Genomic DNA, 57,671 nt, shown 5'->3' with positions numbered 1-57,671 from the left:
CCCCGTACCGGGCCGCCGCAGGGCCGACACGGCCCCGCCCCGACCGCCGGGAAACGCGCCGAGGCCGACGCCCGGGCCCTGGTGCAGGGGCGCTCGGAGCGAACGGCGCGACAGCGCACGCCTCCCGCGCGGTTACGGTGCGGGGGGTGCCGCCGACCCGCTCCGTACGGCACGCTCCGGGCGCCCTGCCACCGCCGGACCAGGCGTCCCAAACTCCCCACGAGCCCTTCGCGCCCGACCCGCCGGACACAGAGACGGCCCTACGGCGGCTCAAGCGTCCCCTGAAGGGCGCGCACCCGTGCGATCGGCGCGCCGACGGCCTCCTCCCCCGAGGCGGAGGTGCGCCGGTGCGTCCACGCCTCGCGGCGACCCCCGAACCGACCGCCCGCGCGGCCTCGCGCCTACCCACCGCGGGACATTCAGACCACAGGAGATGGCCCCGCACGCCGACGCGCGTCTGCCGATCCTGCCGTATGTGCCGCAGGCGTACGGCAGTCGGCGACAGGCCCCGGGACGCGGAGGGGGGCCGGCGCCCGAGGTGGACGCCGGCCCCACAGGGTCCGACAAGTTGGCCGGAATCCGCCGCCCCTGGATCAGCTTCCCGCGGCGCCCGTCTCGCCGATGTGGAAGATCTTGTGGCCGCGGGTCATGTCGACGATCAGCTTGGTGGTGTCCCCGCCGCCCCAGCTGAGGGTGACGACCGCCTCGGTGTGGTCGGCGGTGCCGTTGTCGGTGACCTTCCAGGCGATGGGGACGTTCTGGGCGCGCAGGACGCCGTTGGCGTGGTTCCTGTTCTCCCAGGCCTTCAGCTCCTTCTGGAAGGCCGCGGTGAGGTAGTGCCGCCGCAGCTCGTCCGGGAGCTTGCCGGCGTTCTCGTCGCTCACGGCGTCGATGTAGGCGCCGTAGAAGTCGGCGATGCGGGTGATGTTGTCGGACGGCTTGCCGCTGACGCTGCGCGGGCTGCCCGCGGACGCCTGGGCGGTCACGCCGAGGCCGAGGGCCAACGCGAGGCCGGTGGCCAGGGCGGTACGGCGGCGGGTGATGTTCTTGCTGGTCATGTACGTTTTCCCCGTATTTCCTGGGTGTGGTCTGGCTGTGGTGGTCGTGGGGTCGGGGGTCGGGCGGTCAGGTGTCGTGCGGTCGAAGGTCGTGCGGTCAGTGGAGCTTGTTGACGGCCGTGACGGTCGTCTTCTTGAAGGCCTTCACCGGGGCGTCGCCGAAGTCGCCCAGCTGACCCCAGTCCACGACCGTCACCGTCGTGCCGTCCCGGCCGACGGAGAGGAGGCGGATGTCGGTCGCGCCCCAGGAGGTCTCGGTGTGCAGGCCGTAGACGTGGGCGCCCTCCTCGACGGTGAGCTTCCCGTAGTCCTTGAGCGTGGCCTCGGTCTCCGGGTCGGCCTGCTCGATCCACGTGGGGCAGGACTTGATGTCCCGGTTCAGCCGCGAGAACCGTCCCTTCGCCGCGCTGACGCTCGACAACTCGACGCTGACCTGACGGGCGCTCGTGTCGAGGTCGGTCCGGAAGTCCCGGTACCAGGAGTCCCGGCCGTCGCCCAGCGCCATGCCGAGGCAACGGTCCGTCTCCACCTCCTCCGGCACGCCGGGGGTGACCTTGCCGGCCGTCCAGGACGAGGAGGAGTGCGGGGGAAGGTCCGAGGCCGAGAGGAAGCCGGGCGGCTTCGGGGCGGCGGCGCGGGCCGGAGCGGCGCCCGCCGGGGCGGAGAGCACGGCGCCGAGGGCGAGGCCTGCGGCCGTGAGGGCGGTGAGCGCGGCGAGCCTGCCTGCTCGGGTGCGCTTGGGCATGGGTGTCCCCCGTGAGTCGGTGCATGGGTGGGAAGGGGTCGCCCCCGGCGCCGGCTGGTCGGTCCGGTCCCGGTCGGTGCGACACCAAGAGCATCGGCCGTCCCGGCCGCCCGATGCAACGGCCCTCGCCCGATCGGCGGCGGTGGAACCATCCCAGGTCATCTGACGTGCAGGTATACGGGTGCCTGGGATGACCGCCCGGGCCGGGACAGGGCCGTACGGGACCGTACGAGTCCGGACGAGCACGGGGGAACGGTGTCGACCTCGACGGATGGCGATGCGCACGACGGGTATGGCGGGAAAGACGGGAAAGACGGGACCGACGGAAACGGTGCGAAGGATCCGAGCGGTGCGCACGAGGTGGCGGAGTTCGCGGCGCTGCTGACGGAGCTCAAGGAGCGCACGGATCGCAGCTACGGCTCCCTCGCGCGCCGGCTGGGCATGAACACCTCGACGCTGCACCGCTACTGCGCCGGGGAAGCGGTTCCACAGGATTTCGCTCCCCTCGAACGGCTGGCGGAGTTCTGCGGGGCGTCGCCGGAGGAACGCCTCGAGCTGCACCGGCGATGGCTGCACGCGGTGGCGGCACGGCAGCGGCCTCGGGCGGCGGGGGCGCCGGAATCACCACAGACACCGGAGACCGCACCGCAGCCCTCACAAGCGCAGGCGACGCAAGAATCGCCGGACGAGAAGACGGATGCCCGGGCGCCTCACGAGAACCAGGCCCCGCCCCGCCCCTGGTACCGCCGCCGGCGCAGCACGGTCCTGATCGCTGTCGCCTGCGCGCTCCTCGCCACCCTGGGCACCCTGTCCGCGCTGCCGGGCGGCACCCGTTCGCCCGCCGCCGACACGGACCGCTCCTCCGCCACCGGCCACCCCTCCGGAACAACGGTTTCCACGACCCCTCTGTCCTCGTCCACGCCCACCGCCGGCGTCACCGCCTCCCCCACGCCCGGCACCGCCTCGCCCGCCCCACGCTCCGGCGGGACCTCTCCCTCCCCGGACGCCGCCCCGGCCGGCGGCGCGGCCTCGGCCCCCGCCTCGGGCGTACCGCTCGTCTGGACCGCCGATTCCCAGGTCTGGGCGCTCAACTGCAGCCATGACTACGTCATCGACAAGCCGCCGGCACAGGTTCCGCCGCCCCCGGCGGAGCAGGACGCCGGGCCCTGGGCGTCGGCTCAGGGGGCCGTGCACGGGCGGGAGACGAACGTGGAGATCTCGGTGCAGGGCCGCAGCTCCACCGCCGTCGTCCTGACGGCGCTGCGGGTGCGGGTCGTCGGCCGGACCACGCCCGCGCCGGGCACCGTGTACGCCATGGACCAGGGCTGCGGCGGCGCACTCGGCAAGCGTTACTTCGCGGTCGACCTGGACAAGGACCGCCCCGTGGCGCACTCGATCGCCGGCAACGACTCGGGCACCCCGATCCCGGCGGTGAGCATGCCCTACCGCGTGTCCTCCACGGACCCGGAGGTGCTGCTCGTCACCGCGCGGACGGACGCCTGCGACTGCGACTGGTACCTCGAGCTCGACTGGTCGTCCCAGGGCCGCACCGGCACGGTCCGCGTCGACGACCACGGCCGCCCGTTCCGCACGAGTGCGATCAAGGGGCTGCCACGTTACTGGTACGGCTCGGACAACGGCGAGCGCAAGTGGGTCCCCGCCACCGACTGAGCCGCTGTGTCCCGGCCTGCCGCGACCTGTCCCTGCCGGGACAGGCCCTACGGGCGCGGCACGTTGCGGAGGTTGGAGCGGGCCAACTGGAGCATCCGGCCCACTCCGCCGTCCAGCACGATCTTCGAGGCGGACAGGGCGAACCCGGTCACCATCTCGGCGCTGATCTTCGGCGGGATGGAGAGGGCGTTGGGGTCGGTGACGACGTCGACGAGGGCCGGGCCCTTGTGCCGGAAGGCGTCCTTCAGCGCGCCGGCGAGCTGCCGTGGCTTCTCGACGCGCACGCCGTGGGCGCCGCAGGCGCGGGCGACGGCGGCGAAGTCGGGGTTCTTGTTGGTCGTGCCGTACGAAGGCAGGCCCGCGACCAGCATCTCCAACTCCACCATGCCCAGCGAGGAGTTGTTGAACAGCACGACCTTCACGGGGAGGTCGTACTGCACCAGGGTCAGGAAGTCGCCCATCAGCATGGAGAAGCCGCCGTCGCCGGACATCGACACGACCTGGCGGCGGCGGTCGGTGAACTGGGCGCCGATCGCCATGGGCAGCGCGTTCGCCATCGAGCCGTGGGAGAAGGAACCGATGACGCGGCGGCGGCCGTTGGGGGTGAGGTAACGGGCGGCCCAGACGTTGCACATCCCGGTGTCGACGGTGAACACGGCGTCGTCGGCGGCGAGTTCGTCGAGTACGGAGGCGACGTACTCGGGGTGGAGGGGGACGTGTTTCTCCACCTTGCGGGTGTACGCCTTCACCACCCCCTCCAGGGCGTCGGCGTGCTTCTTCAGCATCCGGTCGAGGAAGCGCCGGCTGTCCTTGACCCGCACCCGCGGGATGAGACAGCGCAGCGTCTCGCGCACGTCACCCCAGACCGCGAGGTCCAACTTCGAGCGCCGGCCGAGGTGTTCGGGCCGCACGTCGACCTGGGCGATCTTCACGTCGTCGGGCAGGAAGGCGTTGTACGGGAAGTCGGTGCCCAGCAGGATCAGCAGATCGCACTCGTGGGTGGCCTCGTAGGCGGCGCCGTAGCCGAGCAGACCGCTCATCCCGACGTCGTAGGGGTTGTCGTACTGGATGTGCTCCTTGCCGCGCAGCGCGTGTCCCACCGGGGACTTGATCCGCCCGGCGAACTCCATGACCTCGGCGTGCGCTCCGGCGGTGCCGCTGCCGCAGAACAGGGTGACCTTGTCGGCGTCGTCGATCAGCCGGACGAGCGCGTCGAGCTCGGCGTCGCCGGGGCGGACGGTGGGCCGGGCCGTTACGAGAGCGGTTTCGACAGGTTTGTCGGGGGCGGGCGCGGAGGCGACGTCACCGGGGAGGGAGACGACGCTGACCCCGCTGCGGCCGACCGCGTTCTGGATCGCGGTGTGCAACAGCCGAGGCATCTGTTTCGGGCTGGAGATCAGCTCGCTGTAGTGGCTGCACTCGCGGAACAGCTGATCGGGGTGGGTCTCCTGGAAGTAGCCGAGACCGATTTCGCTGGAGGGGATCTGGGAGGCGAGGGCGAGGACGGGGGCCGCGGAGCGGTGGGCGTCGTAGAGGCCGTTGATGAGGTGGAGGTTGCCGGGTCCGCAGGAGCCCGCGCAGGCGGCCAGCTTCCCGGTGACCTGGGCCTCCGCCCCGGCCGCGAAGGCGGCGGTCTCCTCGTGGCGGACCTGGATCCACTCGACCCCGGAGTGCCGGCGCACCGCGTCCACCACGGGGTTGAGGCTGTCCCCGACGACACCGTAGAGGCGTTCCACCCCCGCGCGGGCGAGGATGTCCACGAACTGTTCGGCGACGTTCTGCTTGGCCATGGATCGACGCACCCCTTCGGTTTCCGCTGCGGTCTCCTCAGGTTTTCTCGGGTTCCCCCAGGTCTCCCCGGGATTCCTCGAGTCCCTCCCTCCACAGTGGCCGCGGCGGCGCGGTTACGCCTCCCAGACGGCTGCCGCCGTGCGGTCGTCGGCGTAGCCCTTGACCCTGACCTGGGCGTCGGCGAGGAAGTCCGCCAGACCGGGCGGGGCCGGGTCCGACCAGCGTGCCGTCAGGTGCGCGGCCAGTTCGGGCTCGCCGCGCAGGGGTTCGGCGAGGCCGCTCGTGCACATCAGGAGCGTGTCACCCGGGCGGGCGACGGAGGCACGGAAGCGGAAGGGTTCGCGGGGCGGCTCGGGGGGCGGGTCGTAGGGGCTCGGCGGAGTCGTGATGCCGAGGTCCATGGTGAGCCGGTCGCCCGCGGGCGTCTCCGCGGGCAGCGAGCCGAACCCGACGACCGGTTCGCCGGCGATCTCGCCGGCCCGCGGTTCGATGTCCTGCCACTCGCCGCCGCGCAGCCGGAACAGTCCCCCGGCGCCGACGCCGAAGAACACGCGCGTACGGCACTCGGGGTCGGCGGGCAGCAGGAGACAGCGCAGGGTGGCCGTGTACTCGTCGGGCTCCAGGCCGCGTTCGGCGGCGCCGGCGCGGAGCCGGCCGAGGCTGCGGTCGGTGAGACGGTGCAGGCCCGACTTCAGGTCGCCGCGCCGGCCGGCCCTTATGTCCTCGGCGAGCCGGACATGGCTGCGGCCCACGGCCCGCCCGATCCACTGGCACGCCTCGGCCGCCGCGAGGTGCGCTCGCGGGGTCGCGCGGGCGCCGGTCGCCATCGCGACCAGGATCAACGCCTGCTCGCCGGTCCCGAAGCGGGCGGTGAGCAGGGCGTCCCGGCGCGGCTCGCCCCGGTACCGCGCGGAGTCCCCGCGCACCGACACGGCCCGCAGCGCGCAGACCCCGTACCGGGCCCCGTCGAGGACGGTGTCGGCGACCAGGTCGTCGAGGTCGTCCGGGTCGGCGGGCGGCAGGGCGGTGGGCTCGGCGTCGTAGGTGGGCGGCCCGGAGCCCACATAGGGCTTGGAGGCGTCCTTGAGGCGGGGGAGGGAGACGGGGAGGTCGAGGGCGGTGGGGGTGGGGGTGGGAACGGCAGTGGGTGGGAGGGGGGTCGCCGTGCCGCTGCCTGAGGTGGTGGGGGCGAGCGGGGGCGACAGGGGGTGGGCGGCGGAGGGTGCGTCCGGTGAGGCGGGCGCGGTGAGCGCCGGGCCGGTGGGGGCCTGTTCGGCGAACCCTGCGGGCAGGGGGCCGGGCGGGAGGGTCGTGGGGCGGGGAGGGAAGGTGGTGGGGCCGGGAGGGGTGTCCGGGGGCGGCTCCCAGGGGGCGCGCTGGGGCATCGGCGGACGAGGCGCAGAGGCGGGCGCGGGGGCGACGCGTAGGCCGGGAGGGTTCCGGGGCGGCGGGACCGCGGCGGCCTGCGGGGGCGGGAGAGAAGGCTGGGGCCCGGGGGAAGGCGGGGGCCCGGGAGAAGGCTGGGGCCCGGGAGAAGGCGGGGACGCGACCCCGGTCGGCGTCGAGCCGTCCGGCGTCCACCAGTCGGTCCGCGCGCCGGGGCCGAGCCGATCTGCCCGGTGCTCCGACACGACGGCCTCCGCCGCAGGCGCCGTATCCGCCGTAACCGCCGGGTCGGTCTCCGCGGTGCTCCCGGAACCCGTGGCGCTCCCGGTGCCGTCTGCGCCCCCCGTCCCCGTCGGGCGGACCGCTCCCGTCGCCGAGGCGAAGCGGTCGTCGAGGGAGTCGGCGGTGGCCGTGGGGCCCGCGTCCTCGGTGGAGTCGTCGTACAGCTGCCCCCACCAGTCGTCGTCGTGACCGGTGGGCCTTCCCCCCTGCTGGCTCATGCCCCTAATTGTCCACCGCACGGGCCGTATGAAAACGGGGCATCCGGAAAATGCGCCAAGACGAACAGGCGTACGACGGGCGGGCGATGAAGATCGCCGGGCGGCTCCACCCCCCACGGGAGAACCGCCCGGCGACCTTGGGGTGACCCGGGCCCAGATCCCCTGTGCGCCCCTGCGCGACATGAGCCCGGATCACGTTCTGGGTGATTTCTGAGCGACTTCTGGGCGACTGGGGCGGTGGCCCCGAGCGTCCGGAGCTGATCGCAGCAGATGGCCGCTGGTCACAACTGGTCGCAACTGATCCCAGCCGTTCGAGGCAGGCCGATGGGCGATCGCCGCATATCCCTACGCGATCGCCGTCGATTGCGGATGATCACGTATTCCCGCCGTGGCCACACCTTGGCAGAGTGACCGGTGGTACGGCGATGATGTGCGACGGCGGGTTTGCGCCGTGGCTTTTTTCCGCCACCCGCGGGAAGTTCGAGGAGGGACGGCCCCCGATGCTGGGAGCGATAGGGCTCGACGAGACGCACGAGTCGGCGTACCGGGCGCTGGTGTCCGTGGGCGCCGCCGACGTGCCCGATCTCGCGCGCCGGCTGACGCTCGGCGAGCACGACACCGAGCGTGCGCTGCGCCGGCTGGAGCGGCACGGTCTGGCGGCCCAGTCCTCGGGCCGGCCCGGTCGCTGGGTCGCCGCGCCGCCGGGCGTCGCGCTGGGCGCGCTGCTCACCCAGCAACGGCACGAGCTGGAGCGGGCGGAGCTGGCGGCGGCGCTGCTCGCCGAGGAGTACCGGGCGGGGGCGGCCGAACCGGCGGTGCACGACCTGGTCGAGGTGGTGACCGGCGCCGCTGCGGTCTCCCAGCGGTTTCTGCAGCTCCAGCTCGGGGCGAGCGACGAGGTGTGCGCGCTGGTCACCGGCACCCCGGTGGCCGTGACCGGCCGGGAGAACGACGCCGAGGAGCGGGCGGCCGCCCGCGGGGTGCGCTACCGCGTCGTCCTGGAACGGGAGGTGCTCGACCAGCCGCACGGCATCACGGAGCTGACCGCCGCCCTGGAGCGCGAGGAACAGGTGCGGGTCGTGGACCGGGTCCCGACGAAGCTCGTCGTGGCCGACCGCTCGCTCGCCCTGGTACCGCTCACCGGCCGTTCCGCGGAGCCCGCCGCGCTGGTGGTGCACGCCAGCGGGCTGCTGGAGCTGCTGTCGGGACTGTTCGAGTCGGTGTGGCGGGAGGCCCTGCCGCTGCGGCTCGGCGCGAACGGCGTCACCGAGCAGGGCCCGGACGGCCCCGACGCCGCCGACCTGGAGATCCTCTCCCTGCTGCTGGCCGGACTGACCGACGCGAGCGTGGCCAAGCAGCTGGACCTGGGCCTGCGGACCGTACAGCGCCGGGTGAAGGGGCTGATGGAGCTGACGGGGGCGTCGACCCGACTGCAGCTGGGCTGGCACGCCTACGAACGGGGCTGGGTGACCCGGGAGCGGTGACCGCGTCGTAGCGCTTGACCTGCGCGTTCTCCCGGACTCGGGCAGGCTGGGCAGATGGGAGCGTGGGAACTCCTGCTGGTCGGGCTGGTCATCCTGCTCGGCCTGTGCGGAGTGCTGGTGCCCGGGGTGCCGGGATCGTGGCTGGTGTGGGCCGCGGTCCTGTGGTGGGCCCTGAAGGATCCGCGGCCGGTCGCCTGGGCGGTGCTCGTGGGCGCGACGGTGGCCCTCTTCCTGTGCCAGGTGGTGCGCTGGGCCCTGCCGCCCCGACGGCTGCGGGAGAGCGGGGCGACCCCTCGGATGGCGGCGTACGCGGGAGGCGGGGCGCTCCTCGGCTTCTTCCTGGTCCCCGTGCTCGGCGCGATCCCCGGCTTCCTCGGCGGCGTCTACCTCTCCGAACGCCTGCGCCTCGGCCGTGACGGCGAGGCCCGGGCGGCGCTGCGCACGGCGATGCGCGCGGGAGGCTGGAGCGTCCTGGCGGAGCTGTTCACCTGTCTGCTGATCGCGGGGGCGTGGCTGGGGGCGGAGCTGTGGGGGTGACCTACGGCCGTCCGGCCACCCCCGCAGCCTCCTCGTCCTCGTCCTCGTCCTCGGTGGGGTCAGGGTGGGGTCAGGGTGGGGTCACAGGCAGATGCAGGGATCGGTTCCGTGGCCGAGGCCGCTGATGTCCCTGGCCCTCAGCGCTCCCTGGTAGGCCTGGACCTCGTCGACGTCGCCGTGCAGATACTCGCCCCATCCGTCGCCGGACCGGGCGCGGCCGATCTGGAGCGCCCCGGAGCCGCGCCAGCCGTCGGGAAGGGCCGCTGTGGCGTCGGCGCCCGCGTTGCCGTCGACGTACAGCGTGATGCGGTCGCTCGCGTCGTCGTACACCACGGCGATCTGGTGCCCCTGGCCCTCGCCGCCGTCCGCGGGCACGACCTGGGACACCACGCTCTGCGTGGCTCCGGCCGCGTCCTCGTGCGGCACGATCAGCTGCCAGGCGTGTGCGGCGGGGTCGTAGCGCACCTTGAACGCGTCCGTGTGCTCGCCGGCCTGCGAGAGCACGGTCATCGGCCCTGCCGGGTCGGCGTCGGCGAGCCGGACGACGACGCCGACGGTGAAGCTGTCGGAGGTGTCCACGACGGGACCCGCCGCGGCGGCGTACCCGTTCTCGCCGTCCAGTTGGAGGTGGCCGTCGCCGACGAGGGCGTAGGGCACGTCCGGGCAGTCCGGGTCGAGGTCGGGGATGCAGGAGCCGTCCGGCCCGCGGTGGATCGACGCGCCGGCGCCGAGCCGCAGCGGGTCGCCGCCGTTCTGCTCGGGGCTCGCCCCGTCCGAGGCGTTCTCCAGGGACCAGTGGCCGAGCAGGGCGGGTTTGCGGTACGCCAGCTGGGTGACCTCGTCCGGGACCACGACCCGGTCGTAGGCCCGGACGTCGCCCAGCGTGCCCTGCCATTGCTGCCGGTGGTCGCCGTCCTGCCGGATCCGGCCGATCTGGAGATCTCCGGCGGAGTCTGCGGTCCCGGCGGAGTCGGCGGGCTCGACCGGGACCGCCGTGCCGACCGGCTCTCCGTTGACGTAGAGCTGTGCCTTGCCGGTCTCGACGTCGTACAGGGCCAGCAGATGGGCCCACTCGCCGGTCTCGGGCGCTCCGCCGGACACCCGGGCCCCGGCGAAGTCGAAGGACCAGACGGGCCGGTCGTCCTCGACACGCAGGCCGAGCGCGAACCCGGACCCGGAGCCGGTGCTGTCGCCCGCGTCTTGGGCGGCCACGGTCATCGTGCGGTCCGTGCGGGACGGGCGCACCCAGGCGCCCACCGCGAAGGTGTCGCGGACGTCGACCGCCGGGGCGTCGGGGGTGAGGAAGGCCTGGTCCCCGCCGTCCAGTTCGGCCGTCGAGGTCAGCGCCGTGCCCCGCGGCGCGGTCGCCCCGAAGGTCACGCCGGATCCCGCCCGGGCCGCCGGTCCGCTCTCGGCGGCGGCCGTCGTCGAGCCCGGCGCGTCGGCCAGCGTCCAGCGGGCCACCGGGGTCCGGCCCGACTGGACGCGGAAGAAGTGGGTGACGGTGCCGCTGCTGCGGCCGGCGCGGTCGAGGGCGCGCACGGTCAGATAGTCCGGGGCCGCCTTGAGCGGCAGGTGGCGGATGGTGAGGGGGCCGCCGAGCTCGTCGGGCCGGGCGGTCACCTGGGGGCCGCCGATGAAGCTGTAGACGTAGGACGCCACGTCGGGGGACGGCGAGTCCACGGTGAAGGCGCCGTACACGCCGACGCCGTCGTGCCAGGCGCCGTCGTCGGGGTAGTCGGCGGAGGTGACGACCGGGGCGGCCGGGTTCTCGGTGTCCTGGACGAAGTCACAGGCGAAACCGGTTCCTTCGGAACTCCACGCGGACGTCGCCGTGCCGTCGTCGGCGCGCACACGCCAGGACACCGTGGTGTCGGCGGGTACGTCGGCGAGCAGGTCCGCGGGCATCCGCCACTGCTGCCGGTACCCCGACAACGTGGCGGGCGTGGTGTGGGTACGGCGCTGCTCCACCCCGTCCGGACCGGTCCACCAGGCCTCGAACTCGCCCTTGACGAGATTGGCTTCGGCCGGCTGGTTGTCCTCCTCAGGGTCGTACAGTACGGCGCTGACCGTGGGCGGCGTCGGTACGTACGCCTTGTCCGCCCCCGACGCGCACGGCCGGCTGCCGGTCTGCAGGTCCTGCACCAGCGGCTGAAGCGGCGGAAGGTTCTCGGCCGCGAAGGCCGCGCCCGGTGCGGCCAGGGCGCCCAGCGCTCCGGCCACGAAGAGCCCCACCCCGCAAAGCCGACGGGATCTTCGCCAACTGCCGTTCTGCTTCGGACTGTTCAAGTCCGCCCTCCCCTGTCGAACGTGCTGTGGATCGCCTGTGTCGTACGGGCCGCTGGAGGCTAACAGGGGCCACCGACACAGTCGTAACCGTTTTCGCGTGGGTCTTAGGACGAACAGCCGATGTGCCCGCCCCCGCCGCGTGCTTGGCTGCCGCCATGACCGAATTCAGCGAGGCCGAGCGCGAGTATCTGAGGACGCAGCGGCTGGGGCGGCTGGCCACCGTCGATCCGCAGGGCCAGCCCCAGGCGAACCCGGTGGGCTTCTTTCCGCAGGACGACGGGACCATCCTGGTCGGCGGTTACGCGATGGGGACCACCAAGAAGTGGCGGAACCTCCAGAAGAACCCGAAGGTCGCGCTGGTCGTCGACGACATCGCCAGTCTCCGCCCCTGGAAGGTGCGGGGCGTCGACATCCGCGGCGAGGCGGAGCTGCTGACGGGCCCGCACGATCTGGGCGCGCACTTCAGCGAGGAGCTGATCCGGATCCATCCGCGGCGCATCCACAGCTGGGGGCTGGAGGAGACCGACGCCTAGACCCCTAGTGGGCGGTGCCGTCGAGCGAGCCCTCCAGCGTCAGCAGCCGGACCTTGCGCTCCAGCCCGCCCGCGTACCCCGTCAGCGAGCCGTCCGCGCCGATGACGCGGTGACAGGGCCGCACGATCAGCAGCGGGTTGGCCCCGATCGCCCCTCCGACGGCCCGCACGGCCATCCGGGAGGCTCCGACACGGGCGGCGATCTCGCCGTACGTCGTGGTCGCCCCGTAGGGGACGGAGTCGAGGGCGGCCCACACCCGCTCGCGGAAAGCGGTTCCCTCGCTGCGCAGCTCGAGCCGGAACTCCTTCAGGTCGGCGGCGAAATAGGCGGCGAGCTGCTCCTCGGCGGCGCGGAAGGGGCCCGGGTCGTGCCGCCGGCCTTCCGGGACGGCGCCGTCCCGGACCACGCCGTCCTGGACGGTGCGTCCGCCCTTCTGCCCGGGCACGGAGAGGGAGGTCAGCGCACCGTCCGGGTCGGCGGTGAGGAGCAGAGGGCCGAGGGGGCTGTCGACGCTAGTCCAGTACATGGGGTTCCTCCGCTGCACGCAGGTGGTGAAGGGCGTACGTCCGCCAGGGACGCCAGCTGTCGGGGACGTCCGCGCCGGGCGGCGCGACGTCCGGGTCGCCGAGGGCGCGGGCCCGGATCGCCGCGACGGTACGGCCGTCCAGACCGGGCAGCGCGAGCAGCGCGGCCTGCGCGTCGTCCCGGTCGGCGCCCGGGTCGAGGCGTACGGCGCCGTCGGCCAGGGCGGTGGCGAGCACGCCCAGGGGGCCGGGGGCCTCGCTGAGGGCGGCCGGTTCGGGGAAGAGGTGGGTGAGGGCGCCGCAGGGGGAGTCGAGGGCCTTGCCGTGGGCACGGACCAGCCTCTCCCACACGCGGCGCCCCTCACCCGGGGCAACCGCGGTGCCCGCCGCCGGACCGACCGGGTCCCGCCCGACCAGAGCCCGTACGGCGTACTCCTCGGGGTCGGCGGCTCCCGGCGCGCGCAGGCCGGGCCGGGCGGCGACCAGCGGGGCCAGCCGCGGATCGGCGGCGAGCCGCTCGTCGACGGCGTACGGATCGGCGTCGAGGTCGAACAGCCGCCGCAGCCGCTGCACGGCGGTGGTGAGGTCGCGCGGGTCGGTGAGGTGCAGCCGGGCGTCGAGCCAGCCGCCGGGATGGACCGCCAGGGCCGCCCGGCCCGGATCGCCCGGCCGCTCGTCGACGGCGACGATCCCGGTGCCGTACGGCAGCCGCAGCGTCCGTCGGTAGGTGCGCCCGCCGGCCGGACCGCTCACCTCCTCCACCCCGGGCACGGCCTCCGCCGCCAGCAGGTCGAACACGGCGCCCGCGTGGTACGGGCCCCGGTGGGCGAGCCGCAGCGGGATCCCGGCTGCCGGAGTGGCCGTACGGCGGGAGGTGCGCACGGCGGCCCGCAGCTCGGTGGGGGTCGACGCGTACACGGCCCGGATCGTGTCGTTGAACTGGCGCACGCTGGAGAAACCGGCCGCGAAGGCGATTTCGGTGACCGGCAGGCCGGTGGTCTGCAGCAGGACCCGCGCGGTGTGCGCGCGCTGCGCCCGGGCGAGGGCGACGGGCCCCGCGCCGACCTCGGCGGTGAGCTGCCGCTGCACCTGCCGGGCGCTGTAGCCGAGCCGTACGGCGAGCCCGGCGACGCCCTCCCGGTCGACGACGCCGTCTCCGATCAGGCGCATCGCCCGGCCTACGACGTCGGCGCGCACGTTCCAGTCGGCCGAGCCCGGGGTGGCGTCCGGGCGGCACCGCCGGCAGGCCCGGAAACCCGAGCCCTGCGCGGCGGCGGCCGTCGCGAAGAAACGGACGTTGCGTCGTTTCGGCGTCACGGCGGGGCAGCTGGGCCGGCAGTAGATGCCGGTCGTCTCGACGGCGAAGAAGAACGCGCCGTCGAACCGGGCGTCCCGGCTGCACACCGCCTCATACCTCGTGTCCTGGTCCGTCATGGGTCCCAGTCTTCGCCCGCGACGAAGACCGCGCTAGCGGAAATCGGACGTGACGCTGGGACCGGTTGCGCTCGGACCGGTTGCGCTCGGACCGGTTGCGCCGAGGCCGGTCACGCCGGTTGCGCTGAGACCGGTGACAGCGACCGGCTCACTGCAAGGGCATGGGACGCCAGGGCCCGTGCCCCCGCTTGGCGTCCGCCGCCGCCCGGCCCGCGGCCTGCTTCCGCTTCCAGTCCTGGCGGACGTCGGCGCGCACGCGCGCGTCGGACTTGGCGACGATCCACTGGTTCTCCCGGACGAGTTTGCGGTAGCTCTCCAGCCGGCGCACGGGCAGCTCCCCGTCCTCGACGGCGGCCAGCACCGCACACCCCGGCTCGAACTCGTGTGCGCAGTCATGGAACCGGCACTGCTGGGCGAACCCCTCGATCTCCGAGAAGACCTGCCCGACGCCGCCGCCGGCGTTCCACAGGCCGACGCCGCGCAGGCCGGGCGTGTCGATGAGGACGCCTCCGCCGGGCAGCGTCAGCAGATTGCGGGTGGTCGTCGTGTGCCGCCCCTTGCCGTCCAGGTCGCGGGTGGCCTGGACCTCCATGACGTCCTCGCCCGTCAGCGCGTTCGCAAGCGTCGACTTGCCCGCGCCGGACGCCCCGAGCAGCACGGAGGTGCCCCGCCCGACGAGTTCGGCGAGCTCCTCGACGCCCTCGCCGTCCCGCGCGCAGACGGTGAGCACCGGCACGCCGGGCGCGCTGGTCTGGACGTCCTGGACGAGGTACGACAGCCCGACCGGGTCGGGCACGAGGTCGGCCTTGGTGAGCACGACGACGGGCTGCGCGCCGGACTCCCAGGCCAGCGCCAGGAACCGTTCGACGCGGCCGAGGTCGAGTTCCACGGCCAGGGACATCGCGATGACGGCGTGGTCGACGTTGGCGGCGAGGATCTGCCCCTCGGACCGCTTGGAGGAGGTGGAACGCACGAAGGCGGTACGACGCGGCAGCAGCGTCCGTACGTACCGCGGGTCCTCGCCCTCGGGGTCGACGGCGACCCAGTCCCCCGTGCACACGACCTTCAGCGGGTCGCGGGGCACGACGAACTCGGTGTCGGCGCGGACGATCCCGGCCGGGGTCACGACGTCGCACAGGCCTCGGTCGACCCGTACGACACGGCCGGGCACGAGACCCCGCTCGGCGTGAGGAGCGAACTCGGCCTCCCAGTCCTCGTCCCAGCCGTAGACGGCGAGCAGATGCGACGGAGATTCGGAAGAAACAGAAGAAAGGGAGGAAGAGGCAGAGGAGGAAACAGAAGAAGGAACAGAAGAGGGAACGGAAGACGAGGAACTCAAGGGGGACCCTTCACAGGGGCGGCCCCGGCGGCGCGCTCACGGGCGCGCGGAAGAGGACGTGGTCAGCCGGAGACCGCGGAGGTGGAGTGGACGAACGTCTCGTTGCTGCGGACAGCAGCCGTCTCGGCGACAGTCATCGGTCACACCTCCCGTTTCTCACACGGCTCATGGCGGGGCCTACGGCCACCGCACGTCTCACGCCCACCATAAAGGCGTACGCCCGCTGCACGCCACGGAATAACAACCGCCCCGCGTCCGCCGCGCGTTCAGCCCGTCGGGGCGGCAGGCGGAGTGAGTCCGGCGGCGGCCAGCGCGGTCGCGGCGAGGTGCTGCACCTCGTCGTCCAGCGCCATGCCCCGCCAGCCGCCGCCGTCGACGACCCGCTCGTCCCGGTCGAGACAGGCGCGCAGCAGCGGTGCGAACTCCCGTGCCTCGGGCCTCAGTTCCGCGACCGCCCGCAACGCGGCCAGCTCGATCTGGCTGTAGGCCGTGCCGGGCCCCGAGTCCAGGACGCGTCGGAACACCTGGCGGGCCAGGTCGCTGTCGCCGGTCACGCGTGCGTGCGCCCGGGCGACGGCGACGGCCTCGTGGCTTCGCCACCGCCGCTCCTGTGCGCGCAGCCAGCGCTCGGGCCAGGTGGTCCGGCTCGCCCCGGCTCCCGGTCCGAGCGGGGCGAGACAGCGGGCCAGGGCGTTCGCGAGCCCCGCCGCGTCACGCGCCCTCGCGGCCGCCTCCGCCGACTTCGGACGGCCGTCCTCCCACCCCGTCTCCGCGTCCCGGCGCAGGGGCGCCGTCAAGGCGAGCACGGCGTCCACGGTGTCCAGCAGCGCCCTCTCGTCGCCGTCGACGGCGAAGCGGGTCCGGGCGACGGTGAGCGCGGTGATCCACGGCGCCCCGAGTCCGGCCGCGCGCCGTTCGCCGACCGGCGGTCGGGTCGCCGACTGCGTCCCCGACTCGAGCGGCCGCGGATCGCCGAGCGCTGCCGATGCCGCCTGCACGGCAGCACGCACCGACCGTGCGAGATGCGGGACGCAGTGCGCCGCCGCGGGTCCCGCGGCCTCGATCACCGTGCAGGCCGACTGCGGATGCGTGGACGCCAGCAGCGCCTCCAGCTCGGGCCCCGCCACGACAGCCGCGGACCCACAGGCCGCGAGTGCGTCGCAGAGCAGATGAAGACGCGGCAGAATCTCCGCTCGTACGTCGAGGCAGACGCCGTCCGTGATGCCGTCTCCGGCACCGCTTTCGGCGCCGTTGCCGGGGTCGGCGGCCTCGACCCCCGACGGCGCCAGGCACCGTGCCAAGGCGGCGCGCAAGGCCGGCGCGAGCGAGGACGCGTGCCGTGCGGCGCACGCCACCAGGGCCTCGCGCAGCGGGGGTGGGGAGAACCAGTAGAAACTCCCGCTGTAGTGGGCCGACGGGCCGAACCCGTCCGTGTCCTCGGCGTTGTCCTCGGCGTTCTCGTCCTGGTCCAGGGCGTGCACGAGCGCGGGAACGGCACGCGCGTCCCCGTGCCGGGCCAGCGCCCACACGGCCCGGATCGCGGCCGGACGGTGCGGGTCGTCGAGCACGGCGGCGAGGGCGTCGTCGAACGCGGCCCCCGCCTCACCCGCCGCCGCCAGCAGATCGGCGGACATCGCTCGGACCTCCGGTTCGGAGTCCTCCAGCAGGGCCCCGATCAGCGGGACCAGCGCCACGGTGGCGGACCGCCGGCGCAGCATCGCGTCACCGGCCGCCCGCAGCGCGCCGATGCGGATCTGCGGCCGCTCATGGCCGATCAGCGCGCGGACGACGTCGATTCGGCCGTCCCGGTCGTCGCCGCACAGGCCGCACAGCGCGCCGGCCAGGCGTGCCCCGTTCTCGGCCCAGGCCGGGTAGGCGTCGTGCGGGGTGGTCGGTGCGAGGGCCGCGTCCAGCAGATCCCGCCAGGACGCCGCCGCCGGGTCGAGCCGCCTGGCCGCCGCCAGACGGGCGAACCTGAGCGCGTCGCCATCGCCCTGCGTCGCCTCGACGAGACGCCGTACGGCCGCTTCGAGTGCGCCTGCCGAGGGGGCGTTCGACGCCCGGGCCTCGGCCGTCGCCCGTGCGCCGTCCAGTCTCAGCGACACGCGCAGGGCGAGGTCCGGCTCGGTCGCGTCCCGCCCGGCCAGCGCCTGCGCTGCCTCGTCGGCGCGCGGCGACCACAGGGCGTACCTCCACAGCAGTGCGGCCACCGCCGTCCGTACGCCGTGGTCGGCGTCGTCCAGCAGCCCGACCAGGGCGTCGTGTCCGGCGACCAGCGCCGCCCGGCAGGACAGTGCGGGCCCGGCCGAGCGCCAGGGCTCGCGCATCTCGTTCTGCAGGACGGCGAACCGGCCGATCAGCTCCACGATCGCGGCGCGCGTCGACAGGCCGGGCGTGGCCGCCAGTTCGATGAGGAACGGCACGGCCGCCGCGCCTGCCGTGTACACCGCGCCGCCCTGGTGGTAGATCGAGGCGTCGAGGTCGTCCAGCAGGTCCTCGCGCAGCGGGTCGTCCCCGGGGCGTGCCAGCGCGCGGAGCGCCACGGGAACGTCGGCAGCGGGGCCGTAGGCGTGTTCGAGATCCGGCCACGGGATGTCGTCGAGGCCGTCGAGCCGCGCGAGGGCCTCGTCCGGCGCCGGTGGGCGTCGACTGGTCATCGCAGGCGCTTCCTTCCGGAGACAGGGCCGCAAGACCCGGAATCGGCGACGCCTCCACCGGCGGAGGACCCGGCGAGCCGCCCCGGAGGACGGTCGCGCGTCACGTGCGGGTGCAGCCGAGCCCGTTGAGCGTGAAGTCGTACGGCGTTGTGTTGGTGTCGTCCCAGGAACCGAGGAAACCGAAGGTGAGGGTGGCGTTGGCGGCGACGGACCTGTTGTAGTCGGCGGCGGTCGCGGTGACCCGGGCGCCGTGCTGGGCGACGCTCGCGTCCCACATCTGGTCGACCTTCTGGCCGTCGCGGAAGGACCAGGCGACGCGCCAGGAGTCGAGGGCGTCGGGCGTGGTCACCGTGACGGTGGCCTGGAAGCCGTCGGGCCACTGGTTGACGAGGTCGTACTGGACCTTGCAGGCCGCCGTCGCGTCGGAGGGCTCGCCGGTGCCCGCGGTGGAGGAGGAGGTGCCCTGGGGTTCGGGGTCGGGGTTCTCGACGCCGGTCGCGCTCGGCGAGCCGTCGGCGGACGGCGCGCGCGAGGTGGCGGACGGCGAGACGGAGGTCTCCTGGGCGGCGGACGGCAGCGAAGGGCCTGGTCCGGCCACCGGGGTGGTGTCGGTGGGCCCGCCTTGCGCGGTGGTGTCGCCCGCGCTGTCGCCGAACGGCATCAGCGACGCGGCGAGCGCCAGTCCGGAGACGAGGACGGCGGCGACGAGGAGTCCGCCCCGCAGCGCGCGCGCCCTGGACGCGGCGGCCCGCGCCGCCTCGCCCTCGGGGTCCGGCGCGTCGGGGCGGCCGCCGCCCAGGCGCACCTCGGCGGCCCGGCGGCGGCGCTCCAGGTAGGCGAGACCGCCCCAGCCGATGACCCCGCCGGCGAGGGCGGCGGGCAGTCCGCCGCCGTGCAGCCGCAGACAGGCGGCGGCCTCCGCGCACTCCACGCAGGTGGCGAGGTGCCGGGAGAGGTCCACGGGGGTCTCGGCGCCGGGCGAGCGGGTGACGGCGTCGAGCAGCCGGACGTAGCTGCGGCACTCGGCGTCCATCGGCGTGTCGAGGTGATTGCGGTGACAGCGGTCCCGGAACAGGCCGCGGACCTGGTTCAGCTCCTCGACCGCGGCGTCCGGGTCCAGGCCCTGCCGGCGGACGACGGAGCGCAGCGGCAGCGCCTCCACCTCCGCCAGCCACAGCAGGGTGGCGTCCTGCTCCTGCATGTCGCGCAGTCCGCGCAGGGCGATGGGTCGGCTCAGCGGCGGCCCGGTATAGCGTGCGGCCTTCTCGGAGTTGAGCCACAGGCGTAGATCGGGGTCGAGTTTGTGGCCCTGTCCCGCGGCCTCCCAGGCGGCCGCCGTGGTGCGTACGGCGGTCAGCAGCAGGGGGATCCGGGGCAGCCGGGAGGAGCGACGGCCGGCGTAGCGTGCCGTGCCGTCCTCTGCGGCGCGGGCCTCGCGTATGCCGAGCGCAAACGCCTCGCGGGCCAGCTGGTTCGCCGCGGTCGAGCCGGAGGTGCACAGGTCCGCGTACGACAGGACGGCGTCCCAGCACTCGGAGAACAGCGCTGCCTCGGCGGCGTCCTTCGGGGTCGGCAGGTCGGGCATTGGTCTCCTGCATCCACAAGCGAGGTCAACTCACCATGACGGCAATGGGGTTGGGGGGAACCTCGCGGCAGGGGCAGAGCTTTTCACGTTTCCAACACAACTGACAAGCGCCCTGTTCAGATGTCATGTCAAGACAGCAGGACAGGCGGCCGCGCCCCGTACTCCGCCCCTGTGTACGTACGCGGACGCCCTGTGACTCAACGCCGACGTCACTTGCCTCACATCGGTTTCAGGAGAAGTTCCGGGAACGGTTGCGGGAACTGCCCACGGACTAACCGACCAACGGACTATACGGTCGGCTCGTCCCGCGCCGGAAGGCTGTCCATGAAGGAACTCACGGAGAAGACGGCGCGGCCAGGGCCGGGCGGGCCGTAGCCGGGGGGCGAGGAGAGTCCGAACTCGTCCATCGTGGCCCGGTACGCCTCCAGCAGACGGATGTGGTATTCCAGCGGCGCGCCCTGCGGGTTGGCCTTGCCGAGCGGGGTCGTCGGCTCGGGGCACCAGGTGGTGAAACGGGGCGTGATGCCGTGCGACATGAAGAAGCGCAGGCCCTCGGTGGTCGACGCGATCGCCTCGTCGACGGATCCGAAGCCGAACGGCTCCGCCATCTCCACGCCCGCCACGAAGTTGGGGATCACGTTGCGCGCACCGAAGATCTCCGCCGAGTCCAGGATCCGCCGGTGCCACTCGTCGCGGCCGACGTAGCGCTCCTTGCCCGGGCAGTACAGCTCGAACAGCCGGCGGTCCCACACCTCGTAGTTGGGGTGGTAGATCTGCACGCCGTAGTCCTTGAACCGCTGCACGTCGTCGCGGGGCAGCGCCTGTGCCACGACCTTGCCGATCCAGCGGCCCGGGAAGCGCTCCTCGATGGCCTTGGCGTAGTGGCCGTAGAAGTCGGCCTCGTCGCGTCCGGCGACCGTCTTCGTGATCGCGCCGCCGGTGAGGGTGTAGGCGGTGGACGCCTTGGCCGTGTCGTACTTGTCGATGATCTCCAGCGCCTCCAGGACCTCCTCCACGTCCTTGACGCCCGTGTACGGCCGGCCGGCCGCCTTGTGCTGGCGCCAGTTGTGGTTGATGTCGCAGTACTGGCACTCCTCCTTGGCGCCGAAGTACTGGCAGACCCGGAAGACGGTCAGATAGATCAGATAGCCCCACTGGATGGTGGGGGCCACCTCCATGACGGACTTCCCGTTGGACAGCTTGTGCCGGTAGTACTCGGGCATGGGCGGCACGCCGACGTCGGAGATCCGCTTCCCGTCCAGGTAGAGCCCGAGCACGCCGTCCTCGTCCGCGGCCACCCGGTACGGCGAGGACGGGTTCACCCGGACCGAGACGACGGTCCGCCGCAGGTCGTAGGGGCCGCCGGTGAGGATGATCTCCTCCGGCGGGCGGCGCAGGGCGGCCTCGCCCAGCTCGGGGAGGGTGCCGTGGTCGAAGGAGAAGATGAAGTACGACTTCGGTTTCACCTCGCCCGACTCGTTGTCGCTGAGGGCGGAGGGGTCGAAGGCCACTCCGCCGCGCAGCAGGTCCTCCTTGAAGACGGCCTCCCGCGGAACGTGCGGAAACCGCTTCATCAGATCCTCGACCAGCGCGGTACGGCTGCCCATCCGTCTCTCCTCCCGGCTCAGGCGTACGACTCCTCACGGTATGCCCCCGGCGGGGCGGGGGTGGGGGCGGGGGGCCTCGTGTTGCGGGCAGGGTAGGTTCCACCTGGGAAGTCCGGGCTCCCGATCGCGGTGTTCCGGGCTCTCGATCTCCTCGGGAGGGACGAGCAGGCGTATGGCTGAGACCGTGACGAACTGGACGGGCAGGAACTGGGCGGGGAACATCGCCTTCGCCGCCCGGGAACTGCACCGCCCGCACTCGCTCGACGCGCTGCGCTCGCTCGTGGCGGGCAGCGCGCGGGTACGGGTGCTGGGCAGCGGCCACTCCTTCAACGAGATCGCCGAGCCCGGAGCGGACGGGGTGCTGCTGTCGCTGGACGGCCTGCCCGCCACGGTCGACGTCGACACCGCCGCCCGCACGGTGCGGGTCGGCGGCGGGGTGCGGTACGCCGAACTGGCCCGCCGTGTCCACGCGGCGGGGCTCGCGCTGCCCAACATGGCCTCCCTGCCGCACATCTCGGTGGCCGGCTCGGTGGCGACCGGCACCCACGGGTCGGGCGTCGGCAACGGCCCGCTCGCCTCCGCCGTACGGCAGGTGGAGATCGTCACCGCCGACGGCTCCACGGTCGTCGTCGGACGGGACGACCCTCGGTTCGGCGGAGCCGTCACCTCCCTCGGCGCGCTCGGCGTGGTCACCGCGCTCACCCTCGACCTGGAGCCGGCCTACGAGGTCGAGCAGCACCTGTTCACCGAACTCCCCCTGGACGGGCTGGAGTTCGAGGCGGTGGCAGGGGCCGCGTACAGCGTGAGCCTGTTCACCGACTGGGCTGCGCCGGGCTTTCGGCAGGTGTGGCTGAAACGGCGTACCGACCAGCCGCTCGCCGACTTCCCGTGGGCCGCGCCCGCCGTCGAGCCGCTGCATCCGGTGCCGGGGATGCCCGCGGTCAACTGCACCCGGCAGCTGGGCGTGCCGGGGCCGTGGCACGAGCGGCTGCCGCACTTCCGGGCGGAGTTCACGCCCAGCAACGGAAACGAGTTGCAGAGCGAGTATCTGCTGCCGCGGCCGACCGCCCTCGAGGCGCTGCACGCCCTCGACGCGATCCGGGAGACCTTCGCCTCCGTGTTGCAGATCTGCGAAGTGCGGACCGTGGCCGCCGACGAGCAGTGGCTCAGCCCCTCCTACGGGCGGGACACCGTGGCGCTGCACTTCACCTGGGTCGAGGACACGGCGGCGGTGCTGCCGGCGGTGCGGAAGGTGGAGGCCGTCCTGGAGCCCTTCGAACCGCGCCCGCACTGGGGCAAGGTGTTTCGGACGCCGATGGACCGGCTGCGTGGACGCTACCCGCGGCTCGACGACTTCGCGGCCCTGGCGAGGGAGCTGGACCCGGCCGGGACGTTCGCCAACGCCTTCGTACGGGATGTCCTGGGAGACTGATTCCGCCAACCCGGTCCGACTTCATAAAGCCCCTTTCCTAACCCCTTGTCGAACCTTTCGGCACCCCATAGCCTGGCGCGGCGCCGGTGCCCCCGGCCGGAACCCGCGCACTCGCGCACCGGCGCCGGGCGGGGAAGGGAAGGGAGCTCGATGAAGCGCGGCACATCACGTGACATCCGCACCGCGAACCGCTACGAGGTGCTGCGCCAGATCATCGCCGCCTCGCCCACCTCCCGGCAGGAGCTGGCGGCCGCCACCGGTCTGTCACTGGCCACCGTCGCCACCCTGGTCGGCGAGCTGCTCGACCTCCGCATGATCACGGAGGTGGGGTTCGAGGACTCGGCGGGTGGCCGCCCCCGGGGCCTCGTGGCCGTCAACGCGTCGGGGGGCGCGTTGATCGGCGTGGACATCGCGGAGACGTACGTCCATGTCGAGCTGTTCGACCTCGCGCTGAACGTGCTGGCCCGCGCCGAGGAGCACATGCGCCCCGGCGAGAGCCGGCCGGAGCAGGTGGTCGGCCATGTCACCGCGGCCGTCGGCTCGGTGGTCGCGCAGGCCGGGGTCGAGGCGGCCCGGGTGCTGGGCGTCGGCGTCAGCGTGCCGGGGCAGGTGGACCGGGACACCGGCATCGCCGAGTACGCGCCCAACTGGGACTGGCACGACGTGCCGTTGCTCGACCTGCTGTCCGAACACATCGCGTATCCCCTGTACTTGGACAATCCGCTGCGTGCCAGCGCGGTCGCGGAACTGTGGTTCGGGGCGGCGCGCGGCCACGGGGACGCGGTCGTGGTCAACCTCGGGACGGGCGTGGGCGCCGGACTCGTCCTGGGGGGCGGCCTGCACCGGGGGGTCAGCAACAGCGCCGGCGAGTGGGGGCACACCACGCTGGTCCTCGACGGACGGCTGTGCCGCTGCGGCAACCACGGCTGCGTGGAGACGTACGTCGGTGCGCTGGGGATCATGCAGAACCTGCGTGAACTCAGCCCGCAGAGCCCGCTGTTGCACCCGGGGGACCAGACCGCCACCATCGACGCGCTGGCCGCCGGGGTCGCCGCGAACGACCCGGTGGCCGTCAAGGTCGTCCGGGACACGGCCCGTTACCTCGGCGCCGGCATCGCCGTCCTGGTCAACGTGCTCAACCCCGAGGTGGTCGTGCTGAGCAGCTGGGTCGCCGCCCGGCTCGGCGAGCCCCTCCTCGACGAGGTGCGCGAGGCCGTCGCCCGGCACGCCCTGAAACGGCCGCTGGCGGCCAACCGGATCGTCCTGTCCCGGATCCCCACCGACCCGGTCTGTCTCGGTGCGGCGACGTTCGCGCTCGAAGGGGCGTTGCAGTCCGTCGGGCAGCGCAACGCCAAGCTCACCCCTTCCGCACCCGCACGGAGCCGTACCGCACCGCCCGCGTGAGACAGCGCACCGCACCGCCTTCGCGACGGCGGAAGGCGCGCGACGAAGCGCGCCCCTCTGAGCCGAGGGCCGTCGGCCCCTGACACCGGCGGCCCTCACCCCTTTTCGGCGCCTTTTTCGGCGCCCTCTTCGGCGCCCTCCTCAACACCCTTTTCCCGCGCCCGCGTTCCCCTGTTTCCCGCTGTTCACACCAGCCTGCCCCGCCCCTTGCGTTCGCTATGCCGAACCGATCACAACGCTTCGAACAGGCTTCGTCCAACCCCTTGCCGAAGCCTTAGCCGAAGGTTAACGTCCCGCTCCGCACCCCGATTTGAGCCACCTGGCCGCTGAGCCGTGGAGCCGTAGCCGCACTTCGAGACAAGGACGTCATCATGTCGGCACAGAGCAACAGCACCTGGTCCCGCCGTTCACTCTTCCGGGCCGCCGCGGGCATGGCCGCCGCCGGCACGCTGGCCGCCTGCGGCAGCAACAACGGCAGAAGCGGCGGCGGTTCGGGCGACAGCCTCACCCAGTTCTTCCACGCCTACGGCGAGGCCGGCACCGAGCAGGCGATCAAGAAGTACGCGAAGGCCTACAAGGGCGCGAACGTGACCACGCAGTGGATCACGGGCTCGGACTTCGAGAGCAAGCTCTTCGCGACCCTGCTCACCGACAACGCCCCCGACCTGTTCGAGTTCCACCCGCAGATCCAGCTCGTCAAGAGCGGCCAGGTGGCGGACCTGACGGACATCGTCGCGCCGGTCAAGGACGACTTCAACCCGGCCGACATCGCCTCGCACACCGTGGACGGCAAGATCTACGGCGTCCGCATGATCGACGACCCGCAGTTCTTCTTCTACCGCAAGTCGATGCTCGCGGACGCGAACGTCGAGGTGCCGCAGACCCTCGACGAACTGATCGAGGCCGCGGCCAAGCTCACCACCGGCAAGGTGAAGGGCGCCTTCCTCGGCAACGACCTGCACGCCGTCATCAACCCCATGATCTGGTCGGCCGGCGCCGACACCCTCGACGCCCAGAACCAGGCCGCCTTCAACACGGACGGCGTCGCCGAGGGCCTGAAGAAGATGCGCAAGCTGTTCACCAGCGGCGACCTGCTGCTGGGCGCCCCGGCCGACTACTGGGACCCCGCCGCGCTCAACCAGGGCCTGTGCGCCATCCAGTTCTGCGGCATGTGGGCCATGCCGGCGATGCAGCAGGCCCTCGGCGACGACCTCGGCGTCTTCCCCTTCCCGAAGGTCACGGACGCCGGCAAGCCCTCGGTCTACAACGGCGGTTGGTCGATGTTCGTCAACGCCAAGGGCAAGAACGTCGACGCGGCCAAGGAGTACGTGAAGTGGCTGTGGATCGAGCAGAAGAAGTACCAGGAGGACTGGGCGACCTCCTACGGCTTCCACATCCCGCCGCGCACCTCGATCGCCGCGTCCGCCACCAAGCTCAAGTCCGGTCTGCCGGCCGAGGGCGTCAAGCTCTTCACCGACTACGGCCACTTCGACAACATCGGCTGGACCCAGGCCATGATCACCGCGACCGAGAACGTCTTCGCCGACACCGTGCGCAAGGGCGGTGACCCGAAGGCCTCGCTCGACAAGGCCGAGAAGACGGTCAACGCCGAACTCAAGAAGCTGTTCGGATAGGCCGACGGACGGACTGCGCCATGTCGACGACCACCACGCGCGACCTCGCGCGCCCCACCCCGGCCAAGCCCGACAAGGGCCGGCCGCGGCGGGGCCTGCGGGGCAACAGCACCTTCAACTTCTGGCTCTTCACCGGCCCGTTCCTCATCGGCCTGGTGATCTTCGTCTACGTTCCCATCGGCTGGAGCATCTGGCTCAGCTTCTTCGAGGCGCGCTTCACCGTCACGCCGAGCAAGTTCATCGGCTTCGACAACTACCGCTTCATGCTGGACAACGGCAACTTCACCGGTGCGCTCCTCACCTTCACCGTCTTCGCCGCGATCATCGTGCCGACCACCTGGGCGCTCTCGCTGGGCCTGGCGATGCTGGTGAACCGGTTGCGGTTCATGCGGGCGTTCTTCCGCTCGGTGTTCTTCCTGCCGACCGCGTGCAGCTATGTGGCCGCCTCGCTGATCTGGAAGATGTCCCTCTTCAACGGCGTGCGCTTCGGTCTGGCCAACACCGTCATCGGCTGGTTCGGCGTGGACAACATCGCCTGGCTCGCCAACCCCGACCCGCCGTGGTACTGGCTGGTCATCGTCTCCGCCCGGCTGTGGCTGCAGTCCGGCTTCTACATGATCCTGTTCCTGGCCGCGCTGCAGAACATCCCGCAGGAGCTCTACGAGGCCGCCGCCATCGACGGCGCCAAGCCGGGCTGGCAGACGTTCCGGTACATCACGCTGCCCCAGCTGCGGGCGACCTCCACGGCCGTGATCCTGCTGCTGCTCGTGGCCGCGTACCAGGCCTTCGACGAGTTCTTCAACCTGCTGGCGAAGACGACCTGGGGCCGGCCCCCGCTCGTCGAGCTGTACTACATGGCCCTGGGCCAGAACCAGGACTACGGCGCGGGCAGCGCCGGCGCGGTCATGCTGACCCTGCTGATCTGCATCGTGACCCTGTTCCAGGGCAAGATCCTGGGCTTCGGAAAGGGGGACGAGTCGAAGTGACCACGACCGTACCCGAGGTGAGGAAGACCGAGCGGCCGCCGACGCAGGGGCCGCTGCGCGCCAGGCGCGGCGGGATCATGAGCTCCACCGGCCTGTACCTGGCCACCGGCATCGCCACCCTGCTCTTCCTGATCCCGTTCTACCTGCTGATCCGCAACTCCCTCTCCACCGATCCCGAGATCACCGGCGAGAACTGGAAGTTCTTCCCCACCGACATCCAGTGGAAGAACATCACCGAGCCGTTCCGCGACACGACGGTCGACTTCGGCCAGTCGTTGGTGAACTCGCTGATCGTCGGCGTCCTGCACACCGTCGGCACCCTGCTGGTGTGCTCGTTGGCCGGTTACGGCCTGGCCCGCATCCCCTACCGGCACGCCAACAAGATCTTCTACGCCATCCTGTTCACCCTGATGGTGCCCACCGCCGTCACCTTCGTCCCCAGTTTCGTGCTGGTCTCCTCGCTCGGCTGGGTGGACAGTTACCGCGGTCTGATCATCCCGGGCCTGTTCAGTGGTTTCACCTGCTTCCTGTTCCGGCAGTACTTCCTGGGGTTCCCCAAGGAGTTGGAGGAGGCGGCACGCGTGGACGGTCTCGGTTACTGGGGCGCCTACTGGCGCGTCGTCGTGCCGAACTCGCTGAACTTCTTCGCGGCGATCGCGACGATCACCTTCATCAACGGCTGGAACGCCTTCCTGTGGCCCCTGGTCATCGGCCAGGACCCCAGCGCCTGGACGGTGCAGGTCGCGCTGTCCTCGTACATGACCAATCAGACCGTCAACTACCACCTGATCTTCATGGCCACGGCCATCTCCATCCTGCCCCTGTTGTTCGTGTTCCTCTTCCTCCAGCGCTGGCTGGTGCAGGGGATCGCACAGACGGGCATCAAGGGCTGACGCCTTCCTCTCAAGACCTGGAGACAGATGTCTTTCCGCACCACGTCATCCGTCGACTACGTCGAGGACGTCGCACCGGGCCGCGGGGCTCTTGCGCCCCGCGCCTGGTACGCGTCCTCGGACGCCGTGTCGCTGTCGCTCAACGGCAGTTGGCGGCTGCGGGTGTCGGCGACAGCCGACGCCGAGGACGACTCGTTCGCCGAGAGCGGCTACGACGCCGGGGACTGGGCCGAGGTCACGGTCCCCGGCCACTGGGTCCTGCAGGGCGACGGGGCCTTCGGGGCGCCGATCTACACCAACCACCTCTACCCCTTCCCGGTCGACCCGCCCCGAGTGCCCACCGAGAACCCGACCGGCGACCATCTGCGGGCCTTCGACCTGCCGGCCGACTGGCCCGACCTGGCTCAGGGCGGCGCCGTCCTGCGCTTCGACGGCGTCGAGTCGTGCGCCCGGGTCTGGCTGAACGGCACGGACATCGGGGAGTTCAAGGGCTCGCGGCTGGCGCACGAGTTCGCGGTGGGGCATCTGCTGAAGCCGAGCGGAAACGTTCTGGCGGTCCGGGTCCACCAGTGGTCGGCGGGCTCGTACCTGGAGGACCAGGACCAGTGGTGGCTGCCGGGCATCTTCCGTGACGTGACGCTGCTGCACCGCCCGGCGGGCAGCGCCCTCGACTTCTTCGTGCACGCCTCCTACGACCACGTCACGGGCGAGGGCACCCTGCGCGTCGAATCCGACGTCGACGGGCGGGTGTCCGTGCCCGCCCTCGACATCGATGTCGCGACCGGGGAAGCGGTGACGACGCCTGTCGCGCCGTGGACCGCGGAGACCCCGACGCTGTACGACGGCGTCCTCGTCACCGAGGGCGAGCGGGTGCCGTTGCGGATCGGTTTCCGCACGGTGGAGCTGGCGGACGGCCTGATCAAGGTCAACGGTCAGGCGATCCTGTTCAAGGGCGTCAACCGGCACGAGTGGCACCCGGAGCGGGGCCGCGCCCTGGACCTGGAGACGATGCGCGAGGACGTGCTGCTGATGAAGCGGCACAACGTCAACGCCGTCCGCACCTCGCACTACCCGCCCCACCCGGCCTTCCTCGACCTGTGCGACGAGTACGGCCTGTGGGTCATCGACGAGTGCGACCTGGAGACCCACGGCTTCGTCGAGCAGGACTGGCGAGACAACCCCGTCGACGACGACCGCTGGACCCCGGCCCTGCTCGACCGCGCCGCCCGCATGGTGGAACGGGACAAGAACCATCCGTCGGTCGTCATCTGGTCCCTGGGCAACGAGGCCGGCACCGGACGCGGCCTCACCGCGATGGCCGAGTGGATCCACGGCCGGGACGCCTCCCGTCTCGTCCACTACGAGGGCGACTGGGACTGCCGCGACACGGACATGTACTCGCGGATGTACGCCGACCACGCGGAGACCGAGCGCATCGGCCGAGGCCTGGACGGCGGCGCCCACAAGCGGCGCGGGCTCCCCTTCATCCTCTGCGAGTACGCCCACGCCATGGGCAACGGCCCCGGCGGACTCGCCGACTACCAGCGGATCTTCGAGGAGCACGACCGGCTGCAGGGCGCGTTCGTCTGGGAGTGGATCGACCACGGCATCAGGCATCCGGAGCTGGGGTACGCCTACGGCGGCGACTTCGGCGAGGAGCTGCACGACGGCAACTTCGTCTGCGACGGGCTGGTGTTCCCGGACCGGACGCCGTCGCCGGGGCTGGTCGAGTACAAGAAGGTGATCGAGCCGGTCCGCATCGAGGGCGACAGCGCGAACGGCACCGTACGGATCACCAACGCGTACGACTTCTCGGATCTCTCGCACCTGGCGTTCGAGTTCTTCCACCAGGTCGACGGCTGGCCCGTGGGAGCCGTGGCGCTCCCCGTGCCGTCTCTCGCCCCCGGCGAGTCGGCCGACGTGAAGCTGCCGACTCCGCCGCCGGACGGCCAGGGCGAGGAGACCCAGTGGACCGTACGCGCTCTGCTGGCCTCGGACACCCCGTGGGGGCCGGCCGGGCACCAGGTCGCGTGGGGACAGCAGACGGTCGCCGCGCGGACGCCGCCCGCGGTGGCGACGGGCGAGGCCCCGGTGCGCGGCGAGCGACTGATCACCCTCGGCCCGGCCGCCTTCGACGCTCGTACCGGTGTGCTGCGGACGATCGGCGCGGTGGAGGTACGCGATCTGCGCCTCGACGTGTGGCGCGCCCCGACGGACAACGACGACGGCGCGGCCTGGCAGTCCGATCTGCGCTACGGCCAGCTCTGGCGCAAGCTCGGTCTGCACCGGATGCACCACCGCCTGGACGCCGTCGAGTCGAGCGAGGACGGACTGACGGTACGCACCCGGGTGGCGCCCGCGGCGGCGGAGGTGGGCCTGCGCACGGTGTACCGGTGGACGTCCGACGGGACGCGGCTGCGGCTGACCGTGTCGGTGACGCCCGAGGGCGACTGGACGCTGCCGCTGCCGCGGCTGGGCGTCCGGTTCGGGCTGCCGGAGTCCGTTCACCGGGCCCGGTGGTTCGGGGGCGGTCCGGGCGAGGCGTATCCGGACACGAAGGCCGCCTCGATGCTCGGCGAGTGGGAGTCCTCGATCGAGGACCTGCAGACCCCGTACGTCCGCCCGCAGGAGAACGGCGCCCGCGCCGACGTCCGTTGGGCGGAGCTCGACGGGCTGCGGATCGACGGCGACCCCGAGTTCTGGTTCACCGCCCGGCGCTGGACGAGCGAGCAACTCGACGCCGCCGCACACCTCACCGACCTGACGCCCGGCGACACCGTGTGGGTCCACCTCGACCACGGCCAGCACGGCATCGGCTCGCAGTCCTGCGGCCCGGGTCCGCTGCCGCGGTACTTCCTGAACGTCGCGCCCGCCGAGTTCTCGTTCGTGTTCACGCCGATCGGTTGACCAGCCGCTCGGTTAATCGATTGACCTGTTGATCGACATTCCGACACGGTGATGAGGTCTCCCGCGGTCGGCCGGCTCCCCCAGCCGGCCGACCGCGCTTCACTGGAGGTTGAACGAGTGATCGGCAGCATCGAGGTGCGCGGCCTGTCCCGCACCTTCCACACCACCGTCCGCCGCCCCGGCTTCGCCGGCGGCCTGCGCTCCCTGGTCAACCCGGAGCGGGTCGCCAAGCACGCCGTGACCGATGTGACCTTCGACGTGGGCGCGGGCGAACTCCTCGCCCTGCTCGGCCCGAACGGCGCCGGCAAGTCCACCACCATCAAGATGCTCACCGGCATCCTCACCCCCACCTCCGGCCAGGCGCGGGTCGCGGGCGTGGTGCCGTACCGGGAACGGGAGCGCAACGCCCGTAACATCGGCGCGGTGTTCGGGCAGCGCACCCAGCTGTGGTGGGACCTGCCGGTGCGCGAGTCGTTCGCGATCCTGCGGGACATCTACGAGGTGCCGAAGGCCGAACACGCCGCTCGGCTGCGGGAGTTCGACGACATCCTGGAGCTCTCCTCCTTCTGGGACACCCGGGTGCGCCATCTCTCCCTCGGTCAGCGCGTCCGCTGCGACCTGGCCGCCGCGCTGCTGCACGACCCGACCGTGGTCTTCCTCGACGAGCCGACGATCGGCATGGACGTGGTGGTAAAGGAGCAGGTCCGCGAGTTCCTTCGGCACCAGGTCGAACAGCGCGGCCGTACCGTCCTGTTGACCACGCACGACATGACGGAGGTCGAGCGGCTCGCCGAACGCGTGGTGCTGATCAACCACGGTCGGCTGGTCCTGGACGGCACCCTCGACGAGATCCGCCGCAAGTTCGGCTCGACCTGGCAGGTGCGGGCCACGCTCGCCGATCCGCGCACCGAGGTCGTGGGGCTGCCGGGGATCGCGGTGCTGCGGCACGAGGGCCCGCTGGCGGTCTTCGGCCCGGAGGGCCCCGAGGCTCCCACGGTCCACCGGGCGCTGAAGGCGGTCATCGAACGGTACGAGGTCACGGACATCGCCCTCGACGAGGCCGACCTGGAGGACGTCATGCGGGCCGCGTACGTGCAGGCCGGGGACGCCGGATGAGCGCGCTGCACGCCTGGCGCGCCGCCCGGGTCACCCCGCTCGGCGAGCTGTACACCCCGCCCCGGATGACGGCCGCCCTGCTGCGGCTGACCGTGCAGATCGTGCTGGTGACCTCGCTGTGGCGGGGCCTGTACGCGCACACCGGCACCACCGCCGGGCTCACCCGCGAGCAGGCGGTCACCTATGCGGTGATGGCCGTACTGAGCACTCGTGTACGGGAGTTGGACCAGTACTCGGGCCGGGACACCGTGCTGCAGCATGTGCACTTCGGCACGATCGTCTACTGGTATCTGCGCCCGCTGCCGCCGCAGCGCTACTACGCGTTGCGGGCGCTGGGCGAGCAACTGTACGGCTTCGCCTGGGCGTTGGCGGCCTACGCCGTCTGTCTGGCCGCCGGGGCGGTGCAGCCGCCCGCTTCGGCCGCCGTGGCCGCGGTGTCCGGCCTGAGTCTGGTGCTCGGTCAGTGGATCTTCTACTACCTCATCCTCGTCATCGACCAGGTGTGCTTCTGGACGATGCGCAACGATGCCGCCGTCCAGATCCTGCTCTTCGCGCAGAACCTGCTCTCCGGGGTGTACGCGCCCCTGTGGTTCTTCCCCGACTGGTTCGTGACGGCAAGCGGCTTCCTGCCGTTCCAGGCCACGCTGAGCGTGCCGCTGTCGCTGTACGTGGGCCGTGTCCCGCTGTCGGACGCGGGCTTCCATCTCGCCGTACAAGCGGGCTGGATCGTGTTTCTCGCCCTGTTCACCCGCCTGCTGTGGCGCAAGGCCGCGCTGCGGGTCGTCTCGCAAGGAGGCTGATGCCCTTGAATGCCGTCCGGATCGTATGGCGTGTCACGCGCCTGAACTTCCGCGCCCAGCTGGAGTACCGCGCCGAGTTCCTGACCATGATCGCGATCGGCGCCGTCTGGCAGGTGTCGGTCATCGTCTTCGCCACCGTGCTGCTGACCCGGTTCACCGGCATGGGCGGCTGGGACAGCCGGGACGTGCTGCTGATCCCGGCGACGCGCATGCTCGCGCACGGCCTCTTCGTCCTGTTCCTGGGCCGGATGCACGGCCTGGGCCGACAGATCCAGGAGGGCCGCGTCGACGCCTACCTCCTGCGCCCGATGCCCGTGCACCGGCAGGCCCAGCTGGAGTACTTCCCCACCAACGCGATCGGCGACCTGACGGTGGCGGCGGCCCTGATGGCGGGGGCGCTCAGCCGCAGCGACCTCGACTGGACGGCCGGCCGGATCTCGTACCTGATCGCCGCCGTCCTCGGCGGAATGCTGCTGGAGGCGGCGCTGTTCACGGCGGTGGCCTGCGCGTCGCTGCGCTTCCCGGCCGCCGACTACTGGGGCCGATGGCTGGAGCAGCTCCTGGGCACCTTCGGCAGCTATCCCCTCAACGTCCTGCCCCGCGCGGTCGGCGGCTTCCTCACCTACGGCCTTCCCCTCGCGTTCGTCGCCTACTTCCCCGCCGCCTTCCTCACCGGGCACGGCCACGACACCGGCGTCCCGTACTGGCTGGCGGCGCTCTCCCCGCTGCTGGGCCTGCTGGCCTACCTCGGCTCGCGGCTGCTGTGGCGGTGGAGCCTCGGCCACTACACGGGGGTGAACGGGTGACGGCGACCCAGGTGTCGGCGGGCGACTTACGGGCCCGCCTCGCGGTGTCCCTGGTGTTCGTCGTCCTCGCGGCCACCCAGGGCGGCTGGATGGCGCGCATCCCGGCGATCCAGGACTCGGCCGGGCTGGACACCGCCGGGTGGGGGCTGGTGAGCAGTGCGTCGGCGGGCGGTGACGTGGTCGCGCTGGTGCTGATCACCGCCTTGATCGGGCGGGTGAGCACCCGGCTGCTGAGCCTCGCCGCGGCCGGGCTGGTGCTGCTCAACGCGCCTTTCCTGGCGGGTGCTTCGACGGTTCCGGCGCTGGTGGCGGGGCTCGCGCTGTGGGGTCTGTCGGCCACGTTCCTGGCCACGCCGGTCAACGCGCTGGCGGTGACCGTGGAACGCGGTTACGGCAGGCCCATCCTGTCCGGTTTTCACGCCTGTTACAGCGTGGGGGTGCTGGCGGGCGGGCTGCTGGGCATCCTCGCCGCGGCGACCGGGGTCTCCCCCGGCCTCCAGATGGCGGTGAGCAGCGGCGTGCTGGGTGCGCTGCTGCTCGTGTCCGGCCGCCGGCTGCCGACGGAGGCGGCGCACGAGAGGGAGGCGCGCCGACCGTTGAAGGAGCGGTTCACTCCCCAGCTCGGCCTCCTGGCGGCCGTCGCGTTCCTCGGGTCCTTCGCCGAGGGGGCGGCGTCCCAGTGGAGTTCGGTGTACACGACCGACTATCTGGGCGAGAGCGCGGCGCTGGGGGCGGCGACGTACACGTCCTTCTGCGTCGCCATCCTGCTGGCTCGGCTGTTCGGCGACCGGCTCGCGGCCCGGCTGGGGCGGCGCGGGCTCCTGCGGCTGTCGCTGCTGACGGTGGCGGCGGGCACGACCCTGGTCGTGTCGCGTCCTCAACTGCCGTATGCCGTAGGCGGTTTCGTCGTCATCGGGCTGGGCATCGCGTGTGTGCTGCCCTCGGTGATCGGGCTGGCGGGACAGCAGCCCGGGGTGCCGGCCGGCGAGGGCGTGTCGGTCATCACGATCGGGCAGTGGCCGGGGTTCCTGCTGGCCGGGCCGGCGGTGGGGCTGCTGGCGGGGGCGACGAGTCTGCGGTTCGCTCTGGCGACGCTGATCGTGGCGGGCGCGACCGCCGTCCTGCTCGTGCGGTGGGTGCGGGTCGGGGCGAATGACGGGACCTGACCGACCGGCGGTCCGGTCCGGTCCTTCGTCGACCCGTGCCGCAGGAGATCAGCCGGCCCGGTAGGCCCTGACGAAGGCGGCCACGCCCCCGGCGATCAGGCGTTCGGTCTCCTCCTTCGGCAGGGGCAGCACACCGTAGTGGGACTGCTGGGTGATCGTGTTCGAGATCAGGGCCATGAAGTGCGTGGCCGCGAGGGCCGCGTCGCCGTGCAGGTCGAGCAGACCGGCGGCGGCGAGGCCCTCCAGCGCCTCGGCGAGGGCGTGGCCGACCGGACCCGGGCCCGCCTCTCGCCAGGCGTCGAGCACCTCCGGCGGAACGTGGTCGGCCTCGGCATGGATGTGCCGGACCAGCGCGAAGTGGTTGGGATAGTCCTCCATGAGACCGACGAACCCGCGGGCGAGGACGCCGAGGTCCCGCTCCAGGTCCTCGGGGCGGGGCGGGCGCGCGGGGTCCAACACGGCCTGCAAGCAGAAGAGTTGGGCGTCCTTCACCTCGCCGGAGGTCCAGGTGACGACGGTGCGGAAGAGGTCGGCCTTGCCGCCGGGGAAGTGGTTGTAGAGGGTGCGCGTCGACACGCCGGCCTCGGCGGCGAGGGCGTCGACGGAGGCGCGTGCGTAGCCCTCGCGACCGAAGACGGTGCAGGCCGCGCCGGCCATGGCAACCCATTTCTCCACTTTGCGGGGCGAGTACCGCTGCTGCGCCGCCGCCATCCACGCGTCGTTGGTGCCGCCCATGCCGTCTCCCCACACCCTGCCGATTACAACGAGCGTTGTACTTTTTACAACGCCCGTTGTAGTTTACCGAACACGAGGCCGCGCCGCGCGGCCGCCGTGCCCCGCACCGGGGCCACGGGGGAGAAGTAGGGGGACAGCCATGCCTGCCAACGAATCCACCACCGTCGAGAACGACGCCCCGTTGCAGGTCGCCGTCGTCGTCGGCAGCGTCCGCGAGGGCCGCCAGGGCCGTGCCGTGGCCGACTGGTTCCTCGGCGCCGCCGTCGGCCACGACGGCCTGGACCTGGACGTCATCGACCTCGCGGACGTCGACCTGCCGCTGGTCATGCCCGGCTGGGGCGGCACGCCGAGCCCCGAGGCCGTGGCCGCGCTGACAAACGTGTCCCCGAGGCTGGCCGCGGCCGACGCGTTCGTCGTCGTCACACCCGAGTACAACCACAGCTTCCCGGCCGCACTGAAGAACTTCATCGACTGGCACCACACCCAGTGGCAGGCCAAGCCGGTCGGCTTCGTCTCCTACGGCGGGCTCGCCGGCGGTGTTCGCGCGGTGGAGCAACTCCGGCTGGTGTTCGCCGAGTTGCACGCCACGACCGTACGCGACGCCGTGAGCCTGCACGGCCCGTGGTCCGGGCTCGGCGAGGACGGCGCACCGCGGGACGCCACCGTCTGTGAGGGTGCGGCCAAGGGCATGCTCGGCCAACTCGCCTGGTGGGGAAGGGCGTTGCGGACGGCCCGGTCGAGCCGCCCCTACCAGGGCTGAGGGATGGAGGGGGACATGGCCTCGGCCCCGGCGGCCGACGGCGACGTCCGGACGACGTCCGACGCACCCAGGACCGACTCGACCGCGCTGCACCGCATCCTCGCCGTCGTGATCACCGGCTCGGTGATGTCGGTGCTCGACATGACGATCGTGAACGTCGCGCTGCGCAGCCTCTCCGAGGCGTTCCACGCCCCACTGGAGACGATCCAGTGGACGACCACCGCGTACACGCTGGCGCTGGCCGCCGTCATCCCCACCGCCGCGTGGGCGATGGCCCGTTTCGGGGCGAAACGCGCGTACCTCACCGCGCTCGTCCTGTTCACCCTCGGCTCGCTGCTCGCCGCATGCGCCTGGGACATCGGCAGCCTGATCGCGTTCCGCGCGGTGCAGGGGCTCGGCGGCGGGCTGCTCATGCCGGTGGGCATGGCGATGGGCATGGCCGCCGCGGACCGCGAACGGCTGGGCCGCTCGATGGCCCTGCTCGGACTGCCCGTCCTGGTCGGCCCGGTGGCGGGCCCGGTCCTCGGCGGCTGGCTGCTCGACGCCGTGTCCTGGCACTGGATCTTCCTCGTCAACCTGCCGGTGGGAGCGGTGGCCTTGACGCTCGCCGCGAGACTGCTGCGCCCAGACGCACCCCGTACGACGGCAACGGCGCCGAAGTTGGACGTCCCGGGTCTGCTGATGCTCTCGCCCGGCCTCGCGCTGCTGCTGTTCGGACTGGCCCGAGGCGGTGAGCGGGGCGACTTCGCAGAACCGGGCGCGCTGACGCCGACGCTCGCCGGGGCGGCCCTGATCGCCTGCTTCGTATGGCGTTCGCTGACGATCCGTCAACCTCTGCTCGACCTGGGTCTGTTGACCGACCGGACGTTCGCCGTGGGCATCGGCGCCCTCGCGCTGTTCACATGCGGGTACTTCGGGTCGATGCTCCTCGGGCCGGTGTACTGGCAACAGGTGCGGGGCTGGAGTGCGACGTCGACCGGACTGCTGGGCGTGCCGGTCGGACTCGCCGTCGGCATGACCATGCAGTTCGCCGCGCGGAGCGTGGACAAGGTGTCGCCGCGGCGGCTGATCCCGGCCGGGATCGCGGTGGGCGCGCTCGGCATGGCGTCGACGGGGCTGCTGATCGCGCAGCAGGACGTGCCGGCCTGGCGTCTGGTCTGCTCGACGGTGGTGATGGGCATCGGCTCCGGGATGGTGCTGATGCCGACGATGACCACGGCGAGCCGCGATCTGCCGAGGGAACGGATGGCCGCGGCCGGCACCGCGCTGAGCATCAACGCCCAGGTGTGCGCGTCGGTGGGCACCGCGCTCATCTCGGTGGTGCTGGGCTCGGCGGGCCTGACTGCGTCGGGTTTCCGAACCGCCTACCTGGTTGCTGCGGGGCTGTTGGCGCTGGCGGTGATACCGGCGGCGGGGTTGCCGGGGCGGCGAACACCATGAGGCGATGAGTCGCCTCGTCCGCGATGGACGTAGCGCGATGGACGTAGAAAGAGCAAAGAAAGCCGCTCCGGCCGGGCGCGGCGGTCCGTCGTCCGCCCCGCCCGGCGCACTCTCACCCCCGCCCCGCCCTCCGCACCGGTGTCATCAGCGCGACCCCCGCCACCAGCACGCAGCAGCCGCCTGCCGCCAGCGCCGCCGCCGCGGTGCCGTACCCCTCGGCCGCCCAGGTCAGGACGGCCGCGCCCACCGGGGCCGCCGCGTACTGAAGAGTCCAGAACGCGGACGTGACCCGACCCAGCAGCGCCTCCGGGGTCACCTCCTGCCGCAGGGACATCGAGCAGGTCCCCGCGACGGCGACGCAGGCCAGGAAGACGGCGGCGAGGGCCGCCACCACGGGCACGTCGCGGGCCCAGCCCAGTCCGGCGACGGCCGCGCCGCTGACCGCGACGGCCGCGGTCCAGGTCGGACCGAAGCCCAGCCGTCGACGTACCCGGGCCACCAGCAGCGAGCCGACCACGGTGCCGAGCGCCCCGACCGCCAGCACCGTCCCGACCGTGCCGTCGTCGTGGCCGAGATCGTGCTTGACGTGGTAGATGAGCAGATCGGTCAGGCCGAGGGTGAGAAAGCTGAAGACGAACAGCAGCGCGGTGAGCGCGCGCAGCACGGGATGCGCATACAGAAACGCCACCCCGGCGCGCAGGTCGCGCCACAACCCGCCCCGGTCCGCCGTCGATTCCCCGGTCCGCTCGTCCGGCGGCCTCCTCCGGATCCGTACGACGGACAGGCAGGCCGCCGACACGCCGAAGCTGGCGGCGTCCACGCCGACCGCGGCGGCCGGGCCGGTTCCGGCGGCGAGCAGGCCGGCGCACAGGGGGCCGAGGACGCCGGCCGCCGCGGCCGTCGCGTTGAGCCGACCGTTGGCCTCGGTGAGCTGCCCGGGGCCGACCAGGCCGCGCACGACGGTGACATAGCCGACCGCGAACAGCATGCCGACGGCCTCGCACACCGGCAGCACGGCGTACAGCAGCCAGATCTGCGGCCCGAACAGCCACACCAGCGGGACCAGCCCGTACAACGCCATGCGGACGAGGTCGCAGCCGATGAGGAGTCTGCGCCGGTCGACCCGGTCCACCACCGCCCCGGCGAACACGGCCGCCACCACCGAGGCCGCCCCGCCGACCGCCGTCAGCAGACCCATCCGGGCAAGGGAGCCGGTGGCCTGCAGAACCAGCAGCGGCAGCGCGATCAGGGCGAAGGAGTCACCGAGGAAGGAGAGGGTCTGCGCGGCCCAGAAGATCCCGAAGTCCCGCTGCCGCCACAGGGGTTGCTTCGCCTCCGACCTCGTCTCCCGTCTCCGGCCGCTCCGCTCCCTGTACGCCACCAGGCCCCCGTTCCCTCAAGTCCCGGCAACCTTAATCCCATCGGCGGCGACACACAGGAGCAAGCACCCGCATCCCCCTCTCCCCTCCCCCTTCGCAGAGGAGCAGCCGTGCCCCACTCACCGGGAACCCACCGCCGCCGACGCCTCTTCCGTCCCGTCCCGCTCGCCGTCGCGGGCGCGCTCGTCGCGACGGCGGCCGTGGCGCTGCCGCATCTCACACCGGAGGCCTCGGCCGCCACCACCCTGCGCGGGTACGCCGACGGACGGGGCGTGAAGATCGGCGCGGCGGTCGGCGACACCCCGCTGACCTCCGACACCTCGTACACCTCCGTCCTGGACCGGGAGTTCAACTCGGTGACGGCGGAGAACGCGATGAAGTGGGACGCCGTGGAACCGAGCCGGGGCTCCTTCAACTGGGCCGCCGCCGACCGGCTCGTGGCCCACGCCACCGCCCACGGCCAGGGCGTACGGGGCCACACCCTGGCCTGGTACGCCCAGCTGCCGTCCTGGCTGAAGAACGGCGGCTTCTCGGCGACCGAGCTCAACACCGTCCTGAAGAGTCACATCGACACCGAAGTGGGCCGCTACAAGGGCAGGGTGTACGCCTGGGACGTGGTCAACGAGGCGTTCAACGAGGACGGCTCGATGCGGAGTTCCCTGTGGCAGGACAAGCTCGGAACCGGCTACATCGCCAACGCCCTGCGCTGGGCGCACGCCGCCGACCCGGCCGCGAAGCTGTACATCAACGACTACAACATCGAGGCGGACAACGCCAAGAGCGACGCCCTGTACGCACTGGCCCGGCAACTCCTCTCCCAGGGCGTGCCGTTGAACGGCATCGGCTTCCAGTCGCACTTCGAGGTCGGCAAGGTCCCGGCGTCGATGAAGGCGAACCTGAAGCGGTTCTCCGACCTCGGCCTGGAGGTGTCGATCACCGAGCTGGACATCCGCATCCCGCTGCCCGCCTCCTCCGCCGAACTCTCCCAGCAGTCCACCGACTACAAGACGGCGAGCGAGAACTGCCTGGGCGTGGCCCGCTGCGCCGGCGTCACCCTGTGGGGCGTCTCCGACAGGTACTCCTGGATTCCGGGCACGTTCAGCGGATACGGCGCGGCCCTGCCGTACAACGAGAGCTACGCGGCGAAGCCCGCGTACACCGGGCTGTCGAACGGGCTCAACCCGAACGCCTGACGTCGGATTCGGTACGGCCGGTGGAAGGGTCGGGATGCGCATGGTGCACGATCAGCCCATGTACGACCCCTTCGGCATGCCCGACCCCCGCCCGGTCGAGCCGGGCGAGTTCCCGGCGTGGGACGAGGCGCTGGCCCTCGTCAACCGCGACCTGGCCACCCTTCTGCCCGAGCAGGGCCCGCTGCGCCTGATGGCCCTGCCGTCCTGGGAGGACGAGGAGTCGCAGGACGAGCACGTGTACGTCGCCCTGTCGGACGGCCGTTGGCACGGCAACGACCTGCCCCCGGGCTCCGACGCCACCCCCGCCGCCGCACTCGCCGCCGTCGCCGAGGCGGCACAGGACACGGTGCTGGAGTGCCTGTGGCAGGTCTGGCCGGAATGCACGGAACACCGGCTCGGCATGCATCCGAGCCGGGGTGCGGAGGGCGGGGACGAGAGCGGGGGCGAGGGCGGGCTGCCGGTGTGGCGGTGCGCGGGCGGGCGGGACGCGAGGAACCCGGAGCACGTGCGGGCGATCGGCGAGCTGGACCCGCCGTACCGACCGCGACGGGTGCGCCGCAAGGAGCGGAAACGGCGGAAGGCGCTTTGACCGTGGACTCCGGGGTCAGGCGAGCACCTCACGTCCGTCAAGCTGACGCAAGGTCAGAAGGACGGGACGGTCGTACAAGGATCTCCTCGGCGGCCTGCACGACCGACAAGCCGGGCGTGCTGTATGCGCCGATCAGCTGATCCACCCTGTCCGGGGCGACGGCCGTATGACGTCTAGACGAGTCATTCCGATGTGATCAGTGGTCATAGGCGATCAAGGATCGGATGACGGGCTGGCGGGTCTTGTGGCTGTGCCAGATCGCGGCGGCCATCGCGAGGATGCGTTGGGCGACGCGGACGGCGACACCTTCGAAGGTCCGGCCACCGTGCTGTTCCAGGTCGAGCTGGCCCTTGAGGGTGTCGTTGACCGACTCGATCAGCTGTCGCACCGACTTCGCAGCCTGGCCGGCCAGGCCCACCCCCACCTGAGCTTCACCGTGGGCTCGATGACCGCCCTCGCGCTACTGGACAACGAACTGGGCGGCATCCTCGCCTACTACTCCACCCACCACACCCACCGGAACAACTCCCCTTCCTATACGCCGAGTTCCACCGCGCCCTCGCTCCCGGCGGCCTCCTGATGCTGGCCGGGCACGTGGGAGACGACGAGTATCTGCGTCTACGTCCGACCCAGGCGTACGGCGGCCATCCGGTGTCCTACGAGTCCCACCTGCTCCCGGCCGAGCGGATCGCCGAACTGCTGAGCCGGGCCGGACTCGTGATCACGGCGCGACTTGTGCAGGAGCCCGACGAAGGCGCGCGAAGGACAGTCACCACCTTCCTGGCCCGGAAACCCGAACGCCCCCTCGCGCCATAGTGGTTGTCACGTTCCCGAGCCCGGCGGTGTCTTCATGTCCAACAGGCCGACAGGCCGACGGACATGGAGAAGAAGGAGCACACCGTGACACTGCGCATCCCGAAGGCAGAACTCCCCGCCGAGCTCACCGAGAACATGATCAAACAGTTCGGTGCCGTGCCCGAGCCCTTCGAAGTGACGGCGCACAACCCCAAGGTCGCCCAGGACTCCACGGAGCTCGGGCGCCAGGTGAGCGAGTGGGACATGGCCGACGAGGGGCTCAAGACGTTCGCACACATGGCGGTTGCCGCGCTGGTCGGCTGCAGTTGGTGCCTCGACATCAACTACTTCCTGGCGCTGCACAAGGACCTGGACTTGGCCAAGGCGAGCCAGGTGCCGCGCTGGCGGGAGTCGGAGGTGTTCACGCCGCTGGAGCGGGACGTGCTGGAGTACGCCGAGGCCATGACGAACACGCCGCCGACCGTCACCGACGAGCTGTACGCGGGCCTGCTCGACCGGCTCGGCCCGGCTGCGATGGTCGAGCTCACCGCGTCGATCGCCTTCGCCAACCTGTCGACCAGGAACAACACGGCCCACGGAATCACCTCGCAGGGCTTCTCCGACGCGTGCGGGACTCCGCTGGCCGCGCGTTCGGGGAACTCCGGCATGGCGTCGTCGTCGGCGATATGACCGAGGACCCCTTCGTCACCCACCGCAGCCTGCTCTTCACGGTCGCCTACGAGATGCTCGGCTCGGCGGCCGACGCGGAGGACGTACTGCAGGAGTCCTGGCTGCGGTGGGCCGACGTCGACAGGTCGCAGGTGCGTGAACCGCGGGCGTACCTCGTCCGCACCGTCACACGGCAGGCGCTCAACCGGCTGCGTACGTTGTCCCGCAGCCGTGAGGAGTACGTGGGCGAGTGGCTGCCGGAACCCCTGCTGACCAGCCCTGATGTCGCCGAGGACGTCGAACTCGCGGAGAGCGTCTCGATCGCGATGCTGACCGTCCTCGAAACGCTGGGGCCGACAGAGCGGGCGGTGTTCGTACTGCGGGAGGTCTTCGAGATGCCGTACGGCGAGATCGGCGAGGCCATCGGGAAGTCCGCGGCGACGGTACGGCAGGTCGCGCGGCGGGCACGCGAGCACGTGTCCGCCCGGCAGCCGCGCATGCGGGTGAGCCGGGCCGAGCAACGGACCGTCGTCGACCGCTTCCTTCTCGCCCTGCGCACCGGGCAGTTGCAGGACCTGCTGGAGGTCATGGCGCCGGACGTCGTCCTGATCGCCGATGGTGGAGGGGTCGTGGCCGCCGTGCTGGCGCCGATCCACGGGGCCGAACCGGTGGCGAGGCTGCTCACGCGCGCGAACCAGGTCGCGGTCCCGTTCGAGATGACGCCCGTGTGGCTCAACGGCGCTCCCGCGGGCCGGATCGAGATGAACGGCGAGCCGACCGCGGTGAGCCTCGTGGTGGAGAACGGGCAGGTCACCCGGATCTACATCGTGCGGAACCCGCAGAAGCTGACACGGCTCGACGAGCCGGCCGAACTCGCCAGGTGAACCCGCCGCCCCGCACAAGGGACAGCCCGCTCCGGCCGGAATTCGTTTCGTTGCCCGCAGCGGGCGCCCTAGACGAGTCATTTCGAATGCTGACGGTGTGTCCGGGAACGCGGACAGGGCGTCCAAGATCGTCGTGTGACGAACAACCTAGACGCCCTGCTGACCGCACTGTACGTGAAGATCGACGACGAGATCGGGGGCACCCGATGGCTTGGCCGACCGCCGCAGCTGACGGATTCCGAGCTGGTCACCCTTGCCGTCGCGCAGGCTCTGCTGGGCTTCGCCTCGGAGTCGCGCTGGCTGCGGTTCGTGGACTCCCGGCTGGGAGCGATGTTCCCGTACGTGCCCAGGCAGCTGGGCTGGAACAAGCTGCTGCGGGCGGCGTTGCCGCTGGTCAAGAAGGCAATACGGTTACTGGCCGTCGATACGGACTTCTGGTTCGACAACCACTGGATCGTCGACTCCACGCCGGTGGAGTGCGGCCGCTCGCGTCCGACGGTGAAGCGGTCGGACATGGCCGGCTGGGCCGGATACGGGTACTGCGCCTCGCACTCCCGGTTCTTCTGGGGCCTGCGCCTGCTCCTGGTCTGCACCCCGACCGGGATGCCCGTCCTGTGGGCGCTGGCGAACCCGAAGACGGACGAGCGGGAGGTGCTGTCCGCGATGCTGGACCGCGAACCGCACCTGGCCGCAGACCAGCCGGGCCTGCTGGTGATCGCGGACAAGGGCTTCGTCTCCAAGGAGTTCGAGGCCGATCTGGCCTTCCGGGGCGCGGAGTTGCTGCGGCCGTCGTTCAAGCGCGAGAAGAAGCGCAAGGGCGAGAGCCTCCTGAAGTCGGTGCGGCAACTGATCGAGTCGGTCAACGACACCCTCAAGGGCCAGCTCGACCTGGAACAGCACGGTGGCCGGACCTTCGAAGGTGTCGCCGTCCGCGTCGCCCAACGCATCCTCGCGATGGCCGCCGCGATCTGGCACAACCACAAGACCCGCCAGCCCGTCATCCGATCCTTGATCGCCTATGACCACTGATCACATCGGAATGACTCGTCTAGGATTCTTCCTGATCTGCATCCGGCATCCTGCATCCTGCAGCTGCGAAGGTCCGAGCCCACAGAAGGCGGTCCCCATGCCACGAGCCGGTCTCAGCACCGACCGTCTCGTGGAGGCCGCCGCCGAGCTGGCCGACGAGGCGGGGTTCGACGGCGTCACGCTGTCGGCCCTGGCCCGTCGCTTCGGAGTCAAGGACGCGAGTCTGTACTCGCACGTCAGAAACCTCCAGGACCTGCGCACCCGGCTCGCGCTGCTGGTCGGCGGCGAGATGATCGACCGCATCGCGGCGGCCGTCGCCGGACTCGCCGGCCGGGACGCGCTGGTCGCCTTCGCGGGGGCCTATCGGCAGTACGCACTCCAGTACCCGGGGCGGTACGCGGCCACCCAGATCCGTGTCGACCGGGACCTCGCCGCCGACTCCCCCGCCCTGCGCCGCACCGCCGAGGTCACCTACGGCATGCTCCGCGCCTACGGCCTCGACGAGCCCGACCTCACCGACGCGGTGCGCCTGCTGCGCAGCACGTTCCACGGGTACTGCGCCCTGGAGGCAGGCGGCGGCTTCGGCGCGCCCCGGGACGTGCAGCGGTCGTGGGACAAGGCGGTCGACGCCCTGCACATGGCCCTGACGCACTGGCCCCGGGAGAACGAGAAGGCGGTCGTGGACGCGGGCGGGCCGGAAGGCGACTGACCTCGCCTCAGGCCGAGGGCGGCCGGTCGCCGAGCCCCTGCACATCGTCGTACGTCGGCGTACGGCCCCCAGGTGTCCGCCCCTCCCGGATCTCGGCCATCGCCTGCAAGGCCGCTCCCAGGGCTCGCCGGTACAGGAACGAGCCGAGACTGATGCGGCCCACACCGAGGTCGGCGAGGTGCGCGACCGTCGGGCCGGTCGGCGCATAGAGGACGTTGAGGGGGACGTCGAGACGGGCCACGAGCTCGGCGATCCTCCGGGGTTCCGTCAGTCCCGGGACGAACACCGCGTCCGCGCCCGCCTGTTGGTAGGCGTCGAGACGGGACATGGTGTCGTCTCCCTCACCTACGCCTCCGCCTACGCCTCCACCACCGCCTCCGCCACTGCTCCTGCCTCTGCCCCTGCCGAGCCAGTACGTGTCCGTGCGGGCGTTCACGAAGAGGCCGGGGGCGGCGGACTTGACGGCGGCGATCTTCTCGGCGTGCCGGGCGGCGGACCCCAGGCCGTCCTCCAGGTTGATGCCGACCGCGCCGACGGCCGCAAGCTGACGCGCGAACTCCCCCACCTCGTCCGGGTCTTCGCTGAAACCGTCCTCCGCGTCGACCGAGAGGAGAAAGGGCCGCGATCCGAGGAGGAGGGCGAGCCGGAGAGTGTCGTCGCGGGTCGCCGACGAACCGTCGGACAGACCGACGGCCGCGGCGACGCCCAGACTCGTCGTACCGACCGCCCGGAAGCCCTCCCTGGCCAGGGCCAGCGCGGACGCGTGGTCCCAGGCGTTGGGCAGCAGGAGGGGCGCTTCGGCGTGATGGAGAGCGGCGAAAGCGGTCACGAGCGCCGCACCTCCTTCCGGCGCCCCGGCCTCCTGGCGCCCCGGCCTCCTGGCGCCCCGGCCTCCTGCCGACCGCGGCCGACGTCCGCTCGACTCCGTCACCTGTACACGCATACGTGCAGGCTAGAGGCCCGATGCTTCGGTCCCGGCCGAAGCGTCGACGCCGTACGGCCGCTCCCGTCGAGCCGTCGCCGACAAGCCGCCCCCGTCAAGCCGTCGCCGTCTCATCCGGCGACAGCCGCCCGCTCCGCCGCGCTGCGCTCGACGCAGAACTCGTTGCCCTCGGGGTCTGCGAGGACCGCCCAGCCGGTGCCGTCGGGCCTGCGCTGATCGTCGAAGAGGGTGGCGCCGAGGGCCAGCAGACGCTCGACCTCCTGCTCACGGGTGCGGTCCTGTGGCTGCAGGTCGAGGTGGACGCGGTTCTTGACGGTCTTGCCGTCCGGGACCGTGACGAAGAGCAGACCCGCGCCCTCGATCAGCGCCTCCGGGTCGCCCGGCTTGTCGTCCTCGTGGAGGGGCTGGCCGAGAACCTCGGACCAGAAGGAGCCGAGGGCATACGCGTCGGAACTGTCGATCGTCACATGGCGGATGGCAGAAGTCATGCCGGGATTCTTCTGCACACCGCTCACACGCCGCAACGGAGATTCCCTCCGCCGCGACAGCGGCGAACAGTTTCCGTCCCCCGGCAACCTTTCCCGTCGCGGCGGCGACCACGGACCATGACATCTGCACGACGCACGACGCGCCACCGCCGCATCCGCGCGGCCCGCAAGCCCGCGATCGGCGCCCTCGCCGCCGCCGGGGTGCTGGCCGGGGCGTGGTACGCCACCGCCGGGGCGGCGACGACCTCCCCGAGCCTCGCCCCCACCACCACCGCTGTCGCCCTCGCCGCCAAGTTCCCCTACTTGTCGGCCGGTTACAACAACACGCGGGAGTGGACCCGGACGACGACCGCGGCTGCCCCGAACGGCACGCTGCGGGTGGCCTGGCCGGCCTCCGACGGCGTCCACGTCACTCCGCTCACCGCCGCCGGGAAGCGCTCGGGTGCGGACACGGTCGTCAAGGGCGCCAAGGAGGTCGGCGGACTGGTCGCGCACAACGACGGCTTCGCGCTGTTGACCCGGGTCGCCGACACGAACAAGTGGAAGGAGACGGCGGCCGCGATCGTCCGCTACACGAACGGCAAGCAGACCTTCCGCACCAAGCTCACCAGCACCGCCTCCCACGACACCGCTCCGCTGCTGGACGGCCAACTCACCTGGAACGGCGCCAAGTACGGGGCGTACTTCGTCGTGCACGGCGCGGGCGGCTTCGCCGACGGGCACTACGGCGACAAGTTGTCGTACATCAGCGCCAAGGGGGCCAAGCTCAGCGGAGGTTGGAGCTGGGGGTGCAGCCACAACGAGGGCATCGCCCTGCACGCGGAGACCTCCGGCGCGTTCACCTCGCTCTGCTTCGACGACTGGCGTTCGGGGCTGTTCGTCTCCACCGGAATCGGCGCTCCGGACGTCGCTCCCGTCGTACAGCGCGAGCAGTGCTGGGCGGGCTACTGCGGCGGCACCTTCCCCGGCCGCACGGGCGACCTCGTGAAGTCCTCCACCGGCCGTTACGCCACCGCCTTCGCGTCCCGCGGCGCCGCCTCCGCCAAGAAGAACCCGGACGACTCCAGCGGCCGCGGCTGGACGGTGAAGCCGAAGACGAGCACCCACCAGGTCGCCGTCGCCTTCATGAAGAACCGCAACTCCGGCCCCGGCAAGGCGGTCTACCTCACCAGCGCCGCCGGCACGGAGAACGTCAACGTCCACGTCGCGCCGTACGGCAAGGACCGTCTGCTGGTCTCCTGGGAGTCCCTGAAGAACGCCAAGTGCGCCGAAGGCACCTGCACCGGCGCCTTCACGGGCACCCACCTTCGTCTCGTCGACTGGAACGGCAAGTTCCAGAGCGCGGACAACGTGGTGAGCACCCGTATCAGCGGCGATGTGGCGGTCCTGAAGGACGGCACGCTGACCTGGGCGTACGCCCCCGTGACCCCGACCTACGCGAAGGCGCTCACCGGGGCCTCGCCGACCACGACGACCCTGCGCATCGCCCGACTCAAGCCCTGAGAGTCCCCGCATCCCGCATCCCGGATCTCGGATCTCGGATCTCGGATCTCATGCCCCGTCGGCCGGCCTTCGCGGCCGCGCCGACGGGTACCGGACTGCCGGCCGGACCGCCGGCCGGACCGCCGGTCGGACCGCCGGTCGGGGCGGCCCCGGTGACGATCGCGGCGGTCAGCCGTCCGCCCCGGGGACGAACCTCCTGACCCGTACGCCCTCCTCCGAGAGGCCCACTCCGACCTCGGGCCCGCCGCTCCACCGCACACGGATCCCGTCCGTCATGTCCGCCATGTCCGTCCCATCTGCCCCGTACACCTCGCCCACCTCGCCCACCTGCACCGAGACCGTTTCCGCGAGGGGTTCCGGCTCCGGGTCGGCGGTCAGCCGGGCGAGCGCGACGAAGAGGGTGGCGTCCCCGTCCGTGACACCCGCGAGGGAGCCGTCCAGGCCCAGGAGGGGAACGAGTTCCGCCCGTACGCCGTCCTTCGCGGCCCACCCCGTCACCCGCACCGGCGTCCCCGGCTCCACCCCCGCCACCCGATGCACCCGCACCTCGGCCGCCCCGTGCGCCAGCACGACGCTGGTCACCCGCGCTCCCCCGCCCGTCGTGTGCCGCGACGCCGCCCAGCCGTCCCCCACGCCCAACGGCTCGATGCCGGTACGGCCCGGATCGCCGCCCACGATCACACTGTTGTCGTACGACGCCGAAGGCGCCGTCACCGTCGAGTACGCGAGCCGCGTGTAGTGCGGGTCGTACCGGACGTCCTCGCTGCCGTGGTTGTGCAGACGGACCACTCCGTCGGAACTCGTGGACTGCAGAAGCCAGTTGGGAGCGGCGATCGAGGTCACCGCATCCTCTCGCTCCGCCGGGCCCGGCTGTTCCCGGGCCGTCCACACCTCGTGGTCCGGGGGAAGCAGCAGTCCGAGGAAACCCTTGCTCGCCCAGTAGGGGGAGGCGGGGCCCGAGTAACCCTGGAGGACGGAGGCGTCGGGGCCGTGCCAGCCGAGGGTGAGCAGACCGTTCTCGTCGACGGCGTCGCGCTCCAGGAAGTACTTCAGCGCACCCGAGGCCAGTCGTCGGGTCTCGCCCGGCGGCAGGGGGGTCCGGCCGGTCAGGGCGCCCAGCCACAGGGGGACGGTGGTGGCGAAGCGGTAGGTGAGGGAGCGGCCCTGGTGCAGCGGGGCGCCCTCGCCGCCGAACAGGCGGGCGTAGTCGGCGAGATGGGTCCGCAGACGGCCACCGTAGCGGGCGAGGAGCTCCGGGTCCTCGGACAGCCAGGCGTGCAGGACCGGGTAGAGGTGCATGGCCCAGCCGTTGTAGTAGTCGAAGGCGCGGCCGGTCCCGTCCGTGTACCAGCCGTCGCCGACGTACCACTGCTCGATGCGCTCCAGGCCGCGGTCGATCGCCTTGCGGGAGGCCTCCGGTTCATGGCCGACCGACTCCAGGAAACCGCCCACCGTGACGGGGAACAGCTCCCAGTTGCAGGGCCAGGGTTCGGCGGTCAGCGCGTCGCCGAGCCAGTGCGCCGCGCGTTGCCGTACGCCGTCGTCGAGGCGGTCCCAGAGCAGGGGGCGCGTCAGCCGCAGGGCGAGGGCGATCGACGCCGCCTCGACCAGGGGCTGACCGCGGTCCTCGATGCGTGGCCAGACACCGCAGACACCGGCCGCGAGGCCGTCGGCGTAGCGTTCCAGGGCCGTCTCGTCGCGGCGGAAGGCGGCCAGCAGCAGGGTGCGGGCGTAGCCTTCCAGGCCGTCGGAGAGGCGGCCCGCCGAGCTCACGCGGTCGCCGGGGAAGTGGTAGAGCGCGCGATCCTCGGTGGCGTACGGCTCCACCGCGGCGAGCAGCGCGTCGGCGGCCGATTCCCAGTGGGCGCGGGTGTATCCGGTGCGGGGGCTGCGGGCGAGGTCGGGCGGGGGCAGGTGCATCAGCGTTTCTTTCGGTCGGCGCCAGGACCTGGAGCGCCAGGATCGCGATCCGGGCCAGGCCCTGGAGCACCCCGGTTCCGGTCGAGACGTACGTCTGAGGGCATCCTGGCTCATGCCGAAGCCGGGCCTGAAGCGTCCCGGCTCCGGTCGGCGCCAGAGCCTGGGGGCGTCCCGGTTCCGGTCGGGGCGCCCCCAGGGGTTCATCCCACCCGCACCGCGCCCTTGGGCAGCAGATGCAGGGCGGCGAGCGCGTCGCGGACGAGGCCCGCGTAGACCGTGGCGCCGTGCACGGAGGTGTGGGTGTTGTCGCGTTTCTCGTTGTAGAGGTAGAGCGCCTTGGAGCCCTCGACGCCCAGTGACTCCACCAGCGCCTTCGTCTGGGCGGTCAGGTCGATCAGCGGGACGTCCTGCGCCGCGGCGACCGAGCGGATCACGGCGGGGTGGTCGACGCCGAGTCCGTTGACCAGCAGGGCTGTTCCGTTGTTCAGGGTGCCGTCGGCGTTGAACCAGCGGCGCACGATGGGGGTCACCAGGACCGGCTTGCCGCCCTGGTCCCGCACTCCCGCCACCAGTGTCTCCAGATTCGCCCGGTAGGTGGCCTCGTCGGTCGTCTTGTCGTTGTGGGCGAGCTGGATCAGGACCAGGTCGCCGTGCCGGATCAGCGGCTGAACGGTGGCCCACAGCTGCGGGTTCCCCAGATAGGTGACCGTACTCTCGCCCGAGTCCGCGTAGTTGGCGACCGAGACGCCCTTGCGGAGGTACTGCGGCAGCTCCTGGCCCCAGCCGGTGTAGGGGTCGCCGGGCTGGTCGCAGACCGTGGAGTCGCCGACCAGGAAGATCTGGCGGGCATGCCGGGCGGGGGTGACCCTGATGTCGGCGAGGGCGGGGGCGGAGCCGCCGAGTACCAGGTCCAGGCCGGGAGTTCCCTCGGCGCCGGTCGGTTCGCCCTCCGGGGTGCGGACGTTGACGGTGAAGCTGCGGGCGACGCGCTCGCCGGCCGGGGCGGCGGTCTCGGGGAGCAGGGCGCGCCGCGTCTCTCCGCTGATGCTCGTGCTCGACTCGGCGTCGCCGCCGAGGAGGACCTTCACGTCGTATGTGCCGGGCGGGACGTCGAAGTGGCAGGCGGCAGCGGTGCAGTCGGCCATGCCGAGCGGCCCTCGGCCTTCGTGGGCCTGGGCGGTGGGCATGGCCGTCAGCGCGGCGGTCAGGGTCAGCGCCGCCGACACGGCGATGGTGAAACGTCTCACGTGCGACTCCTCCGTCACGGCAACAGGGCCTGGCGGCTGGACCGTACCGCCTCTGGCAAGCGCTTTCTAGCCCTTGGACTCATTTCACAAGATTGCCAACCTCCCGCACGTGAAAGCCCTTTCGCGAAATCGATTCAACTGCCACTCTCTCCCTCACCCGCACCCCCACACCTCCCGAAGGAGGCACCCCCATGTCCGGATCCGACAGCCACACGGTCCGACGCCGCACCTTCGTCCTCGGCACCGCTGCCGCCGCCGGCTCGGCCGCCCTCGCCGGGCCGCTCGCGCCGAGCGCGTCCGCCGCGGCCTTCGGCTACACCGACGACGGCTCGAACTACGTCGTCGACACCGGCGCCGACCTGGTCTTCAAGGTCAGCAAGACCAACGGCGACCTGACCTCGCTGGCCTACAAGGGAACCGAGTACCAGGGCTACGACGGCAAGAACTCGCACATCGAATCCGGCCTCGGCGCCTCGACGGTGACGATCAGTCAGTCCGGCTCGACGATTCTCGTCTCCGTCGCCTACGGCACGCTCAAGCACTACTACGCGGCCCGCAGCGGCGAGAACAACGTCTATCTGTGGACCAACAAGGCCGACGCCTCCGTCTCGGCCACCCGCTACATCGTGCGCGTGAAGAAGGGCCTGTTCCTCAACGACGAGCCCGACTCCTACACGTACACGACCAGCACCATCGAAGCCTCGGACGTGTTCGCGAAGTCCGACGGCCAGACCCGCTCCAAGCACTACTCCAAGGTGCGCGTCGTCGACTACGACTACATCGGCTGGACGGCCGGCGGCGTCGGCCTGTGGATCGTGCGCAGCAACCACGAGAAGGCCTCCGGCGGCCCGTTCTACCGCTCCCTCCTGCGCCACCAGAGCGCCGACGGCGGCGGTCTGTACGAGATCCTCTACTACGGCGAGAACCAGACCGAGGCCCAGCGCTTCGGCCTCCAGGGCCCCTACGTCATCGCCTTCACGGGCGGCGGGGCGCCCTCCTCGTCCCTCTTCCCGGGCACGCTGACCACCTCGTGGGCGGACTCGCTGGGCATCTCGGGCTACGTCGGCGCGAGCGGCCGGGGCAGGGTCGCGGGCGTCGGCATCACCGGGCGGAACACGGCCTACCCGTACACGGTCGGACTGGCCAACTCGGCGGCACAGTACTGGGGTTCGGCGCGGGCCTCGGACGGCTACTTCTCCGTCGGCGGGGTGCTGCCGGGGACGTACACGCTGACGGTCTTCAAGGGCGAGCTGGCTGTCTACAGCACCCAGACGACCGTGTCCGCCGGCGGCACGACCACCCTCAACACGATCGCGATCCCGTCCTCCAACGATCCGAGCAACGCGAGCGCGATCTGGCGGATCGGCGACTGGAACGGCACGCCGAGCGGTTTCAAGAACGCCGACCTGATGACGTACGCCCATCCGTCCGACCCCCGGGCCGCCGCCTGGACCGGAAACGTCGTCATCGGCAGCGGCAGCGAGACGTCCGCCTTCCCCTGCTACCTCTGGAAGGACGTCAACAGCGGTCTCATCGTCTACTTCAAGCTGACCGCGGCGCAGGCCGCCGCCGCGCACACCCTGCGCATCGGCGTGACGACGGCCTACGCCAACGGCCGTCCGCAGATCGTCGTCAACGACACCTGGACGTCGGCCGTCCCCTCGCCGCCCACCCAGCCGAGCACCCGGTCGCTGACCGTGGGCTCCTACCGGGGCAACAACTACACGTTCACCTACAGCGTCCCGGCGTCCGCCTGGCTGACCGATGCCAGTGCCTACAACCAGCTGAAGATCTACGTGGCGAGCGGCTCGGGGACGACGTCCTTCCTCAGCGCGGGCACATCGATCGACGCGATCGACCTGCTGCCCTGACGATCCGTCAACTACCGCGCGTCCACTGCTGGTTCGTTCCGCCGTTGCACGTGTACGTGATGATCGCGGCGGAGTTGGCGGTGGACGCGCCGTTCACGTCCAGGCACTCGCCGCTCGCGCGGGACTTCACGTTCACGTAGCTCCCGCTGGTGGTGAGGGACCACTGCTGGGCGGTGGCCGACGTGTCGCAGTTCTCCTGGGTGACCGTGTTGGCGTTCTCCTGCAGGCACAGGGAGCTGTTGCGGACGACCAGCTGGTAGTAACCGGTCGCGACCGACTTGAACCAGTACTTCTGGTTGTTGCCGCCGTTGCAGTCGTACTGCTTGACCTGCGCGCCCGCCCACAGCGACTGGCTGGTCACATCGGCGCACTTGGCGGAGTGCCGGGCGATCAGCGTGTTGTACGTGGCGCTGGTGCCGCCGACCGTCCCGGCGGCCGTGTCGACGGTGACCTCCGGGGACCAGGACAACGAGAGGGAGGTGGAGGACGGGAACGTCAGCGGCAGCCAGACGTAGCGGGAGTCGTTGACGGTGCCGCCGAAGGAGTTGCCCCAGCGGTCGCCCATGTAGAGGTACGACGTGCCGGAGGTCCCGTCGACGGGCAGGACGTACGCGGTCTGCGAGCCGTAGGCCGTGGAGTCGCCCACGTTCGTCATCGACGTCCAGGGGCCGGCCGGGCTGGTCGCGGTGGCGTACTGCTGCTGGTTGGGGCTCCAGCCGGTCGCCCCCGACGTCAGCATGAAGTAGACGCCGTCGCGCTTGAACAGGGCCGGCGCCTCGCGGTGGCCGCCCGCCCAGGGGTTGGCGACCAGGCTCGCGATGCCGGTGTAGTCGGCGGTGAGCCGGTAGATGTGCAGGTCGTAGTTCTCGTTGGCGGCCGACACCATGTAACCGGTTCCGTCGGTGTCGACGAACGTCGTGATGTCACGGGACATGTACTGGCCGAGCGGGCGGAAGCTGCTCTGGTAGGTGTAGCTGCCGTCGATCGTGTCGGACACGGCGACGGCCGCGCGGGCCTCGCTGTAGTCGACGCCGTTCTCCTTGTGCATCCACATCACGAACTTGCCGGTGGACGCGTTGTACACGACCTTGGGCCGCTCGATGTAGGCGGTGCTCAGCTCGGAGGCGCTGGACTGGGTCAGCACGCGGTTTCTGAACTCCCAGGTCTTCAGGTCGGTGGAGCGGTAGGCGTCCACGGACCGGAAGGTGTTGTCCGCGTTGCGGTCCTCGCCGAACCAGTAGTAGTAGCTGCCGACCTTGATGACACCCCCGCCGTGCGCATGCACGACGTTGCCCGAGGTGTCGGTGAACTGGACGCCGTTGGGCACGGTCTGCGCCGCCGCCCCGGCGGGGCCCGCGGTGACGAAGGCGCCGATCAGCGCCAGACAGAGGGCGAGCAGGGTCGCGTACGCACGTCTCATCTCACGCACTCTCCTTCACGGTGTCGGCGACGGGGCGCCGAAGTCCTGGATACCGAGCGAGGGACGTTCGGTACTGCGAACGGGATGTGGAATGACGAACGCCGAAAAGGTAAGGGTGTGTTACGAGCAGGTCAACGGGTCGGACGAGACTTGATAGAAAGCCTTTTCCGGAGGATCCCTTCGGGGTCCGGTGTTTTCCGGCGGGGCGGCGATTTTCTGTTATCGGTCGGGGCCCCGGACCGTCTCCCGTCCGTGCGCACCCCCCTCCACACCACAGCAGCGGCCGCCGGGGCCCTCGCGGCCGTCGCCGCCCTCCTGGCCACCGCTCCCCCGGCCGCGGCCGCCGACGCCCGGGACGTCACCGCCGACGTCCTCGCCGACCGGGACGTGGCCCTCACCGGCGACACGGTGGTCACCGTGCCCTCCGGGACCACCACGTACGACGGCGTCTTCCGAGGTCAGGGGAGTCTCACCGTGCGCGGCAGCGGGACGCTGATCCTCACCAGGGACAGCGACTTCACGCTGCCGAAGGCCCGGCAACGGCAGGTGGTGCGCACGCAGGGCGGCAACCATCCGTACACGACGGTCACCCGCCCCGACCCGCCCGCGATCACCATCGAGCGCGGGGCCACGCTCCAGTACGGCGCCGGCGGAGGTACGGGTCTCATCGGGCACTTCCCCTACGACACGCCCGGCTACCGGCTGAACCAGCTCAACGTCCGCGTCGACGGCACCCTCCGCCTCTCCCTGACCCGCACCTTCAACATCGGCACGATCAGCGGCTCGGGTCTGGTCACCCAGCCCCGCAACATGTGGGGCACCCTCGACCTGGCGGGCACCCACCCGTTCTCCGGTGTCATCGACAACGGCACCGGCATGGCCGTCGGCCGCCCCGAGTACCCGGTGTCGCTGCCCGACGCCCGCGCGATCCTCAACCAGGGCTCCTGGATCATCGACACCCCGCTCGACCAGACGATCACCCTGCGCCAGGACTTCTACCAGCGGGCGTACGGCAGCGACGTCAACGTCCACACCCGGCCCGGCAGCAAGGTCGTGCTCACCGGGCAGTACAGCTACAGCGACCGGGGCGGCGAAACCGACCCGTCGTTGAGCGACCCGGGCATCAACTGGCGGGCGATACCTCATCAGTTGAACAAGCGCGGCACCAACATCGAGGGTGCGAACGTGCAGTGGGGCGACGGCACCACGCACCGGATCTTCATGCCGGGAACGAAGGAGACCGTCTACATCAATCTTCACCAGGCGAGCGGCCGCCGGTCGCTGCTGACGTTCGACTACAACGGCCCCGTGACCCTGGGCGCGCCGATCGGCGGGGGCAGGTACCACGACACGCTGGCGGCGCCCGGCGCCGGGGACGTCGTCATCGCCGGGACGAAGGGCAACGACGTCACCTTCGCGGCCGATCAGCACTACGACGGCACGACGACCGTGGGGCCGGGGGCGGTGCTGCGGCTGGGGTCGGGCGCGGCGGGCGGCGACGGTTCGCTGCTCACCGGCACCACGCTGCGACGGGTCGTGAACGACGGGACGCTCGTCGTGCGGAACACCGAGAAGGCGGTCTCCCTGTCGCGGATCGGCGGGAGCGGCTCGCTCGTCCAGTCCGGGGCCGCGACGACGACCCTTACGGGGTCCGCGGTGACGTACACCGGAACGACGACGGTCCGGAAGGGGACCCTGGCGCTCAAGGACGGGGCGACCCTCGCGAACAGCAGGGCCGTCCGGCTGACGGCGGCGGGGGCGCGGCTGGACACCGGCGGCTCGGCGCTGCGGGTGACAAGCACGCTCAGCGGCAAGGGCACGGTGAAGGGGGCCGTGACGAACGACGGCGTCGTCGCGGGCGGGTTGACGGTGACCGGCGACTACACCCAGAGCGACCAGGGCCAACTCGTGCTGAAGAGCTCCCCGTTGAAGGTCGGCGGGAAGGTGCGGCTGAGCGGCGGGCTCGACCTGTCGGCGGCCGGGGCGGCGGATCCGGTGCAAGAGAGCACCGGCACGGCGCAGGAGACCGGCGCGAGCCCGGCGGCGAGCCTGAGCACGGGCGAGGAGAAGGAGGGGTCCGGGCAGGACAGGTCCGGGAAGGAGGGGTCCGGGCAGGAGGGGTCCGGGAAGGAGATCACCGTCCTCGAACACACCGGGGGCACCGTGGTCTCCGGCGCCTTCGACGGGCTGCGCGAGGGCACCGAGGTGAAGCTCGCCGACACCGTCTACCGGATCAGCTACCGGGGCGGCGACGGCAACGACGTCGTCCTCACGGCGACGGCCGCGAGCCCCTCGGCGCGCGCGACCGGGCAGGCCTCGTCGGGGGCGGTGACGGCTCGGACCCGGAGCGCGAGCGCGGCCGAGAGCGGCGCGTTCGGCTGGTGGCCGTACGTCCTGGCGGCCGGGCTGCTCGGCGGGCTGCTGATGCCGACGACCAGACGGACGCGCGGCGAAGGCCGCCGCCGGGGTGGGCGGCACTCCGCCCGCGGCCGCTGAACCACAACGCGGAAGCGCCACCGGGGTGGCCTGCCCACGGCGCGCGAACGAAAGGGTGACCGCGCCCCCGGTCCCACATCGTGGTCGATCCGTTCATGGACCGGACTCGTCCGGCCGCCCGCCGCGCCTTCGACTAGCGTCGTCGCATGACCAGCGACACTCCTGCTCCCCTCGCGGAGACCTCCCTCGCAGCGGCCCTCGCCGCCGGCGCCGTCGTCCTCGACGGCGGCATGTCCAACCAGCTCGCGTCCGCCGGGCACGACCTGAGCGACGAGCTGTGGTCGGCGCGGCTGCTCGCCGAGCGGCCCGAGGCGATCACCGAGGCGCACCTCGCCTACTTCGAGGCGGGCGCGAACGTGGCGATCACCGCCAGTTACCAGGCCACCTTCGAGGGCTTCGCGAAGCGCGGAATCACCCGCGAGGAAGCCGCCCGGCTGCTCACGCTGAGTGTGGAACTGGCCCGAGAGGCGGCCCGGCAGGCCCGGGACAACGGGGTCGCACACCCCCTGTGGGTGGCCGCGTCGGTGGGCCCGTACGGGGCGATGCTCGCGGACGGTTCCGAGTACCGGGGCCGCTACGGCCTGAGCGTCGAGGAGCTGGAGCGTTTCCACCGTCCGCGTCTCGAGGTGCTGGCCGCCGCGGCGCCCGACGTGCTGGCCCTGGAAACGGTTCCCGACGCCGACGAGGCCGAGGCGCTGCTGCGGGCGGTGCGCGGCCTCGGCGTGCCGGCCTGGCTGTCGTACTCGATCTCCGGTGACCGTACGCGTGCCGGGCAGCCGTTGGAGGAGGCGTTCGCACTGGCCGCGGACGCGGACGAGGTGATCGCGGTCGGCGTCAACTGCTGCGCCCCCGAGGACGTCGAGGCCGCCGTGGCGACCGCGGCGCGGGTGACGGGCAAGCCGGTCGTCGTCTACCCCAACAGCGGCGAGGTCTGGGACGCCCGGGCGCGGGCGTGGCAGGGCCGTTCCACCTTCGCTCCCGAACAGGTCCTGGTCTGGCGCGAGTCGGGGGCCCGGCTGATCGGCGGCTGCTGTCGGGTGGGTCCGGAGGCGGTGGCGTCGATCGCCCGGACGCTGACCACGTCGTAAGCCCTCCGCCGACGTGACCACCGCTGCTGGCCTCCGCTCGGGGAAACCGGTTGTCGCCGGGCTTTCCGGGGGGAGGGGCGGGGATGACGAGGAAGAGCGCGGTCGGGGTGCGCAGCACCGTCAGAGATGTGGCGGCCCAGGCGGGGGTCGGCAAGGGTTCCCTGGCGGTGCGGTGACGTGGGGAGACCGGTGGTGCGGTGATGTGGGGGGCCTGCGGTCCGGTGACGTG

General features: G+C 71.8%; 44 protein-coding genes and 2 pseudogenes. 27 read left to right on the top strand and 19 right to left on the bottom strand.

What is annotated here, in order from left to right; all coding sequences use genetic code 11:
- Window positions 1-593: 593 nt before the first annotated feature.
- The gene (locus OG562_RS33465) at window positions 594-1,058 is read right to left on the bottom strand and encodes a hypothetical protein (protein WP_266404653.1); all 465 of its coding nucleotides are present in this window, start codon (window positions 1,056-1,058) and stop codon (window positions 594-596) included.
- A gap of 97 nt (window positions 1,059-1,155) precedes the next feature.
- Window positions 1,156-1,803 carry a hypothetical protein gene (locus tag OG562_RS33460; protein WP_266404651.1) on the bottom strand — a complete coding sequence of 216 codons (648 nt, stop codon included), beginning with the start codon at window positions 1,801-1,803 and terminating at the stop codon, window positions 1,156-1,158.
- A 360-nt stretch (window positions 1,804-2,163) separates the two neighbouring features.
- On the opposite strand from OG562_RS33460, the gene OG562_RS33455 reads away from it, so the two are divergent.
- Window positions 2,164-3,474: a helix-turn-helix transcriptional regulator gene (locus tag OG562_RS33455; protein ID WP_266404649.1), complete on the top strand. Its 1,311-nt coding sequence runs from the start codon at window positions 2,164-2,166 to the stop codon at window positions 3,472-3,474.
- 47 nt (window positions 3,475-3,521) lie between these two features.
- Here the strand turns inward: OG562_RS33455 and OG562_RS33450 are convergent, their stop codons facing one another.
- Window positions 3,522-5,264: a pyruvate dehydrogenase gene (locus tag OG562_RS33450; RefSeq protein ID WP_266404647.1), complete on the bottom strand. Its 1,743-nt coding sequence runs from the start codon at window positions 5,262-5,264 to the stop codon at window positions 3,522-3,524.
- A gap of 114 nt (window positions 5,265-5,378) precedes the next feature.
- Window positions 5,379-7,151 (bottom strand): protein phosphatase 2C domain-containing protein, encoded by a 1,773-nt coding sequence (locus OG562_RS33445; RefSeq protein WP_266404645.1) that lies wholly within the window; start codon window positions 7,149-7,151, stop codon window positions 5,379-5,381.
- A gap of 500 nt (window positions 7,152-7,651) precedes the next feature.
- Here OG562_RS33445 and OG562_RS33440 point away from each other — a divergent pair, with 500 nt between their 5' ends.
- Window positions 7,652-8,635, top strand: a complete 984-nt coding sequence (locus OG562_RS33440) for a helix-turn-helix domain-containing protein (protein ID WP_266404643.1) — start codon at window positions 7,652-7,654, stop codon at window positions 8,633-8,635.
- Window positions 8,636-8,689: 54 nt separating this feature from the next.
- The gene (locus OG562_RS33435) at window positions 8,690-9,172 is read left to right on the top strand and encodes a DUF456 domain-containing protein (protein ID WP_266404641.1); all 483 of its coding nucleotides are present in this window, start codon (window positions 8,690-8,692) and stop codon (window positions 9,170-9,172) included.
- A gap of 81 nt (window positions 9,173-9,253) precedes the next feature.
- Here OG562_RS33435 and OG562_RS33430 read toward each other — a convergent pair whose 3' ends face one another.
- Complete coding sequence (locus tag OG562_RS33430) at window positions 9,254-11,461, bottom strand: LamG domain-containing protein (protein WP_266404639.1); 2,208 nt, start codon at window positions 11,459-11,461, stop codon at window positions 9,254-9,256.
- 155 nt (window positions 11,462-11,616) lie between these two features.
- Between OG562_RS33430 and OG562_RS33425 the strand changes: the two genes are divergently transcribed.
- On the top strand, window positions 11,617-11,994 hold the full coding sequence (locus OG562_RS33425) for a PPOX class F420-dependent oxidoreductase (RefSeq protein WP_266404638.1): 378 nt from the start codon (window positions 11,617-11,619) through the stop codon (window positions 11,992-11,994).
- Window positions 11,995-11,998: 4 nt separating this feature from the next.
- Here the strand turns inward: OG562_RS33425 and OG562_RS33420 are convergent, their stop codons facing one another.
- From OG562_RS33420 to OG562_RS33395, 6 genes are all read right to left on the bottom strand, one after another.
- A complete protein-coding gene (locus tag OG562_RS33420) occupies window positions 11,999-12,520 on the bottom strand; it encodes a methylated-DNA--[protein]-cysteine S-methyltransferase (RefSeq protein WP_266404637.1) in 522 nt (173 codons plus the stop codon).
- Window positions 12,507-13,952 carry a DNA-3-methyladenine glycosylase 2 family protein gene (locus OG562_RS33415; RefSeq protein ID WP_266404636.1) on the bottom strand — a complete coding sequence of 482 codons (1,446 nt, stop codon included), beginning with the start codon at window positions 13,950-13,952 and terminating at the stop codon, window positions 12,507-12,509. Before OG562_RS33415 ends, OG562_RS33420 begins: the two co-directional genes overlap by 14 nt.
- Window positions 13,953-14,100: 148 nt before the next feature.
- Complete coding sequence (gene rsgA / locus OG562_RS33410) at window positions 14,101-15,291, bottom strand: ribosome small subunit-dependent GTPase A (protein WP_266404635.1); 1,191 nt, start codon at window positions 15,289-15,291, stop codon at window positions 14,101-14,103.
- Window positions 15,292-15,557: 266 nt separating this feature from the next.
- A complete protein-coding gene (locus tag OG562_RS33405) occupies window positions 15,558-17,948 on the bottom strand; it encodes a HEAT repeat domain-containing protein (RefSeq protein ID WP_266404633.1) in 2,391 nt (796 codons plus the stop codon).
- Window positions 17,949-18,048: 100 nt separating this feature from the next.
- Window positions 18,049-19,533, bottom strand: a complete 1,485-nt coding sequence (locus tag OG562_RS33400) for a cellulose-binding domain-containing protein (RefSeq protein ID WP_266404632.1) — start codon at window positions 19,531-19,533, stop codon at window positions 18,049-18,051.
- A 287-nt stretch (window positions 19,534-19,820) separates the two neighbouring features.
- Window positions 19,821-21,140 (bottom strand): radical SAM protein, encoded by a 1,320-nt coding sequence (locus OG562_RS33395; protein WP_266404630.1) that lies wholly within the window; start codon window positions 21,138-21,140, stop codon window positions 19,821-19,823.
- A 172-nt stretch (window positions 21,141-21,312) separates the two neighbouring features.
- Between OG562_RS33395 and OG562_RS33390 the strand changes: the two genes are divergently transcribed.
- The 10 genes from OG562_RS33390 (at window position 21,313) to OG562_RS33345 (ending at window position 34,284) form a co-directional block, all read left to right on the top strand.
- Window positions 21,313-22,572 (top strand): D-arabinono-1,4-lactone oxidase, encoded by a 1,260-nt coding sequence (locus OG562_RS33390; protein ID WP_323187581.1) that lies wholly within the window; start codon window positions 21,313-21,315, stop codon window positions 22,570-22,572.
- A gap of 150 nt (window positions 22,573-22,722) precedes the next feature.
- Window positions 22,723-23,976 carry an ROK family transcriptional regulator gene (locus tag OG562_RS33385; RefSeq protein ID WP_266404629.1) on the top strand — a complete coding sequence of 418 codons (1,254 nt, stop codon included), beginning with the start codon at window positions 22,723-22,725 and terminating at the stop codon, window positions 23,974-23,976.
- A 371-nt stretch (window positions 23,977-24,347) separates the two neighbouring features.
- Window positions 24,348-25,610, top strand: coding sequence for an ABC transporter substrate-binding protein (locus tag OG562_RS33380; RefSeq protein ID WP_266404628.1), 1,263 nt, complete (start codon window positions 24,348-24,350; stop codon window positions 25,608-25,610).
- Window positions 25,611-25,630: 20 nt separating this feature from the next.
- A complete protein-coding gene (locus tag OG562_RS33375; protein ID WP_266404626.1) occupies window positions 25,631-26,596 on the top strand; it encodes a carbohydrate ABC transporter permease in 966 nt (321 codons plus the stop codon).
- The gene (locus tag OG562_RS33370) at window positions 26,593-27,489 is read left to right on the top strand and encodes a carbohydrate ABC transporter permease (RefSeq protein WP_266404625.1); all 897 of its coding nucleotides are present in this window, start codon (window positions 26,593-26,595) and stop codon (window positions 27,487-27,489) included. Before OG562_RS33375 ends, OG562_RS33370 begins: the two co-directional genes overlap by 4 nt.
- A 27-nt stretch (window positions 27,490-27,516) precedes the next feature.
- On the top strand, window positions 27,517-30,396 hold the full coding sequence (locus OG562_RS33365) for a glycoside hydrolase family 2 TIM barrel-domain containing protein (RefSeq protein ID WP_266404624.1): 2,880 nt from the start codon (window positions 27,517-27,519) through the stop codon (window positions 30,394-30,396).
- Window positions 30,397-30,513: 117 nt separating this feature from the next.
- Window positions 30,514-31,512: an ATP-binding cassette domain-containing protein gene (locus tag OG562_RS33360; RefSeq protein WP_266404622.1), complete on the top strand. Its 999-nt coding sequence runs from the start codon at window positions 30,514-30,516 to the stop codon at window positions 31,510-31,512.
- Window positions 31,509-32,312, top strand: coding sequence for an ABC-2 family transporter protein (locus OG562_RS33355; protein WP_266404621.1), 804 nt, complete (start codon window positions 31,509-31,511; stop codon window positions 32,310-32,312). The genes OG562_RS33360 and OG562_RS33355 overlap by 4 nt, the downstream gene beginning before the upstream one ends.
- Entirely contained in the window at window positions 32,312-33,118 is an 807-nt protein-coding gene (locus OG562_RS33350; protein WP_266404619.1) for an ABC transporter permease, read from the top strand. The genes OG562_RS33355 and OG562_RS33350 overlap by 1 nt, the downstream gene beginning before the upstream one ends.
- A complete protein-coding gene (locus OG562_RS33345; protein ID WP_266404617.1) occupies window positions 33,115-34,284 on the top strand; it encodes an MFS transporter in 1,170 nt (389 codons plus the stop codon). The genes OG562_RS33350 and OG562_RS33345 overlap by 4 nt, the downstream gene beginning before the upstream one ends.
- 48 nt (window positions 34,285-34,332) lie before the next feature.
- Here the strand turns inward: OG562_RS33345 and OG562_RS33340 are convergent, their stop codons facing one another.
- Entirely contained in the window at window positions 34,333-35,019 is a 687-nt protein-coding gene (locus tag OG562_RS33340) for a TetR/AcrR family transcriptional regulator (protein WP_266404616.1), read from the bottom strand.
- Between the two features lie 139 nt (window positions 35,020-35,158).
- Here OG562_RS33340 and OG562_RS33335 point away from each other — a divergent pair, with 139 nt between their 5' ends.
- Both OG562_RS33335 and OG562_RS33330 read left to right on the top strand, forming a co-directional pair.
- The gene (locus OG562_RS33335) at window positions 35,159-35,779 is read left to right on the top strand and encodes an NADPH-dependent FMN reductase (protein ID WP_266404615.1); all 621 of its coding nucleotides are present in this window, start codon (window positions 35,159-35,161) and stop codon (window positions 35,777-35,779) included.
- A gap of 15 nt (window positions 35,780-35,794) precedes the next feature.
- A complete protein-coding gene (locus OG562_RS33330) occupies window positions 35,795-37,219 on the top strand; it encodes a DHA2 family efflux MFS transporter permease subunit (RefSeq protein WP_266404613.1) in 1,425 nt (474 codons plus the stop codon).
- A 112-nt stretch (window positions 37,220-37,331) separates the two neighbouring features.
- On the opposite strand, the gene OG562_RS33325 is transcribed toward OG562_RS33330, so the two are convergent.
- A complete protein-coding gene (locus OG562_RS33325) occupies window positions 37,332-38,600 on the bottom strand; it encodes an MFS transporter (protein WP_266404612.1) in 1,269 nt (422 codons plus the stop codon).
- A gap of 108 nt (window positions 38,601-38,708) precedes the next feature.
- Between OG562_RS33325 and OG562_RS33320 the strand changes: the two genes are divergently transcribed.
- Window positions 38,709-39,791 (top strand): endo-1,4-beta-xylanase, encoded by a 1,083-nt coding sequence (locus OG562_RS33320; protein WP_266404611.1) that lies wholly within the window; start codon window positions 38,709-38,711, stop codon window positions 39,789-39,791.
- Window positions 39,792-39,849: 58 nt separating this feature from the next.
- The gene (locus OG562_RS33315) at window positions 39,850-40,380 is read left to right on the top strand and encodes a hypothetical protein (RefSeq protein WP_266404610.1); all 531 of its coding nucleotides are present in this window, start codon (window positions 39,850-39,852) and stop codon (window positions 40,378-40,380) included.
- 196 nt (window positions 40,381-40,576) lie between these two features.
- On the opposite strand, the pseudogene OG562_RS33310 reads toward OG562_RS33315, so the two are convergent.
- Window positions 40,577-40,768: pseudogene (locus tag OG562_RS33310) on the bottom strand (IS982 family transposase); the annotation flags it as partial.
- On the opposite strand from OG562_RS33310, the pseudogene OG562_RS33305 reads away from it, so the two are divergent.
- From OG562_RS33305 to OG562_RS33285, 5 genes and pseudogenes are all read left to right on the top strand, one after another.
- Window positions 40,760-41,196: pseudogene (locus tag OG562_RS33305) on the top strand (class I SAM-dependent methyltransferase); the annotation flags it as partial. The pseudogenes OG562_RS33310 and OG562_RS33305 overlap by 9 nt on opposite strands.
- Before the next feature lie 84 nt (window positions 41,197-41,280).
- Entirely contained in the window at window positions 41,281-41,865 is a 585-nt protein-coding gene (locus OG562_RS33300; RefSeq protein WP_266404608.1) for a carboxymuconolactone decarboxylase family protein, read from the top strand.
- Window positions 41,862-42,728: an RNA polymerase sigma-70 factor gene (locus OG562_RS33295; protein WP_266404606.1), complete on the top strand. Its 867-nt coding sequence runs from the start codon at window positions 41,862-41,864 to the stop codon at window positions 42,726-42,728. The genes OG562_RS33300 and OG562_RS33295 overlap by 4 nt, the downstream gene beginning before the upstream one ends.
- A gap of 135 nt (window positions 42,729-42,863) precedes the next feature.
- Window positions 42,864-43,757: an IS982 family transposase gene (locus tag OG562_RS33290; protein ID WP_266404605.1), complete on the top strand. Its 894-nt coding sequence runs from the start codon at window positions 42,864-42,866 to the stop codon at window positions 43,755-43,757.
- Between the two features lie 97 nt (window positions 43,758-43,854).
- The gene (locus OG562_RS33285; RefSeq protein WP_266404603.1) at window positions 43,855-44,466 is read left to right on the top strand and encodes a TetR/AcrR family transcriptional regulator; all 612 of its coding nucleotides are present in this window, start codon (window positions 43,855-43,857) and stop codon (window positions 44,464-44,466) included.
- Between the two features lie 7 nt (window positions 44,467-44,473).
- Here OG562_RS33285 and OG562_RS33280 read toward each other — a convergent pair whose 3' ends face one another.
- Together OG562_RS33280 and OG562_RS33275 are read right to left on the bottom strand one after the other, a co-directional pair.
- Window positions 44,474-45,295: an isocitrate lyase/phosphoenolpyruvate mutase family protein gene (locus tag OG562_RS33280; protein ID WP_266404600.1), complete on the bottom strand. Its 822-nt coding sequence runs from the start codon at window positions 45,293-45,295 to the stop codon at window positions 44,474-44,476.
- Window positions 45,296-45,519: 224 nt separating this feature from the next.
- The gene (locus OG562_RS33275) at window positions 45,520-45,897 is read right to left on the bottom strand and encodes a VOC family protein (RefSeq protein WP_266404598.1); all 378 of its coding nucleotides are present in this window, start codon (window positions 45,895-45,897) and stop codon (window positions 45,520-45,522) included.
- Window positions 45,898-46,014: 117 nt separating this feature from the next.
- Between OG562_RS33275 and OG562_RS33270 the strand changes: the two genes are divergently transcribed.
- The gene (locus OG562_RS33270; RefSeq protein ID WP_266404596.1) at window positions 46,015-47,400 is read left to right on the top strand and encodes a hypothetical protein; all 1,386 of its coding nucleotides are present in this window, start codon (window positions 46,015-46,017) and stop codon (window positions 47,398-47,400) included.
- 168 nt (window positions 47,401-47,568) lie between these two features.
- Here OG562_RS33270 and OG562_RS33265 read toward each other — a convergent pair whose 3' ends face one another.
- The gene (locus OG562_RS33265) at window positions 47,569-49,320 is read right to left on the bottom strand and encodes a DUF2264 domain-containing protein (protein ID WP_266404595.1); all 1,752 of its coding nucleotides are present in this window, start codon (window positions 49,318-49,320) and stop codon (window positions 47,569-47,571) included.
- Window positions 49,321-49,520: 200 nt separating this feature from the next.
- Window positions 49,521-50,567, bottom strand: a complete 1,047-nt coding sequence (locus tag OG562_RS33260; RefSeq protein WP_266404593.1) for a rhamnogalacturonan acetylesterase — start codon at window positions 50,565-50,567, stop codon at window positions 49,521-49,523.
- A 191-nt stretch (window positions 50,568-50,758) separates the two neighbouring features.
- Between OG562_RS33260 and OG562_RS33255 the strand changes: the two genes are divergently transcribed.
- Window positions 50,759-52,438, top strand: a complete 1,680-nt coding sequence (locus OG562_RS33255; RefSeq protein ID WP_266404591.1) for a rhamnogalacturonan lyase B N-terminal domain-containing protein — start codon at window positions 50,759-50,761, stop codon at window positions 52,436-52,438.
- 7 nt (window positions 52,439-52,445) lie between these two features.
- Here the strand turns inward: OG562_RS33255 and OG562_RS33250 are convergent, their stop codons facing one another.
- Window positions 52,446-53,858: an RICIN domain-containing protein gene (locus OG562_RS33250; RefSeq protein ID WP_266404589.1), complete on the bottom strand. Its 1,413-nt coding sequence runs from the start codon at window positions 53,856-53,858 to the stop codon at window positions 52,446-52,448.
- 252 nt (window positions 53,859-54,110) lie between these two features.
- Here OG562_RS33250 and OG562_RS33245 point away from each other — a divergent pair, with 252 nt between their 5' ends.
- Both OG562_RS33245 and mmuM read left to right on the top strand, forming a co-directional pair.
- Window positions 54,111-56,354 (top strand): autotransporter, encoded by a 2,244-nt coding sequence (locus OG562_RS33245; RefSeq protein WP_266404587.1) that lies wholly within the window; start codon window positions 54,111-54,113, stop codon window positions 56,352-56,354.
- A gap of 146 nt (window positions 56,355-56,500) precedes the next feature.
- Window positions 56,501-57,442: a homocysteine S-methyltransferase gene (mmuM, locus tag OG562_RS33240; protein ID WP_266404585.1), complete on the top strand. Its 942-nt coding sequence runs from the start codon at window positions 56,501-56,503 to the stop codon at window positions 57,440-57,442.
- Window positions 57,443-57,671: the final 229 nt, after the last annotated feature.

This window comes from Streptomyces sp. NBC_01275, from assembly GCF_026340655.1.
Taxonomy (GTDB): Bacteria; Actinomycetota; Actinomycetes; order Streptomycetales; family Streptomycetaceae; genus Streptomyces.
Note: the sequence above shows the minus strand (reverse complement) of the source record. Positions and strands in the feature narration are given on the sequence as shown.

What these genes read in the sequence shown, in the direction of transcription:
- OG562_RS33420 (WP_266404637.1), bottom strand. Translation starts at nt 12,520, where the DNA reads ATGTACTGGACTAGCGTCGACAGCCCCCTCGGCCCTCTGCTCCTCACC.
- OG562_RS33255 (WP_266404591.1), top strand. Translation starts at nt 50,759, where the DNA reads ATGTCCGGATCCGACAGCCACACGGTCCGACGCCGCACCTTCGTCCTC.
- OG562_RS33425 (WP_266404638.1), top strand. Translation starts at nt 11,617, where the DNA reads ATGACCGAATTCAGCGAGGCCGAGCGCGAGTATCTGAGGACGCAGCGG.
- OG562_RS33315 (WP_266404610.1), top strand. Translation starts at nt 39,850, where the DNA reads ATGTACGACCCCTTCGGCATGCCCGACCCCCGCCCGGTCGAGCCGGGC.
- OG562_RS33450 (WP_266404647.1), bottom strand. Translation starts at nt 5,264, where the DNA reads ATGGCCAAGCAGAACGTCGCCGAACAGTTCGTGGACATCCTCGCCCGC.
- OG562_RS33350 (WP_266404619.1), top strand. Translation starts at nt 32,312, where the DNA reads ATGCCCTTGAATGCCGTCCGGATCGTATGGCGTGTCACGCGCCTGAAC.
- OG562_RS33395 (WP_266404630.1), bottom strand. Translation starts at nt 21,140, where the DNA reads ATGGGCAGCCGTACCGCGCTGGTCGAGGATCTGATGAAGCGGTTTCCG.
- OG562_RS33270 (WP_266404596.1), top strand. Translation starts at nt 46,015, where the DNA reads ATGACATCTGCACGACGCACGACGCGCCACCGCCGCATCCGCGCGGCC.
- OG562_RS33250 (WP_266404589.1), bottom strand. Translation starts at nt 53,858, where the DNA reads ATGAGACGTGCGTACGCGACCCTGCTCGCCCTCTGTCTGGCGCTGATC.
- OG562_RS33415 (WP_266404636.1), bottom strand. Translation starts at nt 13,952, where the DNA reads ATGACGGACCAGGACACGAGGTATGAGGCGGTGTGCAGCCGGGACGCC.
- OG562_RS33445 (WP_266404645.1), bottom strand. Translation starts at nt 7,151, where the DNA reads ATGAGCCAGCAGGGGGGAAGGCCCACCGGTCACGACGACGACTGGTGG.
- OG562_RS33335 (WP_266404615.1), top strand. Translation starts at nt 35,159, where the DNA reads ATGCCTGCCAACGAATCCACCACCGTCGAGAACGACGCCCCGTTGCAG.
- OG562_RS33285 (WP_266404603.1), top strand. Translation starts at nt 43,855, where the DNA reads ATGCCACGAGCCGGTCTCAGCACCGACCGTCTCGTGGAGGCCGCCGCC.
- OG562_RS33440 (WP_266404643.1), top strand. Translation starts at nt 7,652, where the DNA reads ATGCTGGGAGCGATAGGGCTCGACGAGACGCACGAGTCGGCGTACCGG.
- OG562_RS33460 (WP_266404651.1), bottom strand. Translation starts at nt 1,803, where the DNA reads ATGCCCAAGCGCACCCGAGCAGGCAGGCTCGCCGCGCTCACCGCCCTC.
- OG562_RS33400 (WP_266404632.1), bottom strand. Translation starts at nt 19,533, where the DNA reads ATGCCCGACCTGCCGACCCCGAAGGACGCCGCCGAGGCAGCGCTGTTC.
- OG562_RS33385 (WP_266404629.1), top strand. Translation starts at nt 22,723, where the DNA reads ATGAAGCGCGGCACATCACGTGACATCCGCACCGCGAACCGCTACGAG.
- OG562_RS33295 (WP_266404606.1), top strand. Translation starts at nt 41,862, where the DNA reads ATGACCGAGGACCCCTTCGTCACCCACCGCAGCCTGCTCTTCACGGTC.
- OG562_RS33465 (WP_266404653.1), bottom strand. Translation starts at nt 1,058, where the DNA reads ATGACCAGCAAGAACATCACCCGCCGCCGTACCGCCCTGGCCACCGGC.
- OG562_RS33375 (WP_266404626.1), top strand. Translation starts at nt 25,631, where the DNA reads ATGTCGACGACCACCACGCGCGACCTCGCGCGCCCCACCCCGGCCAAG.
- OG562_RS33405 (WP_266404633.1), bottom strand. Translation starts at nt 17,948, where the DNA reads ATGACCAGTCGACGCCCACCGGCGCCGGACGAGGCCCTCGCGCGGCTC.
- OG562_RS33265 (WP_266404595.1), bottom strand. Translation starts at nt 49,320, where the DNA reads ATGCACCTGCCCCCGCCCGACCTCGCCCGCAGCCCCCGCACCGGATAC.
- OG562_RS33330 (WP_266404613.1), top strand. Translation starts at nt 35,795, where the DNA reads ATGGCCTCGGCCCCGGCGGCCGACGGCGACGTCCGGACGACGTCCGAC.
- OG562_RS33355 (WP_266404621.1), top strand. Translation starts at nt 31,509, where the DNA reads ATGAGCGCGCTGCACGCCTGGCGCGCCGCCCGGGTCACCCCGCTCGGC.
- OG562_RS33380 (WP_266404628.1), top strand. Translation starts at nt 24,348, where the DNA reads ATGTCGGCACAGAGCAACAGCACCTGGTCCCGCCGTTCACTCTTCCGG.
- OG562_RS33435 (WP_266404641.1), top strand. Translation starts at nt 8,690, where the DNA reads ATGGGAGCGTGGGAACTCCTGCTGGTCGGGCTGGTCATCCTGCTCGGC.
- OG562_RS33275 (WP_266404598.1), bottom strand. Translation starts at nt 45,897, where the DNA reads ATGACTTCTGCCATCCGCCATGTGACGATCGACAGTTCCGACGCGTAT.
- OG562_RS33365 (WP_266404624.1), top strand. Translation starts at nt 27,517, where the DNA reads ATGTCTTTCCGCACCACGTCATCCGTCGACTACGTCGAGGACGTCGCA.
- OG562_RS33340 (WP_266404616.1), bottom strand. Translation starts at nt 35,019, where the DNA reads ATGGGCGGCACCAACGACGCGTGGATGGCGGCGGCGCAGCAGCGGTAC.
- OG562_RS33390 (WP_323187581.1), top strand. Translation starts at nt 21,313, where the DNA reads ATGGCTGAGACCGTGACGAACTGGACGGGCAGGAACTGGGCGGGGAAC.
- mmuM (WP_266404585.1), top strand. Translation starts at nt 56,501, where the DNA reads ATGACCAGCGACACTCCTGCTCCCCTCGCGGAGACCTCCCTCGCAGCG.